The sequence below is a fragment of the Arthrobacter sp. TJ-270 genome, from assembly GCF_058269075.1.
Genome location: NZ_JBZCNB010000013.1, coordinates 1 through 50,113 on the forward strand (window position 1 = coordinate 1; position 50,113 = coordinate 50,113).

General features: G+C 62.0%; 47 protein-coding genes and 2 pseudogenes. 31 read left to right on the forward strand and 18 right to left on the reverse strand.

The window, feature by feature from the left end:
- Positions 1-480: 480 nt before the first annotated feature.
- Both AC4D2M_RS16530 and AC4D2M_RS16535 read right to left on the reverse strand, forming a co-directional pair.
- Positions 481-1,971 (reverse strand): peptidase M16 family protein, encoded by a 1,491-nt coding sequence (locus AC4D2M_RS16530; RefSeq protein ID WP_490892990.1) that lies wholly within the window; start codon positions 1,969-1,971, stop codon positions 481-483.
- A 127-nt stretch (positions 1,972-2,098) separates the two neighbouring features.
- A complete protein-coding gene (locus tag AC4D2M_RS16535; RefSeq protein WP_490892991.1) occupies positions 2,099-2,353 on the reverse strand; it encodes a hypothetical protein in 255 nt (84 codons plus the stop codon).
- Between the two features lie 109 nt (positions 2,354-2,462).
- Between AC4D2M_RS16535 and AC4D2M_RS16540 the strand changes: the two genes are divergently transcribed.
- The 3 genes and pseudogenes from AC4D2M_RS16540 (at position 2,463) to AC4D2M_RS16550 (ending at position 4,124) form a co-directional block, all read left to right on the forward strand.
- Positions 2,463-2,744, forward strand: coding sequence for a hypothetical protein (locus tag AC4D2M_RS16540; RefSeq protein WP_490892992.1), 282 nt, complete (start codon positions 2,463-2,465; stop codon positions 2,742-2,744).
- A gap of 342 nt (positions 2,745-3,086) precedes the next feature.
- Positions 3,087-3,236 (forward strand): annotated as a pseudogene (locus AC4D2M_RS16545) (integrase core domain-containing protein); the annotation flags it as partial.
- A 450-nt stretch (positions 3,237-3,686) separates the two neighbouring features.
- Entirely contained in the window at positions 3,687-4,124 is a 438-nt protein-coding gene (locus AC4D2M_RS16550) for a hypothetical protein (protein ID WP_490892993.1), read from the forward strand.
- A gap of 811 nt (positions 4,125-4,935) precedes the next feature.
- Here AC4D2M_RS16550 and AC4D2M_RS16555 read toward each other — a convergent pair.
- Both AC4D2M_RS16555 and AC4D2M_RS16560 read right to left on the reverse strand, forming a co-directional pair.
- Positions 4,936-5,634 (reverse strand): HAAS signaling domain-containing protein, encoded by a 699-nt coding sequence (locus tag AC4D2M_RS16555; protein WP_490892994.1) that lies wholly within the window; start codon positions 5,632-5,634, stop codon positions 4,936-4,938.
- Positions 5,631-5,966, reverse strand: a complete 336-nt coding sequence (locus AC4D2M_RS16560) for a PadR family transcriptional regulator (RefSeq protein WP_490892995.1) — start codon at positions 5,964-5,966, stop codon at positions 5,631-5,633. Before AC4D2M_RS16560 ends, AC4D2M_RS16555 begins: the two co-directional genes overlap by 4 nt.
- A gap of 194 nt (positions 5,967-6,160) precedes the next feature.
- Here AC4D2M_RS16560 and AC4D2M_RS16565 point away from each other — a divergent pair, with 194 nt between their 5' ends.
- Positions 6,161-6,499 (forward strand): hypothetical protein, encoded by a 339-nt coding sequence (locus AC4D2M_RS16565; protein WP_490892996.1) that lies wholly within the window; start codon positions 6,161-6,163, stop codon positions 6,497-6,499.
- Between the two features lie 304 nt (positions 6,500-6,803).
- A complete protein-coding gene (locus tag AC4D2M_RS16570) occupies positions 6,804-6,956 on the forward strand; it encodes a hypothetical protein (protein ID WP_490892997.1) in 153 nt (50 codons plus the stop codon).
- Between the two features lie 164 nt (positions 6,957-7,120).
- Here the strand turns inward: AC4D2M_RS16570 and AC4D2M_RS16575 are convergent, their stop codons facing one another.
- Positions 7,121-8,266: an endo-1,4-beta-xylanase gene (locus AC4D2M_RS16575; protein WP_490892998.1), complete on the reverse strand. Its 1,146-nt coding sequence runs from the start codon at positions 8,264-8,266 to the stop codon at positions 7,121-7,123.
- A gap of 340 nt (positions 8,267-8,606) precedes the next feature.
- Between AC4D2M_RS16575 and AC4D2M_RS16580 the strand changes: the two genes are divergently transcribed.
- The 10 genes and pseudogenes from AC4D2M_RS16580 (at position 8,607) to AC4D2M_RS16625 (ending at position 20,193) form a co-directional block, all read left to right on the forward strand.
- Complete coding sequence (locus tag AC4D2M_RS16580; RefSeq protein WP_490892999.1) at positions 8,607-9,905, forward strand: ABC transporter substrate-binding protein; 1,299 nt, start codon at positions 8,607-8,609, stop codon at positions 9,903-9,905.
- A gap of 39 nt (positions 9,906-9,944) precedes the next feature.
- Positions 9,945-10,940, forward strand: coding sequence for a carbohydrate ABC transporter permease (locus AC4D2M_RS16585; RefSeq protein ID WP_490893035.1), 996 nt, complete (start codon positions 9,945-9,947; stop codon positions 10,938-10,940).
- Positions 10,940-11,812 (forward strand): carbohydrate ABC transporter permease, encoded by an 873-nt coding sequence (locus AC4D2M_RS16590; protein WP_490893000.1) that lies wholly within the window; start codon positions 10,940-10,942, stop codon positions 11,810-11,812. Before AC4D2M_RS16585 ends, AC4D2M_RS16590 begins: the two co-directional genes overlap by 1 nt.
- Positions 11,813-11,820: 8 nt before the next feature.
- Positions 11,821-14,193, forward strand: a complete 2,373-nt coding sequence (locus tag AC4D2M_RS16595) for a beta-xylosidase/alpha-l-arabinosidase (RefSeq protein WP_490893001.1) — start codon at positions 11,821-11,823, stop codon at positions 14,191-14,193.
- On the forward strand, positions 14,190-15,446 hold the full coding sequence (locus AC4D2M_RS16600) for an endo-1,4-beta-xylanase (RefSeq protein WP_490893002.1): 1,257 nt from the start codon (positions 14,190-14,192) through the stop codon (positions 15,444-15,446). Before AC4D2M_RS16595 ends, AC4D2M_RS16600 begins: the two co-directional genes overlap by 4 nt.
- A 173-nt stretch (positions 15,447-15,619) precedes the next feature.
- Positions 15,620-15,922 (forward strand): annotated as a pseudogene (locus AC4D2M_RS16605) (ABC transporter permease subunit); the annotation flags it as partial.
- A gap of 34 nt (positions 15,923-15,956) precedes the next feature.
- Positions 15,957-17,171 (forward strand): ROK family transcriptional regulator, encoded by a 1,215-nt coding sequence (locus AC4D2M_RS16610; protein WP_490893003.1) that lies wholly within the window; start codon positions 15,957-15,959, stop codon positions 17,169-17,171.
- Positions 17,172-18,299: 1,128 nt separating this feature from the next.
- Positions 18,300-18,500, forward strand: a complete 201-nt coding sequence (locus tag AC4D2M_RS16615; RefSeq protein WP_490893004.1) for a hypothetical protein — start codon at positions 18,300-18,302, stop codon at positions 18,498-18,500.
- A gap of 378 nt (positions 18,501-18,878) precedes the next feature.
- On the forward strand, positions 18,879-19,358 hold the full coding sequence (locus AC4D2M_RS16620) for an NUDIX hydrolase (protein ID WP_490893005.1): 480 nt from the start codon (positions 18,879-18,881) through the stop codon (positions 19,356-19,358).
- 247 nt (positions 19,359-19,605) lie between these two features.
- Complete coding sequence (locus AC4D2M_RS16625) at positions 19,606-20,193, forward strand: hypothetical protein (RefSeq protein ID WP_490893006.1); 588 nt, start codon at positions 19,606-19,608, stop codon at positions 20,191-20,193.
- Between the two features lie 849 nt (positions 20,194-21,042).
- Here the strand turns inward: AC4D2M_RS16625 and AC4D2M_RS16630 are convergent.
- Together AC4D2M_RS16630 and AC4D2M_RS16635 are read right to left on the reverse strand one after the other, a co-directional pair.
- Positions 21,043-21,606 carry a dihydrofolate reductase family protein gene (locus AC4D2M_RS16630; RefSeq protein WP_490893007.1) on the reverse strand — a complete coding sequence of 188 codons (564 nt, stop codon included), beginning with the start codon at positions 21,604-21,606 and terminating at the stop codon, positions 21,043-21,045.
- Positions 21,607-21,717: 111 nt separating this feature from the next.
- Positions 21,718-22,671 (reverse strand): GlxA family transcriptional regulator, encoded by a 954-nt coding sequence (locus AC4D2M_RS16635; RefSeq protein WP_490893008.1) that lies wholly within the window; start codon positions 22,669-22,671, stop codon positions 21,718-21,720.
- A 128-nt stretch (positions 22,672-22,799) separates the two neighbouring features.
- Here AC4D2M_RS16635 and AC4D2M_RS16640 point away from each other — a divergent pair, with 128 nt between their 5' ends.
- Both AC4D2M_RS16640 and AC4D2M_RS16645 read left to right on the forward strand, forming a co-directional pair.
- On the forward strand, positions 22,800-23,447 hold the full coding sequence (locus AC4D2M_RS16640) for an isochorismatase family protein (protein WP_490893009.1): 648 nt from the start codon (positions 22,800-22,802) through the stop codon (positions 23,445-23,447).
- 88 nt (positions 23,448-23,535) lie between these two features.
- Positions 23,536-23,973 (forward strand): VOC family protein, encoded by a 438-nt coding sequence (locus AC4D2M_RS16645; RefSeq protein WP_490893010.1) that lies wholly within the window; start codon positions 23,536-23,538, stop codon positions 23,971-23,973.
- A 123-nt stretch (positions 23,974-24,096) separates the two neighbouring features.
- On the opposite strand, the gene AC4D2M_RS16650 is transcribed toward AC4D2M_RS16645, so the two are convergent.
- On the reverse strand, positions 24,097-24,240 hold the full coding sequence (locus AC4D2M_RS16650; RefSeq protein ID WP_490892308.1) for a hypothetical protein: 144 nt from the start codon (positions 24,238-24,240) through the stop codon (positions 24,097-24,099).
- Positions 24,241-24,426: 186 nt separating this feature from the next.
- On the reverse strand, positions 24,427-25,371 hold the full coding sequence (locus AC4D2M_RS16655; protein ID WP_490893011.1) for a PLP-dependent cysteine synthase family protein: 945 nt from the start codon (positions 25,369-25,371) through the stop codon (positions 24,427-24,429).
- Between the two features lie 145 nt (positions 25,372-25,516).
- Here AC4D2M_RS16655 and AC4D2M_RS16660 point away from each other — a divergent pair, with 145 nt between their 5' ends.
- Together AC4D2M_RS16660 and AC4D2M_RS16665 are read left to right on the forward strand one after the other, a co-directional pair.
- Positions 25,517-25,705 carry a hypothetical protein gene (locus AC4D2M_RS16660; protein WP_490893012.1) on the forward strand — a complete coding sequence of 63 codons (189 nt, stop codon included), beginning with the start codon at positions 25,517-25,519 and terminating at the stop codon, positions 25,703-25,705.
- 112 nt (positions 25,706-25,817) lie between these two features.
- The gene (locus AC4D2M_RS16665; RefSeq protein ID WP_490893013.1) at positions 25,818-26,549 is read left to right on the forward strand and encodes a DinB family protein; all 732 of its coding nucleotides are present in this window, start codon (positions 25,818-25,820) and stop codon (positions 26,547-26,549) included.
- A gap of 118 nt (positions 26,550-26,667) precedes the next feature.
- On the opposite strand, the gene AC4D2M_RS16670 is transcribed toward AC4D2M_RS16665, so the two are convergent.
- The 4 genes from AC4D2M_RS16670 to AC4D2M_RS16685 form a co-directional block, all read right to left on the reverse strand.
- On the reverse strand, positions 26,668-26,985 hold the full coding sequence (locus tag AC4D2M_RS16670; RefSeq protein ID WP_490893014.1) for a hypothetical protein: 318 nt from the start codon (positions 26,983-26,985) through the stop codon (positions 26,668-26,670).
- Between the two features lie 365 nt (positions 26,986-27,350).
- Complete coding sequence (locus AC4D2M_RS16675; protein WP_490893015.1) at positions 27,351-28,442, reverse strand: SDR family oxidoreductase; 1,092 nt, start codon at positions 28,440-28,442, stop codon at positions 27,351-27,353.
- A gap of 143 nt (positions 28,443-28,585) precedes the next feature.
- Positions 28,586-29,899, reverse strand: coding sequence for an Nramp family divalent metal transporter (locus tag AC4D2M_RS16680; RefSeq protein ID WP_490893016.1), 1,314 nt, complete (start codon positions 29,897-29,899; stop codon positions 28,586-28,588).
- Between the two features lie 107 nt (positions 29,900-30,006).
- On the reverse strand, positions 30,007-30,942 hold the full coding sequence (locus AC4D2M_RS16685; protein WP_490893017.1) for a dihydrodipicolinate synthase family protein: 936 nt from the start codon (positions 30,940-30,942) through the stop codon (positions 30,007-30,009).
- Positions 30,943-31,110: 168 nt separating this feature from the next.
- Here AC4D2M_RS16685 and AC4D2M_RS16690 point away from each other — a divergent pair, with 168 nt between their 5' ends.
- On the forward strand, positions 31,111-32,148 hold the full coding sequence (locus AC4D2M_RS16690; RefSeq protein ID WP_490893018.1) for a LacI family DNA-binding transcriptional regulator: 1,038 nt from the start codon (positions 31,111-31,113) through the stop codon (positions 32,146-32,148).
- Positions 32,141-32,437, forward strand: coding sequence for a hypothetical protein (locus AC4D2M_RS16695; protein ID WP_490893019.1), 297 nt, complete (start codon positions 32,141-32,143; stop codon positions 32,435-32,437). Before AC4D2M_RS16690 ends, AC4D2M_RS16695 begins: the two co-directional genes overlap by 8 nt.
- Before the next feature lies 1 nt (position 32,438).
- Here AC4D2M_RS16695 and AC4D2M_RS16700 read toward each other — a convergent pair whose 3' ends face one another.
- Complete coding sequence (locus tag AC4D2M_RS16700; protein ID WP_490893020.1) at positions 32,439-34,160, reverse strand: FMN-binding glutamate synthase family protein; 1,722 nt, start codon at positions 34,158-34,160, stop codon at positions 32,439-32,441.
- 113 nt (positions 34,161-34,273) lie between these two features.
- Positions 34,274-34,747 (reverse strand): cupin domain-containing protein, encoded by a 474-nt coding sequence (locus tag AC4D2M_RS16705; RefSeq protein ID WP_490893021.1) that lies wholly within the window; start codon positions 34,745-34,747, stop codon positions 34,274-34,276.
- A gap of 258 nt (positions 34,748-35,005) precedes the next feature.
- Between AC4D2M_RS16705 and AC4D2M_RS16710 the strand changes: the two genes are divergently transcribed.
- Positions 35,006-35,635 (forward strand): hypothetical protein, encoded by a 630-nt coding sequence (locus tag AC4D2M_RS16710; RefSeq protein WP_490893022.1) that lies wholly within the window; start codon positions 35,006-35,008, stop codon positions 35,633-35,635.
- Between the two features lie 38 nt (positions 35,636-35,673).
- Here AC4D2M_RS16710 and AC4D2M_RS16715 read toward each other — a convergent pair whose 3' ends face one another.
- A complete protein-coding gene (locus tag AC4D2M_RS16715) occupies positions 35,674-36,696 on the reverse strand; it encodes a DUF808 domain-containing protein (RefSeq protein WP_490893023.1) in 1,023 nt (340 codons plus the stop codon).
- Between the two features lie 377 nt (positions 36,697-37,073).
- Here AC4D2M_RS16715 and AC4D2M_RS16720 point away from each other — a divergent pair, with 377 nt between their 5' ends.
- From AC4D2M_RS16720 to AC4D2M_RS16735, 4 genes are all read left to right on the forward strand, one after another.
- On the forward strand, positions 37,074-37,415 hold the full coding sequence (locus AC4D2M_RS16720) for a YciI family protein (protein ID WP_490893024.1): 342 nt from the start codon (positions 37,074-37,076) through the stop codon (positions 37,413-37,415).
- A 178-nt stretch (positions 37,416-37,593) separates the two neighbouring features.
- Positions 37,594-38,352 (forward strand): VldE C-terminal domain-containing protein, encoded by a 759-nt coding sequence (locus AC4D2M_RS16725; RefSeq protein WP_490893025.1) that lies wholly within the window; start codon positions 37,594-37,596, stop codon positions 38,350-38,352.
- 47 nt (positions 38,353-38,399) lie between these two features.
- On the forward strand, positions 38,400-39,092 hold the full coding sequence (locus AC4D2M_RS16730; RefSeq protein WP_490893026.1) for an LmeA family phospholipid-binding protein: 693 nt from the start codon (positions 38,400-38,402) through the stop codon (positions 39,090-39,092).
- 113 nt (positions 39,093-39,205) lie between these two features.
- Entirely contained in the window at positions 39,206-41,773 is a 2,568-nt protein-coding gene (locus AC4D2M_RS16735; protein ID WP_490893027.1) for a rhamnogalacturonan lyase, read from the forward strand.
- A 66-nt stretch (positions 41,774-41,839) separates the two neighbouring features.
- On the opposite strand, the gene AC4D2M_RS16740 is transcribed toward AC4D2M_RS16735, so the two are convergent.
- Positions 41,840-42,883, reverse strand: a complete 1,044-nt coding sequence (locus AC4D2M_RS16740; RefSeq protein ID WP_490893028.1) for a hypothetical protein — start codon at positions 42,881-42,883, stop codon at positions 41,840-41,842.
- Between the two features lie 77 nt (positions 42,884-42,960).
- Positions 42,961-43,947, reverse strand: a complete 987-nt coding sequence (locus AC4D2M_RS16745) for an acetylxylan esterase (protein ID WP_490893029.1) — start codon at positions 43,945-43,947, stop codon at positions 42,961-42,963.
- A gap of 185 nt (positions 43,948-44,132) precedes the next feature.
- On the opposite strand from AC4D2M_RS16745, the gene AC4D2M_RS16750 reads away from it, so the two are divergent.
- Genes AC4D2M_RS16750 through AC4D2M_RS16770 form a run of 5 tightly spaced genes read left to right on the forward strand, consistent with a single transcriptional unit; the run spans position 44,133 to position 49,985 of the window.
- Positions 44,133-45,431, forward strand: a complete 1,299-nt coding sequence (locus AC4D2M_RS16750) for an ABC transporter substrate-binding protein (protein WP_490893030.1) — start codon at positions 44,133-44,135, stop codon at positions 45,429-45,431.
- 38 nt (positions 45,432-45,469) lie between these two features.
- Positions 45,470-46,456 carry a carbohydrate ABC transporter permease gene (locus AC4D2M_RS16755; protein ID WP_490893031.1) on the forward strand — a complete coding sequence of 329 codons (987 nt, stop codon included), beginning with the start codon at positions 45,470-45,472 and terminating at the stop codon, positions 46,454-46,456.
- Positions 46,453-47,358, forward strand: a complete 906-nt coding sequence (locus tag AC4D2M_RS16760) for a carbohydrate ABC transporter permease (RefSeq protein WP_490893032.1) — start codon at positions 46,453-46,455, stop codon at positions 47,356-47,358. The genes AC4D2M_RS16755 and AC4D2M_RS16760 overlap by 4 nt, the downstream gene beginning before the upstream one ends.
- Positions 47,355-47,981, forward strand: a complete 627-nt coding sequence (locus AC4D2M_RS16765; protein ID WP_490893033.1) for a hypothetical protein — start codon at positions 47,355-47,357, stop codon at positions 47,979-47,981. The genes AC4D2M_RS16760 and AC4D2M_RS16765 overlap by 4 nt, the downstream gene beginning before the upstream one ends.
- Positions 47,982-48,011: 30 nt before the next feature.
- Positions 48,012-49,985 carry a beta-galactosidase gene (locus tag AC4D2M_RS16770; protein WP_490893034.1) on the forward strand — a complete coding sequence of 658 codons (1,974 nt, stop codon included), beginning with the start codon at positions 48,012-48,014 and terminating at the stop codon, positions 49,983-49,985.
- Positions 49,986-50,113 lie beyond the last annotated feature (128 nt).

Genomic DNA, 50,113 nt, shown 5'->3' on the forward strand with positions numbered 1-50,113 from the left:
TGATCACCCACCCAATCGTTTGGAACAGGTGGCTCAGTTTTCAACCGTCACAATGGCTCACTTTTCGACCGTCACCGACAGTTCTTGACCCTCCCCAGCGAAAGGCAAATGACCACGACCCAGGAAGTGATAGCAGGGGTTGTAGTCGTACTCATTGGACTAGGCCTGTTCCTTTTCAGGGAACGGTTCATCAAACTTCAGCTCCTATCTATCCAAGGGCTAAAACCAATGAAGAGCCACCTCGCGACGGTTCGACGGTTACTCGAAGTAGCCTGGGTGGTCTTCAGCATCGTGCTCATCCTTATCGGTCTAAGCTGGCTTCTGCCCTTCGTCTAGAAGACCGGTATGAGGAATGACCCAAACGGAATCAAGGCTCTCAGGGGAAGACTTGTCCGTTAGACCCTCCCGAGAAAGCGCACGGTGGAGGATCCCCCACCGTGCCCTTCCTCGGCCAGGCCTAACGCACGGCGCACAGTGCGATCACCATGCTTCTGGGAAGGCGCGGATCATTTCGGGCGGAAAGGCGGATAGTAGGGCGCGTCGGAGTTTCTTACTGTTTTTCCATTGGTGGACGTCGAGCTCGGTGCTTCGTCCTCGACTGTCCAGTAGAGCGATTCCCCCGCTGCTGCGGTCTCCGACCAGGACGACATCTGTCAATTTGATGGCCTTTGTTTTGGAGCTTCGGTGCTTCATCAGATGCGTCTCGGTGAGCTGCAGAACGCTCTTATTCGATCTGTTCGGCCACACATTTGATTGACGGCCAGTTTGATCCGATTGTGGGTCGGTTGTGTCATGGTCTTGCCAGATTTCATATGGGTCGATCGTTAGACCTGCGTCTCGGCACTTCTTCTTCTTGGGTTTGACGTCGCTGTCCATTGCGATGACCAAGGTCTTCAGGCTGGCCTTCAGTGTCGCGGTAAGGGCCGCTGCCCCCGTTTCGTCTGCTAGGGCGAGCAGTTCCTCGCGTGTAGGCGTTTTTCTTTGGAAGAGTCCGTCGATGGCGACTTGGTCCAGATATTCCGTTGGCACGGTTTCATCCCAGGCAAGATCAATAACGTAATCGTTGTGGGCGGACTCGACCGCATGAGCACTGAACCCGGACGCGGCAATGTCGTTCAGGGCTTCGAGTGCGGCGTTCAGAGTCTTGCGGGTGTTCTCCACAATCGGATCGAGCACAAGATCAAGCTGCACGGCCTCTCTGCCGAGGACGGTGATAATTGGATCAACCGAGTAGATCAACCCCTGGTCGTGGCTCAGCCGCTTCCGCAGTTCGTAGTCCATCGCGCTGGCCAGGAGCGCACCTTGCCGGATAGGGACGATCAGGGACAGGGCGATGCCTACCTTCGATGACATGACCAACGTCGGCTCTGTGATAACCGGGATCGGTTCGTCGCGGACTGTTGGACTGCCAGAGGGCAGCCGGACATCAAGAGCAGCTGGCATGGGGCCGACAAAAGTCAGGGCGGCGTTCGCGCTGGAAAACCAGCTTTTCGCCCAATCGGTAGCCTCATCTGCAGTGATAGCGGATAGCGTTGGGACGCCGATCTGACCGATCCCAAGTCCTTGGGCTCCGAATCGGTAGGTCAGCAGCCCGGCGGATAGGTTCTGGAATGCCCATGGGTTCTCCGCCTGGATGGACGCTTTCTCCAGCGCAAGGTCGTCCTCTGTGAGGGCAGCGAAATCGGAAAGGACTTCAGCGATCCTGTTGAAGAAGGCAGCTACTGCATCCGGCTTGCCGGAGGCGTGGAACTCCGTAGTGTTCGTATCCACGCTTCCTCCATGGCGCACGGTAATCGGTTGAACGCGACGCAACACGATGTGTTCGATCAAATGCGTGATGCCGGCCAGCGCAACAGGTTCATCGCGGAGTCCGACCCCGAAGACCAATGTGCCCGCACATATACGACGCTGCATATCCAGCCAATACGACTGGATACCGTTGTGATTAGTGCTCTCGACCCTCTGCAGCATAAATCGAATTCTCTCAGCAGACACGGCGGCGAAATGACCACGACATCCCGCTCTCACCAGGAAGCGGATCCCTCAGCGCACCTTCTGAAAGGGAATGCCCGCTGATCAGTGGGTGGGCGTGGCCCTTCTATTTGGCAGCGGGCATCTGCCCGGTGAAAGCGTATTTCTGGTGAACCTTTTGCAGCAGTATGGTCAGGTCCGCTAGTACGAGTTTCGGTATGTCTGATTCATCCGTTTGCAGTATCCGGTTCAGGTTCGGCGTGATGTGGCCGATGATCCTGAGACCTTTCTTGCGCATGCGCGTGGACGTTGGTTCCTGTCCAGTGTGCATAGCTGCAGCGCCGGGGTACATGGCGCGACTTTCGGCGATCCCGAACTCCACTGCCCGTAGGGGCCCCGCTCAGCCACCATTGCCGCCACGCTTCGGATGCGTTGATGTCCATGGCGACTTCTCTCATGGTTGCCCGATATAACTGCACCCGGTGAGGAGCATGTTCAAGCTGTTCTGCATATTCGAGGAAGCGCGGTTCGTCTTCACGGGGTTTGAGGGGCCACAGTGTGTTGGTGTTGCGCTCATAGGCTTCCTCGAAGGCATTTGGGAGTCCGTTCCCAATCATGCCCTCGAAGAAGTCGAACATTGCAGGCCGATCCGGTTGCTCGAGAAAGTGTCCATCGGGCGGTGGGACATTGCCGACGAGGACTTGGTACAGGCACCAGCCGTTCAGCCACTGCTCGTAGCTGAAGGGCTGCGGCTCATTCATCCTGCCCAGTAGTGGAGGGGCTGCGGGGTCAAAGTCCTGCGGGGTCGCCGGGTTACTCATGGCCGGTTCAACGGTCTTTGCCGCAAAGAGTGCCTGAGGCTCGGGCCTAGCCTCCCATTGGATGAACAACTCGGACGCGCTGCGCTGGGCTTGCCCGAAGAGATCAATGATCATGTCAGCTCTCTCAGAGCTGAGCTTCTTCACCAGCGCATCGTGCTGGGGACCGGGATCCCGGTTCCACAGCCTGGCCTGCCTCACAAAAACTTCAAGATCCATAAGTCCTTCACCAACTACGAACGGTCATCGCAAGCCACCAAAAAGCACTTTTCGCAAAATCTACCTGCTCCGGCCAAAAACGGATGGGCCTACGCCCGCTACTACACCAGCGAGACCGAACGACGCGGCGAGCTGGAAGGCTAGCTGCGCAACTACAACCACCACCGGCCGCATACCGCCTGCGGCAATCAGCCGCCAATCTCACAGTTGACCTTCCAGCCCACATAGCTGGCGACAGCGGCCGATGGTTTCTGGAGCAGGACCGTTCCCCCGATGACACGATAGAAGCATGAACGAGCTTCAGCCTTGGGCGTCTGGCGAGGAGATCGATCGCTTGCGGCTGGCTCCGATGGGGTCTGCTGGTGGTGTCGGCGACGTCCGGCAGATAGTCGAGAGCATAAGTACAAGGCCAGTGACCTCAAGGCCCTCTGGGACGACGGAGGGCTCTACTGGTTCGGAGATGGCGGACCTCGACACATCGGCGGGAAGAAGGCCATCGGCCGTGACCGTCATGGTGTCTTGACCTTCTCGCCCTCCTTGTGCTTCGCCTGCAACAACGCTGACTCACAGCCATTTGATCGGGCCTATGACAAGTACAGCCAGTTCGTGGCTTCCGGAGGCTTGTCGGGCAGGCAATCTCTAGACTTCCCTAAGCTTTATGGAGCGGGAGCAGCAACCTTGCGCGTCGACTTGGCCCGCTACTTCACCAAGCACTTCGGGTGTCGAATGGTCGCCGATGGCTTCGATGTTCCGGATTCGATGCGCTCCTTTCTCGACGGCGCGCCTGATATGCCGGATGTTCACCTCGGCTTCGCCAAGCTTGGGATGCTGGCAGAGCTCGCCGATCTCGGAACGTTCCTGCACCCAACGGCAGGCATCGGGTTTTTGTCGGCGGATCGCAGTCGACTGACTGGGTACGTCACCGGGGTGTTCATCAGAGATGTGGGCGTGAGGTTCGAGTGGAGAGAGGACGGCTTCGATAGCTCATGGAAGAGCTTCTTCCTTTTTTCGCGCGGCGTCATCAACTACTTCGAGACCGAAGAGGACATGCATTTCGCCCGTCGAACGCCCATGCCGCGAGCGTGCTCGTGGCTAAACATGTGGAGGCGGAGTTAGGCGATTCTTCCTCCGCAAAACGCATCCCGGTCATCCTCGCGGTCGACTAACGTCTCCGGTCAGTACAACTAGAGGATCCTCCACCGCACGCCTCTTTGCTAACGGAAACAGGCATGGTCTCCGCGTCAGTGACATAGATTCAGGGCTCATTCTCTAGTGTTTTGAATGCGCACTCTCGCGTCCACGGCATAGAGCAGGGCGCCTGTTGCGATCAGCGCGAGACCGATCGCGATCTGCCAAACAAACCACGTTCCAGTGCCCGTGCTTAGCGCTATTAGGGCGCTGAAGGCGAGTAAACCTCCGAGGATCGTGAAGCTAGACCCAAGCTTCCTTCGCGTTGTACTTCCACCGTTCATGCCGCCAAGTTCCTTCCACTAATTCCAGCCACTATGACGCCAGCTCTTTCCCTCTAGGTCAAGCAGGCCCTCGAGAAATCGTCCCAGTAGGCGATCCCTTACCGTACAGTCGCAAGCTGATCCTTATGTTTGCCCTTTTTCGAGCGGTTTCAGTCAAATTAGTGATCCGCCAGTTAGGTTGTGAGGATGACGAGACTCTCGTGGAGGACGATCGTCATTGGCTCGGTTGCCCTCATTGTCTCGGCTGCTTTTGTGGGAGTGCTGCTGTCCCGATTCCTGCCCTCCGGCTCGCAGTTGTGGATACTTCCGACGGTCGTGGCTGTGGCTGTGATTGTGTCGATAGTTGTGAGAAAGAATGCAGAACAAGGACATCGCTGATATCAGTTGGATTCGCGACGTGCGGCGAAAGCTGATCCTCCACCGTGCTCGTCCGTGACTTGAGGGCGGCTGTTTACTTAGGCGCCTGCTGGTTGTTGGCGAAATGCGCGTCGCTCTCGGGGGGCGATGGGGATAGTTGCGGCTATGACCGCTGCTATGGATGCGGGGAGGATGAACCATCCGACAATCCATATTGTGGTGGTAATCGCCAGGATGGTCATGATGCCTGCGACGCAAGCAGTGGTTAGTGGCATTCTGCGTCCCCGTACGAAGGGCGGTACGGCCGTCAGGAGAAGTGCTGCGATGAGTGTTACTGCGATTTTGGGGTCCATATTGAACAGCACGAGCTGCGTGGTTGTGCTGATGACTTCACCGGTGTCTGGATCAATGGTGGAACCGACATACCCCGTGCGCAGCGAGATGATTGCAGTGGCTAGGAGCGCCAGGGCGAAACTAATGATCTGCGCTGTGCGCTTTGCAGTCATATAGCCCCTGATCCCCTGACGTGCCGGCGAAGCGGTCGATCGCACCTGGGCGGGCCCGATGTCGGGGCGTCGCCGTGGAATCTCCTCGCGCACCGGATCTGCGACATCCGTCGGCGGGCCCAGGCGCGTCAGTACGTCGTCAACGGCTTCTCCGCGTGCAAGCGCCTCAGTGATGTGGGAGCGCAAGCCATCCATAATCTCAGCCGTTTGCTCCGCCGATGCACGTCGAAGAGTTTGCTCAGCTGCGGCGAGCCAGGCTACTGCTTCGGCGGGAAGTTCGTTGTGCGTCACGATGGTCTCCTGAGGGTGCGATCTACTGCGTTCCGAAGAGGGATCCACGAGTTCTCGAACACTTCGAGAGCGTCGCGACCTGCTGGGGTGAGGGTGTAGTACTTTCGGGGTCGTCCAGCTTCCGATTCCTGCCATTCGCTTTCCGCGAGCCCGGAGGTCAACAAGCGTGCGAGCAGCGGATATAGCGTGCTCTCTCCCGCAATCAGTCCGTCAGCTTCGAGGCGGCGGGCCATGTCCAGCCCGTAGGTGGGACCGTCCCGCAATATTGCGAGGGCACAGAACTCAACCAGTCCTCTGCGAAGACTCGTGAGTACGCGTTCGGTGGTTACCATGTACCGCATAGTACAACGTGACACAAGGTATAGAACAGGGTGGAGTAGTCATCGTCGGATAACAGTAGGGAGTCCGATCCGATCCCTCACCGTGCCGTTTCTCGTGCGGGCCTTCTGCGACCGGTCGATGGTTCTGGTTTGCTGCTGCGAAAAGCAATCGTCCTTCACGTTGAAGTTGCAACATGGTGCGAGCGATGCCTGCACCGCGCAAGGTCGACCTGTCGGTGGTGCCGAAGGGCTGGTGGCAGAAGCTGGTATTCCCCGTCGGCAGGCCCGAGGAAACGGTGGACCGCAACGCCTACGTGTTCTGCGTTCTGGAGAAATTCCACACCGCGCTCAAGCACCGGCGACATCTTCGCGGCCACCTCCGACCCCTGGTCAGATCCCCGGACCCGGCTACTGTCGGGGCCGGCGTGGGAGAACGCGAAGGGCCCGGCGCTGGGCGCTTTGCTGCTGCCGGAGCAGCCCGAGTCTGCTCGCGGGGCACGCCGGGACCTTGGATGCGGCATGGCGAACGGTGTCCGGCGGGATGACCGCCGGCGGGGACATCACCGTGGACACCGAGGGCCGGATGGGTCTGCGAACTCACTTCCGCCAGCTGATCTCACCCACAGTGACTCGTATACCGAATGGTGGGCGGGTTAGTGCGTCTCGCCGGGCACGATCGTGAAATACCCTTCCGGCTCGATGACCGGCAGCCCAGGTATCGCTCAGTTGAGCACGGAGGTCCTCGGCAAGCAGGGTGACGAAACATTTCACGTAAGGGTCGACGCTCGTGAGTCGTGGATCAAAGTTGTCAGAGTGGAGTGTTGTCGACGTCGACAAGCGAGAGATTCGGTGGGTACTGACACCGAATCTCTCGCGCCCCTGAGCAATTACGAGCTGTTGCTCCGCGCGTTGGTTGAAGATGAGCGCGCGAAACTCGTCGCGGTGGGCGTCGATGTCGATGAATACACACGCATACCTAGCGGCGGACGGCCGCGACGCTGATTAAGCGGGCGGCCGGAGTCATGCTGGGCCAATGGGAAGGAGTGGGGTCGAGACCAAGGTCATGTATTGGCCATGCCGACGAGGCACGAGGGGCACGTCCAAAAGGACGTGCCCCTCGTCTGTCCCGGCGACGTGACGCCGCCGGAGCAGGAATCGGGTGTTGGTCAGGCTGCGTCGCGCAGAACCTCGCGCAGCGCCTCGTACTGTGGCTTCGGGTTGTTGTACATGTCGTACAGCAGGCCTGCGCCCTGGCCGGTGAACCAGCCGGGGATCCAGGAATTCGCGTCCGACACGCCCCATACCGTGTACGAGTTGCACGCCTCAACCGCGAGACAGTCCTCGAGGGTCTGTGCCCACCAGTCAACCTGCTGGTCGGCCTCGGCAGGGTCCACCGGGGTGTTGGTGTAGGTGCCGTTCGGCTTCTGGGCGACGTAGGTCCGGATGTCGACCTCAGTCAACGCGACCTCCAGACCCAGGTCGGCGAATCGCTGCAGGTTGTTGCGCAGGTCAGGGTAGCCGTACTGCGTGTCGAGGTGCCCCTGGAAGCCGACACCGTGGATCGGCACCCCGTCCGCGAGCAGTTCCTGCACGAAGGTATACGCGGCGTTGCTCTTGGGGCCAGTGAACTCCAGGTTGTAGTCGTTGTAGAAGAGCAGCGCATTCGGGTCGGCCTCGTGCGCCCAGCGGAATACGTCGGCGACGTACTGCTCGCCCGGCAGGCCGAGTTCCTCGTATGCCTGGTACCAGATGGTCTCGCGGAAGCTACCCTCGGCGTCGTCGTTGAAGATCTCATTGACGACGTCCCACTGCTGGATGTCGCCCGAGAAGTGCCCGGCGACTGTCCGGACGTGGTTCTCCAGGATCACGCGCAGCTCCTCGGCGCTGTAATCCCCCGTCGTGAGCCAGGTGGGCAGCTGGTTGTGCCACACGAGCGTGTGCCCCCGTACGACCTGGCCGTTCGCCTCGGCGTTGGCGATCAGCGCCTCCGCCGCGGCCCAGTCGTACACGCCGGGAGCCGGGTTCAGGGCCTCCCACTTCATCACATTTTCGGCGGTGACGCTGGAGTACTGGGTGTTGACGATGTTGCGGTACTTGCCGTTTTGTTCCAGCAGGTCGGCATTCACAGCAACGCCGATCTTGATGCCGGCGTCGTCGGCGAGGGTGCGCAGGCTGTTCTCACTGATGACGGACGAGTGCTCTGACGCCTTCGGGTGTGACGGCGGAGCTGGAGCAGCGAAGGCGGTGCTCGGGACGATCACCACAGAGGCCAGCACCAGGACGCTGGCGAGTAGGGGACGAGTTGTGCGCATAAATACTCCTTTGTATGAGGGCGTGGCGGGCGGGTCGATTGGCATCTTCCTCCCCCTACCCATAGTTAGCCAGATAAGTTGTGGCTGTCAACAAATATTTCTGCCACCACCGCGAGGGACTGGGTGCGGTTGTGAGAACAGGACCGGACCGGATCGCGGAGCGAGCTGCAGATCGTCGTGACAGTCGATTGACGAGTCAACGGGCACCCGGCACGCATTTGTTGCGAGGATCTCTATTTGTTGCCGGAAAACTCTTGCGTTTCACCGGGGCAGTGTTTAGGCTCACACCATACCAACAACTTTCGACGCAAATGTCGAAACTTTCGAGAGGCGTTCAAGGATGAACAAGCACAGCACCAGGAAGCTGCTGACCGTTGGGGTGGCGACAGCAGTCGCTCTCGGCGGCCTGTCAGCGTGTGGCTCCGGCGATGGAGCATCAGAAAGTGGCGACGTCACCATGACGTTCTGGCAGAACTCGACGACGGGTGCTGGCAAAGCGTACTGGGAGAAGACGGTCGCAGCGTTCGAGGAGGCAAACCCTGGCGTCACGATTGAGATGCAGTCCATCCAGAACGAGGAGATGGACGGGAAGCTCCAGACGGCGCTGAACTCCGGCGATGCACCCGACATCTTTATGGCGCGCGGCGGCGGCAAGCTTGCGGATGTCGTTGCGGCCGGACAGGCCATGGACATCACGGATTCCATCGACGACGCCACCAGGGCCGCTGTGCCCGAAGGTGTATTGAGCGCCTTCGAGGTCGAGGACAAGATTTACGGAATGCCGACCGCTGTGCTGCCTGGTGGCATGTTCTACAGCCAAGACCTCTTCGCCGAAGCGGGCGTCGAAGGAACACCGACGACCATCGACGAGCTCGGTTCCGTTGCTGAGAAGCTCAAGGGTGCAGGAATCGACCCCATCGCCGTCGGCGCGAAGGATGCGTGGCCGGCAGCGCACTGGTACTACTTCTTCGCGTTGCGGGCATGCTCGCAGGACGCGATGAACGAAGCGGCCGAGTCGAAGCAGTTTGACGACCCATGCTGGCTCGAGGCCGGAAAGGAGCTGGAGAAGTTCGTGAAAACGGAACCGTTCAACAACGGATTCCTCACCACATCGGCGCAGCAGGGAGCAGGCAGCTCTGCGGGTCTCCTTGCGAATCAAAAAGCAGCAATGGAACTCATGGGCGCATGGAACCCAGGTGTCATCGCATCGCTGACCCCCGACGAGAAGCCGCTGCCTGACCTTGGCTGGTTCCCGTTCCCTGAGGTCGACGGAGGCGAAGGCGCCGAGGGCGCCATGATGGGTGGCGTCGACGGCTTCACCTGCTCCGCTCAGGCCCCGAAGGAAGAGTGCACTGCGTTCCTGAACTTCTTCATGCAGAAGGAACATCAGGAGGCCTACGCGGAGGCGTTCCAGACTCTCCCCGCCAACCAGGATGCCCAGGCGGTTGTCACTGACCCGGCGCTCCAGTCGATCCTTCAGGCGTACAACGACGCACCGTACGTCATGGTCTGGCTGGACACCCTGTTCGGCCAGAACGTCGGGAACGCGCTGAACAAGGGTGTCGTCGACATGTTCGCCGGTCAGGGCACAGCTGAAGACATCGTCTCCGCCGTGAACGACGCAGCAGCAAAGGGATAGCAGCAGATAATGACTGAACCTGCCGTGGGTGCTCCGTTGATGACCGACAAGCAGCCGCCGCAGGGCACGGTAACGGCAGGGGACGGCGTTCGCGCGTCGTCCCCTGCCGCACCGCGGCCCAAACGGCGTCCAACGGACTGGCGCAAGCGCCTCGAGATCATGCTTCTGGCCGGGCCGGCGATCGTCGTTTTTGTCGGCTTCGTCATCTTCCCGGTCGTCCTCGCCGGCTACTACGGCTTCTTCCGCTGGAAGGGCTTTGGGCCAGCCACCGACTTCGTCGGTTTCGAAAACTACCTGATCATCTTTCAGGACAGCGCGTTCCACGACGTGCTGCGCCACAACGGGTTCATCCTCGTGCTCTCCCTGGTCATCCAGGGCCCCATTGCGGTCGGCCTCGCCCTCCTGCTCAACCGGAAGATCCGTGGCCGCTCGCTCATCCGCGTCCTCATCTTCGTCCCGTACATCATCTCCGAGGTCATCGTCGGGATCGGCTGGGGTCTCATGCTGCAGACATCCGGCGCCGTTAATGGGCTGCTCGAAAGCATCGGGTTGGGAGCTTTCCAGGCAGACTGGCTCTCTGATCCGAACATCGCCATCTGGTCCCTGATGGTGATCATCTCGTGGAAGTACATCGGCTTCGCCGTCATCCTTTTCCTCGCCGGATTGCAGAGCATCCCAGACGAATTGTTTGAGGCGGCCGCGATCGACGGCGCCAGCTACTGGCAGACCCAGCGCACCATCACGCTGCCGCTCCTCGGGCCGACCGTGCGGATCTGGGCGTTCCTGTCAATCATCGGCTCGCTGCAGTTGTTCGACCTGGTCTTCATCATCTGGGGCCAGTACGTCGCCTCGACTGCCGGTACCTCGACCATGGCCACCTACATGGTGGCCAACGGACGCACATCGGGCAACTTCGGCTACGGCAGTGCTGTCGCCGTCGTCATGTTCCTGATCTCCCTCGTCATCGCATTGATCTACCAGCGGTTCGTTCTCCAACGCGACACCGCCGGTGCCCTCACGGAAGGAAAGAAGTGATGACTGTTCTCGAAGCTCCCACTCTTACGCGCGAAAAGCGTCGACCGAGTGACCGCCAGCCATGGGGCAGCCCGGCGACCTACTTCATCGCGTTTGTCTTCATCGCACTCTGTCTCGGACCCGTGATTTACATCATCCTCGGTGGGTTCCGCGACAACTCGCAGATCACCAATTCGCCCGCGGGATTCCCGAACCCGTGGAATTTCGACAACTACGCTGAGGTGCTCGCGAGCCCGACCTTCTGGCAGCAGGTCGGCAACTCGGCGATTGCCGGGATCGCTACGACCATCGGTGTGGTGGTGCTAGGCCTGATGGCGAGCTTCATTCTCGCGCGATACACGTTTGCCGGTCGTGGAGCGATGTATTCACTGTTCGCCGCCGGGCTCATGTTCCCTATGACCGTGGCGATCACGCCGCTCTACATCCTCGTCAGGGACCTGGGCCTGATGAACAGCCTGGCTGGCGTGATTCTCCCGCAGATCGCCTTCGGCTTGCCGGTGACGATCATCATCCTGGTGCCGTTCCTCAAGGCCATCCCCGATGAAATCGAAGAGGCTGCGTCGATCGACGGCACCAGCCGGCTGGGCTTCTTCTTCCGGATGGTCGTTCCTTTGTCGCTGCCGGGCGTGGTGACGACGGGCATCCTTGCTTTCGTGGCGAGCTGGAACAGCTATCTTCTGCCGCTGTTCATCCTCAGTAACCAGGCGACGTACACCCTGCCGCTCGGTGTTCAGGCGTTCGCTTCGCAGTATTCGGTGGACACGGCGAAGGTACTCGCCTTCACCTCACTGTCCATGATTCCGGCACTGATATTTTTCACGCTGTTCGAGCGTCGCATCGTCGGCGGACTCACCGGCGCCGTCAAAGGTTAGGACTTTCCTTGAGCACCACAACATCCACGACGACCACGCCGGCATGGCACGACGTCACCGCATGCGCTTCCGACCGCGTCGAAGCACTCCTCACCGAGCTCACGCTCGAGGAGAAGATCGCCCAGCTGTTCGGCGTCTGGGTCGGTGCGTCCAGCGAGGGCGGGGACGTTGCCCCGCATCAGAACGACATGGACGACGTCGTCGACCTCGATGCGCTCCTGCCGAACGGGCTCGGCCAGTTGACTCGGCCGTTCGGCTCGGCTCCGGTCGACCCGGCGCTCGGGGCGCTGTCCCTCCTCCGCAGCCAGCGCCGGATCGCGGCATCCAACCGGTTCGGCATCCCGGCTGTTGCGCATGAAGAGTGTCTTGCCGGCTTCGCCACCTGGGGGGCGACCGCCTATCCGGTGCCCCTCGCCTGGGGTGCCTCGTTCAATCCGGGGCTCATTGAGCGGATGTCACACCGCATCGGGTCCGACATGCGCTCGGTCGGCATCCACCAGGGCCTTGCCCCGGTGCTCGACGTGGTGCGGGATGCCCGCTGGGGTCGCGTCGAAGAGACCATCGGTGAGGACCCGTATCTCATCGGCACCATCGGAACGGCGTACGTCCGTGGCCTCGAGTCCGCAGGAATCGTCGCAACTCTCAAGCACTTCGTCGGATACTCGGCGTCGAAAGCCGGCCGTAACCTCGCGCCGGTCTCGGTCGGTCCGCGTGAACTCGCTGACGTGCTGCTCGTCCCGTTCGAAATGGTCATGCGGGAAGGCAAGCCGCGTTCGGTCATGCACTCCTACACCGACATCGACGGCGTGCCATCCGCGGCTGACGAGTCGCTGCTCACCGGAGTCCTGCGCGACACCTGGGGTTTCGACGGCACCGTCGTGGCCGACTACTTCGGGATCGCCTTCCTAAAACTGCTTCACGGCGTCGCGGGTTCGTGGGGCGAGGCCGCTGCTCTCGCGCTCACTGCGGGCGTGGACGTCGAACTGCCGACGGTGAAGACCTTCGGTGCGCCGCTGGCTGAAGCGGTCCGGTCGGGCGACCTGCCCGAGGCGGTCATAGATCGTGCCCTCCGGCGTGTGCTGCGCCAGAAAGTCGAACTCGGACTGCTTGATCCTGACTGGGATGCCACGCCCGAAGCGTTGCGGGACGTCGACGTGGACAACGCGGAAGGCATCCGCGGCACCATCGACCTGGACAACGCCGGCAATCGGGCGGTCGCCCGCGAGATCGCCGAACAGTCCATCGTGCTTGTGAACAACGACGGGACCCTTCCGCTCGCCGCCCCGCGCCGGATTGCTGTCGTCGGGCCGACGACCGACGACCCCTTCGCCGTTCTCGGCTGCTACTCGTTCCCTGCGCATGTCGGCGTGCAGCATCCTGACACACCCCTCGGTATCGAATTGCCTACCCTGCTGGATAGTCTCCGCATCGAGTTTCCTGAAGCCGACATCGAATACGTGCCAGGCACAACGATCGACGGAGGAGAAACCGCCGGGATCTCCGCAGCGGTGGATGCTGCGACGCGGGCGGACGTCGTCATCGTCGCCCTCGGCGACCGGGCCGGGCTTTTTGGCCGCGGCACGAGCGGTGAGGGCTGCGACGTCGAGTCACTCCGCCTGCCCGGTGCCCAACAAAACCTTCTCGACGCCGTCCTGGCAACATCGACTCCTGCCGTCGTCACCCTGCTCGCTGGACGACCGTACGCGCTGGGATCCGCTGTCACGGGCGCCAGCGCGATCGTGCAAGCGTTCTTCACAGGAGAAGAAGGAACCGCCGCGCTCGTCGGCATCCTCTCCGGCCGGGTCAATCCGAGCGGACGCCTGCCTGTCAGCATCCCGGCCTCAGAGGGAACGCAGCCGTCCACATACCTGGCCGCTCCCTTGGCACGCTCCAACGGAGTGTCGAGCATCGACCCGACCGCGGTCTTCGCGTTCGGGCACGGGATCGGGTATACGACCTTTGACTGGAGCGCCGGCGAGCACGGTCCGGGTACGGTCGGAGTCGACGGCACGGCGACCCTCGGCCTCCGTCTCCGCAACACCGGGGACCGTGCTGGGACAGAAATAGTCCAGATTTACGTCCACGATCCGGTCGCGTCAGTAGTGCGCCCGGTGCAGCGTCTGGTCGGTTATCAGCGCGTTGACCTGAAGCCGGGCGAATCCGTCGAGCTCTCGATACACGTTCCCGCAGATGTCACCGGCTTCACCGGCCGAAACGGCGAGCGGGTCGTCGAACCGGGAGAGATCGTCCTTGGTCTCGGAGCGTCGAGCACCGACATACGGATCACGCACTCGGTGCAGCTCTCCGGTGAAGCCCGCGTCGTGGGCTTCGACCGGGCCTTCCACCCGAGTTTCAACGAGATCGCACGGAGCGCCTCATGAGTGTCGATCACCGCCGGGTGACCGCGCAGGTCACCGTGCTGGACTCCGTTGGCAACCCTGTGCGCAACGCGGATGTCACCGTCGAACAGCAGCGTCATGACTTCGCCTTCGGCAACATCGGTTTCGACTTCATCCCGCTCGCCAATGGGGAGACCGAGCAGAATGCCGCGGCGGAGCCCGTTTTCGGCGGGGCAGGGCTCGCCGGCCTGCCGGAGCTCGAGACGATGTGGCTCGATCTCTTCAACACTGCGACCCTTCCGTTCTACTGGCGAGGATTCGAGCCGACCCGCGGCAAGCCTGACACCCGAAGGCTTCTCCGGACCGCCTCGTGGTTCGCTGAGCACGGAGTGACGGTGAAGGGGCATCCGCTTACCTGGCACACGCTCGCGCCCGAGTGGCTCACCGGTCTACCGGTGGCGGAGATCGAGCGGCTGCAACGCGAGAGGATCCGACGCGAGGTGACCGACTTCTCTGGGGTCATCGACACGTGGGACGCCATCAACGAAGTCGTCATCATGCCCGTGTTCACTGCAGAGGAAAACGGTATCACCCGGCTTGCGCAGAGCATTGGTCGCGTGCCCATGATTCAGCTCGCGTTCGAGGAAGCTCGCGCCTCGAACCCTTCGGCGACGCTCGTCCTGAACGACTTCGACTTGTCGAGCGACTACGAAGCTCTGATCGAGGGCGTGCTTGAGGCGGGGATTGCTGTGGACGCGATCGGCCTGCAGACGCACATGCATCAGGGGTATTGGGGAGAAGAGACCATGCTCGCGATGATCGACCGATTCGCCCGCTTCGGGCTGCCCCTCCATCTGACCGAGACGACTCTGCTGTCGGGGGACCTCATGCCGCCGGAGGTCGTCGACCTCAACGACTATCAGATCCCATCCTGGCCATCGACGCCCGAGGGAGAGGCTAGGCAAGCGGACGAGATCGTCCGCCACTATCGCTCACTCGTGGGCCACCCGGCCGTGCAGGCCATCACGTACTGGGGGCTCACCGACGACGGAGCGTGGCTCGGTGCGCCGGGCGGATTTGTTCGCGCCGACGGCACGCCGAAACCCTCGTTTTACGCACTGCGGTCGCTGATTAAGGGCGAATGGTGGCTGCCGCGAACGACGATGCGCACGGATCATGACGCACGCTTGTCGATCACGGGTTTCTTCGGTGATTACGTGATCAAGCGCGACGGGCAGAGTGCACCGGTCTCGCTCTCGCGGGGGCGTGAAACGGCCACCGTCCGATTCCGCTGACCTGACCGACGGCGGACCAACGCCGCGTGTAGTGACACCGTTCGTCTGGGGGAGTTGCACTCACCACGATCGGACGTCGACCCGCTGAGGGGCGCTGGTTCAACCACTTGTCAGCCCGTACTTATCCGTACCAGCGCATAGGCTTGTAATGATGAGAACCGCGAAAATCCGCGGGATTCTGCGCGGGACTGGTAGGTGTTGTCAGCACGGCCCGGGCGGGCGGTGCTGTCGCCTCTGCCGGGCAGAACTATGAGCTGGATCCCATCGCAGCGGTATTCATCGGCGGTGCGGCGGTTCAGGGCGGAATAGGAACCATCATCGGGGCGGTCATCGGAGGCCTCGTTATGGGCGTGCTCAATATGGGCCTGTCGATTCTCTCCGTCGATGCCGCCTGGCAAATGGCCATCAAGGGCCTGGTGCTTCTGCTGGCCGTCGCCTTCGGTATTTTCAACAAGCGCCGTTCCGGGGGAAGATGAGCAGCGACTACAACTGATTTCGAGAGGCATAGGGTTGACGGCTTCACAGCTGACCAAGCTGGACGGTACGCGAAGAACCAAGGCGGCGCCGCTCCAGAGCACGGACACGATCCGGCGCACCAACTTGTCGTTGATTTTGGGCCTGCTCCACAGGGGAGGACCGCTGTCGCGTGCCAACCTGACGAAGCGGACGGGGTTGAACCGCTCAACTATAAGCGCCCTTGTCGCCGAGCTCGGGGACCTCGGGCTTGCCTACGAAACAGAACCGCCTGCCATAGGGCGTGTCGGACGGCCAAGCCCCCTCGTTCATCCCAACGAAAAGGTCGCGGCCTTAGCCATTAATCCAGATGTAGATGCCGTGACCGTCGGGCTTGTCGGCCTCGGCGGTCACGTTCATCGCAGGATTCGTTATGAGGCCGCCACGCAACCTTCCGTAACGGAAACAGTGAACATCAGCCGGGCGATTGTAGAAGGAATGCAGGCCGACCTGGACGCCATGGATCGGATTACAGGCGTTGGGCTTGCCGTTCCTGGACTCGTCAGATCGTCCGACGGGCAGATACTACTGGCACCGCACCTCCAGTGGGCCGATGAGCCCCTGGCGGCCTTCCTTGAGCAAGCCCTGGCCCGTCCGGTGCGTGCCGGGAATGATGCCACTCTGGGATCGCTCGCCGAAAGTATTTACGGGGCCGCCGTAGGGATCTCGGACGTAGTGTATCTGAACGGAAGCGCCAGCGGCATCGGCGGTGGCGTCATTTCCGGAGCCAGGACTTTGCGGGGTTCTGCAGGTTTTGCCGGCGAACTTGGACACACTCTGGTGCGAACCAACGGGGAAAAGTGCCATTGCGGAAGGTCCGGGTGTTTGGATGCCGAAGTCCGCCTCGAACGGCTGCTCGCCCCGCTCGGCCTTGCCCGGGCGGATCAGGACGAGCTGGAGCGGGCCATTGCCGAGCCTCCATCCCGGGAGCTACAAAAGGAAGTTGAACGGCAGATCGACCTCCTTGCGGTGGCACTGACGAATTTTGTCAACATATTCAACCCCGAAATGATCGTGCTCGGCGGGTTTCTGGGCTCTATCTTCTCCCTGGACCCCGAGCGCCTTATCTCGGCCGTGGCCGGGGAGACGATCGGGGGACTCGGAGCGGACGTCAAGATCAAAAGGACGGTTCTCGGGTCCGAATTGCTATTGGTTGGCGCCGCCGAGCTGGCATTTGCCCAGCTTCTCGCTGACCCCGCCGGGACGGCCTAAACCTTCCCTCGAGCCCTTATTTACTTCCTAAACAGAGGAGATGAATTGGTTCCGGGTCTGTTCTTCATAGCGTTCGCTATTGTGTGGTTCGTCCTCAGAAGCAAAATCGCCGAACGCCAAGCGTTGATCATCGCCACGTTCCTCCGTTCGCAGGACACACGGCAGGAGCAAATTGCGTCCGGCTTGTCGCAGTTTTACGTCCTTCTCTGTGCCTTCATTCTGATAGCCGGCATCACGATGTTGTCGGTAGACCTACTTTCAAATCCTTGGCTTGATTTGAAGCAGCCCCGAAAGCACCTCGCCACAGCAGCGACTTGACTAGGTTCAGCCCAGAGGCCCCACGAGCGGATCCCTCAACGCACAACGCTTCGGCCGCAAGTATTCCGAATTGGCCAGTCTTGCTTGGCCGGACCAGCAAGCTGATGATGCTCGTCTCTACCTGCGAGATATGACCAGGTAAAGATAAGCGCCACCGTGAGGCCGCCAGCTAGAGCGCCCACCGCATGGCCCGGCCCGAAGGCGAATAGGAGAACGAGCGACGGAATGACCAGGGCAAGCGTTATCGCTACAAGCCCGAGACCCCTCGTTGGCTTTTCGTTCCGTACCCATGAAGCGACGACCATGGTCAACATCAGTGCAGCAATCATCGCCAAGCTGGACCAATAGCTTCTTCTCGCCGGGACCTCGAAGATAGTAAGGACAGCGGCGGCTGCAAGGACGCCCATAAACCAAGCGAGACCATGAGCCGCTATCTTTTCGTCGTCTTCACGTCAGAACCCTCCGCCTCTTATCAGCATCCTGCTCAAAGCTGCCTTCGAATCAGGCACGAACCCGTATCTCTCTGTTCCTACGGGACGTGCGGTTCCACCAGCTAGTACCCTCAGCGAGGGTCCCTTAGTATTCAGTCATCTCTTATCCCCTACTCACGCGATGAAGCAGTGGCACTCCTCATACTTCACATCGCTTTGGCTGGCTTTCTCATTTGGACGACATCACGGCTGCTGTACTCTATTTTTCGCCGGCGGCCCTGACTCTTCATCAGATTTTTATGCTCTCGCACGAAGCGTGATCAACTAGCGTCTTCGTTATGCTGTACCCAGCCGAAAGTGGAAACGTTGGGGGATAACCGTGAAAAGGTTCGAGAGACTATTGGTCGGGGCGGCGCTCTTCGCCGCGGCCATTGCCATGGTCCTTACGGCTGTCGTCGTGGGTGCAGTCCTCACGCCGGAAAACACTGTCTGGGGAAGCGCGCGAGCGGGAGTCGTCATCGCTATGGCCTGGCTCATTGCCTACCCCTTTCTGAAGAAGAGGGATCGGATGCGCTCCTGAATGCCCTCGGGTGAAGCGCGGAAGTCCAAGTAGGTCCCCCGGACCGTATTTTTTCCATCCCTCAGCGGGCCCCACCGCTGAGGGATCGGCAGGCGTCTCCTGAGGCGCACCTAGGATTGGGGTTCAGGGAACAACCTAGTGATCCCCAACGGGAAATCTTCCGACAGATCGTCCAGCACGCAGGGGATCCAACTGATGTGTTCGGCGAATGGCGACTCCGACCACGTCCACGTCCACGGACGCGGTACGTAGCAAAAGACGTGTACTCGTCTCCAGTTGAAGAACAGGGGGTGTGCACCACCGCGCACGGACCGACAGGATGCCGCCACCGCAGGACAAGAACCCGCAATCTCTATAGCCTAGGGATGTGGAGGGCGTATGACAGTTCGCAGCGCAGGCATTCTGCTGTACCGGCGGAGCCCAGAAGGGCACTTGGAGGTCTGGATCGCCCATAACGGTGGCCCCCACTGGACCGGCATGGACACCCGCGCCTGGACAATTCCAAAGGGAATATACCTCGACGCGGAGGACCCTCTGGTGGCCGCGCTGCGGGAGTTCGCCGAAGAAATCGGGACGCCGGCGCCTCAGGCGGACTACCTTGAGCTGGGCGCTTTCCGCCAGCCTTCGGGGAAGGTCATCACCGCCTTTGCCGCCGAATCGGATTTCCAGCCAGAGCACATCACCAGCAACACGTTTCCGCTGGAATGGCCGAAGGGTTCCGGTGTTGTGCGGGAGTATCCCGAAATCGACGATGCCAGATGGTTCAGAGAGTCCGAGGCGCGCAGGAAACTGGCGAAGGGGCAGGTACCGATCCTCGATGCCCTTGCCGAGTACCTTGGGAAGCTGGGCGGGTCCTGAGCGGGGCAGCTTTCAGACGACATTGTTCTCCGCACTGGGCGGTAGCAGAGCTAGGCAGGAGCGCCGGCACAGGTGGGAGACTTTCCACAGGTTCCTCGTCCTTGTCGAAATCGCTCATATAGCGGACCTTAGCAAGACTCGGTTCCTCGGGCAGCAAGACCGATCTCGATCCCTCATCGCGCCTTCCGATCCCGTGATCCTCTTACTGGCCTGGGCTACCGTATGAAGATAGGCCTGATGGAAGCACATGGGGTGGAGTGTGAAGCTAGGACGTTTTCTGCTGGCAGGTGTTGTCTTAGGTGCGACATCGTGTGCGGCGGCCGGTTCAGCACCGCCCAGCCCGCCCCCGGAGACTCCGAGAACATCTGAGGTCCAAAAGGGTCCTTCCCCTGAGGATCCGCACTCGCTGCAACTGGGTGAGGGCTCCCCAGCCAATGAGCAGGTCGCGCATGCGGCGAGCGAGTTAAGCGGAGCGCTGCAAGACGACGACCGACTCGCCTCTGTAGAAGTCATTGGTGGGAAGAAGATCGTCGTTCACTGGGACGGTCCCGTCGATTCTCGGTTGCAGAACCTCCTAGGGCGCTTTCCTGATGTAGAGATTGCGGTTGAAGCCACCGCCTGTTCGCCCGGAGAGGTGCGAGCGAAAGGTAAGGAGCTGTTCACATCCGATCCAGCAATCAAGGCTTTCGCCCTGACGCCTGATGGGTCGAGCGTTGAGCTACTGCTGGATCCGTCGCTTGAGTCAAAGAGCGACATCGACAGCTTGGAACGTACCTATGCTGAAACGTTCGGATGCCCCGTCAAAGTGGAATTCGGAACGGTAACGCCCGCCTGAGACGGGGAAAACGTCAATCGGATCCGAGTCCTCAGCGGACATTGGTGGCTTGTTGGTGCACTCTTTGCGCTGACGCTTATTGATTCGTATCGAGACGGACTGGGGTGGAACGCGAGGGTCCTCCGCACTCTTCAGATCCACCGATCCTTGTCCATTCCAGGGTTGCTTCGGTCCTCGCCAGGATTGTTCCGCTGGCGTCGAGAGCTTGTGCTGTGACTTCAGCAGGTTGAACCATGCCGGTTTGGATCTCCCAATTCTCCTCACTGATGCGCGAAGTGATGAAGTGAGAGAAGAGCCCAGTAAGTTGCCATTGTTGGGGTGCAGGCGTCGCAAAAGTATCTGGTGGAGACGAAGGTACAGGCGTGGCGGTTTGTTGTTGTGGTGGCCGAATAGGCACTCCGCTCGAGCAGCCTTCTTCATCGGAGCAGAGCTTCACTGCGGCCACTGAGCTAGCGCGGGATCCGCTTATTTCGACAGGAATTACCGTTGAGTGAGCTATTGCTGGGCATGCCGTGACCGCCGGAGGAGCGGAACATCCGCTTACGGCAGTAAGCATAACGAGCGCTGCTGTTATGGCCCCTGATATCCGCATGTCAACATCCTGTCAGAGGCGGTCCGCGCTTGGCCTCCGAAAGGATCCTTCACCGAGCTCTTTTGGGGTGGGTCTGACGCTCGTGCCTAGCGGACGTCGTCGTTCCATCACTTCTACCCTCACCTGGACTCTTGATGGCGCTCTTCCACAAACACGTCAAAGCGTGAAGCACTAGTAAGAGCAGCCGCCGAGGTAAATCCAGTCGATCCCTATCCCCTTGGGTGACGCGAAGTCGGCGCTGATCCGAAGCCGGGCACTCAGCGCCTGGTCACGTATCTGGTCAGGAGCACACCGTTAGGAAACGTCCGGGTCTCCACCAGGCTCAGGTTCACCCAGTTGCCCAGGGCTGTGAAGAACGGCGTGCCGCCGCCCAACAGGACCGGATGGGTGACGATCGCGTACTCGTCGATCAGACCGGCCCGCATGGCCGCCGCGGCGAGTGTGGCACCGCCGATGTCCATTGAGCCGCCGTCGTCGGCCTTGAGCCGCGTGATCTCGATGACCGCGTCGCCGGTGACCAGGCGGGTGTTCCAGTCAACCGTGCTGGTCGTCGAGGAGAACACCATCTTCGGCATGTCTCGCCAGCGGCGGGCGAACTCGATCTGCGCAGGTGTGGCGTCGGGCTGCTGGTCGGCGGTCGGCCAGTGGGAGCTCATCGTCTTCCACAGTTTGCGCCCGTACAACGCCAGGCCCGTCGCTCCCACCCGGTCCGACCACCATTGGAACAACTCGTCACTCGGTACGCTCCATCCGAGATTGTCGCCGGGCGCGGCGATGTAACCGTCCAGGCTCACATTCATGCCGAAGGTCAGGTTGCGCATGGCGTCAGTCTCCCGTGAGGCGGTATTCGTTGTACAGAGCAGATGCTCCCCTGGGAAAGGATCCCTCGCCGTGCCGTCTCTCGGGTTAGTCCAACGCGGCCCTTGCGGCGCTCAGATGCTCGGGCGTGTGGTGAATCGGCGCCTGTACTCGGTGGGAGTGGTTGAGAAGGCTGCTCCGAAGTTTTGGCGAAGGGTTACGGCATTCCCGAAACCGCAGTCGGTCGCGATCTGCTCTATGGACAGGTCCGTGGTCTCCAGGAGTCGCCGGGCCGCATCGAGCCGGTGAACTCGGACCCAGGCTGCCGGTGTTGTTCCTGTTTTCGAGCGGAATGCACGGACGAAGGTGCGGCGGCTCATGTGTGCTTGATCAGCGAGCCGTTCGACTGTGAGTGCTTCCCGAAGATTGGCTAGCGACCATTCAAGGAGGCACGTGATCGGATCGTCACTGGACCGCTCTGGGACTGGATGTTCGATGTACTGCGCCTGTCCACCTTCACGGTGTGGCGCGACAACGAGACTGCGTGCCACTTGATTAGCGGCGCCTGCTCCGAGACGGTCACGCACGATATGTAGGCATGCGTCCAGCCCTGATGCAGTCCCTGCTGAGGTGAGGACGTCACCGTGGTCGATATACAGCACGGACTGATCGAGGGAGATGTCCGGGTGTCGGACGGCCATAGTGGTGAACGCTTGCCAGTGGGTGACGGCCCTACGGCCGACGAGCAGGCCAGCGTCCGCCACGGCGATCGCGCCGAGGCACAGTCCGAGGACTGCGGTGTTGCGTGCACCCGCATTTTGCAGCGCGGATTGCAAAGCAGTGCTGATCGGGCGGCCGTCGTCAAACCATGACGGCACCACCACGACGTCAGCATCCTCTGCAACCTTTGGTCCTTGTACACCTGCTAGCTCGTAGCCCTCCGCTGTACGGACCGAGCCCGGCCGGTCCGAGAAGAGCACCGTTGACCACCCTGCAAGCCCCTGCCGGGCGACCTCATCAAACACCATCTGCGGCACGGCGAGATGGAACATCGTTACGCCGTCAAAGGCGTATACGGCGATCTGCAAGGGGCTCTCCTATCTTTGGCCTGAATTCATCGTATATGTGCCGTTGTGCCACTGTTCGCGCCCGACGTCTCACGGGAGGATTGATCTACGGTCCTCCGCCTGACACCACTACCCAGGAGATTTGAATCATGGCTACCCCGCGTCGCGCCCTCATCCTTGTCGATGTCCAGCAGCAGTACTTCAGTGGCATCTTTGAGATCCAGTACCCGCCACACCAGCAGTCCCTGCCGCGTATAGCAGCGGCCATCGATGCGGCCGCTGAAGCGGGCATGCCTATCGCGGTCATTCAGCACACCGCCGGTGAAGGAGCTCCCGTTTTCGCGCCCGGCACCGCGGAATTCGCCCTGCACCCCGAGGTCGAGAACCGCCGCACGGATGCATGGAAGAGCGTCGTGAAGCAGTACGGGTCCGTGTACGCCGGCACGGACTTGGCCGAGTGGCTGCGGCAGAACGACGTCGACACGGTGACCCTCGCCGGCTACATGACCAATAACTGCATCCTCGCCTCGGCCGTTGAAGCCGAAGCGATCGGATTCACGACCGAGGTGCTCTCCGACGCGACCGGGGCAGTCAGTCTCGCCAATGATGCAGGCTTCGTTGATGCGAAGACCGTACACACCACCCTGCTCACCCTATTGAATTCAAACTGGGCGCGCGTCGCCACCACCGACGCGTGGACCAACGCCGTGAACACGAAGGAAACGCTGCAGGGAAGCGACTTGGGCAGTTCGGCGGCGGCCGGAGCTGAACGCACCGCGGTCCCGACCCCGGCATAAGCGCCACCAATGTGCGCATGGCCGAGCCCGAGGGGGGGCAGTTCACGGCCACCAAGAGCTCACCGCGACTTGGTATAACGTGTGGCACATGCCCATCAAACTCGAGAACGTCGGCATCGCGGTCCGCGACCTCGACGCGACGATTGCTTTCTTTACCGACCTTGGGCTCACCGTCATTGGCCGTGACACGGTCAGCGGGGAGTGGAATGACACCGCCGTCGGTCTCGACGGCAACCATGCCAACATCGCCATGCTCCAGACACCAGACGGCAACGGTCGCCTCGAGCTCTTCGAGTACATCCACCCCGATGCGATTGAGACGGAGCCCACTCGGCCCAACGAGATCGGCATGCACCGCGTTGCCTTCTCGGTCGACGATATCGACCACGCCCTCGAGATTGCCGCAAGGCACGGCTGCCACCCGTTGCGCGGCGTCGCAACATACAGTGACGTCTACAAGCTCACCTATGTCCGCGGCCCCAGCGGCATCATTGTGATGCTCGCCCAGGAACTGAACAAGAGCTGAACGCAGTCAATTCGTCAGCGCGTCTATCCACGCGGACCTGATTGCAACGGACTGCCTCATCTGGCGCCGGTGCTTTCTGAACGATGTGTTCATGGAGAGGGGCGCGGCCGGGGGGAAGCTGGTCTATTTGTCCGGGCCGTTGAACAGTGGGGAATCGATGTCGTCGGTGTCGTGTTCTTCTGCGCCCTGATCGTTGTGCACCCGCTTCAGGGAGATTCCCTCTAGGTAAGACGGTACGGGAGGATCCTTCTCTTCATCACTTGTCATGGCGAAATTCTATGGGCCATTGGCAGGCTTGGCGGCCGTAGCGCTCCCGCAGTTAGGGGCAGTCTTCGATTGCCCCTAACTGCCGAACCCGGCGGCTGGTCCCGCAGGATCCCTCAACGTGCTCGGACGGGTCAATCGCGACGGACTTGAGACCCAAGTGCACTGTCACAATCTCCTGTGGAGCGATCAACTGCTTTTCTCGGGCCGGTAAAGGTCGGTGGAGAGGTAGCGAAGTCCGGAGTCGCAGAGAATAGTGACGATTGTCGACCCCGGGCCCATACGTTCAGCGGCCCGAAGAGCCGCGACGACATTCGCGCCTGAGGAAGTTCCGGCAAAGAGCCCCTCCTGCCGGGCGAGGCGCCGCGCCATATCCATCGCCTCGTCGGCAGATACGGTGAGGATGTCGTCGACGCTTTCCGGTTCCCAGAGCGGGGGAACAAAGCCGATGCCGATGCCCTCAATTCGATTGGCTCCAGTCAATTTGCCGGACAAGACAGCGGATTCGGCCGGCTCCACCGCGAAGACGCTGATGTCCGGGTTATGCGCGCGCAGCGCGCGCGTGACCCCGTGAATAGAGTGCGCGGTGCCAACCGCGTGCACGAAGGTGTCGATCTTGCCCTTTGTCTGCGCCCAGATTTCTTCCCCCATGGGGAGATACCCCGTTATCGCATCATGATTATTCAACTGGTCACACCACCACATGCCCGGTTCTTGGGATACTTCAGCGGCACGGGCGATCATCTGCTTGATCAGCGCTTCGGTGATTGCGCCATTGTCGCTGGGAACATCCTCGACGGTAGCGCCAAAGGCAAGCATCGTCCGCCGTTTTTCCTCGCTGAACGCATCCGAGAAAACGACGTGAAGGCCGAAGCCGAGCGCAGCGCATACAAACGCAAGCGAAATGCCGGTCGTACCAGACGTATATTCGACAACCGTCCCTCCCGGCTGAAGCCGACCATCCCGCACTGCGCCTTCAACCGCCGTACGGGCCATGCGGTCTTTCATACTCCCCGTCGGATTGGCCCACTCCAACTTCACAAAGACTCGGGCGCCGTTAGCCGGCACCACCCTGCGCAACTCCACCAGGGGCGTGTTTCCAATTCCCGCAAACGCTCCAACTGAATCGTTCATCTCCGAAGACCCTCTGCTTGTGCAGGCCGATAAGAGACATCGTGGCACTCCGGTAGGTCCGATACAACCGCTTCATGGCAGGCCACGTTGCAAGCGACCAATGAAGTTCGAATGCATGTGGAATCAAGTGCATTGGACCGACGGAATGCACGAGAATGTCGACGAAGACTACAGTCCCGAATGGTTCGCCGTGGAGGAGTTGTTGAGCGGACACTTCACCACTGTCGATTCCCGGTTCAATCGGGATGGAACCTGCGACGCCGTCGTCGTTACGGGCGCCGGGCGGGACCGCCTTTGGGCCCAGCTGGGATTCTTGCCCTTTTGCTTTCTGTGAGACTCATCGGGCCGCCGGCAGTCCATGGTGGAGACTGGGCCAGTGGGCCTGCCCAAAACTGTGGTGGTTTGCTGACGTAGCTCTTAGCGCCCCGTCACCGGATAATGAGGTGATGAAGACCTATTTCGGCACGAAGGAGTTCGAAGGCGCGACCTTTGTCAGGGCGAGTTTCAAGGGCGCCAGCCTGCGATTCTCCGATGTCAGCGGTGTGTCGATGCGCGGCGTCGACGTGGACGGACTCGACATTGACAGCCACGACCTGTTTTTCGGCAGCCTCTTCGTCAACGGGGTCGACGTGGTGCCGTTCGTGGACGCCGAACTCAACCGGCAGTTCCCGGGCCGCGAGCTGCAGAAGGCGCAGACGCCTGAAGGCCTGCGTGAGGGGTGGACCGCAGTGCAGTCTGCGTGGCAGGAGACGGTGACGGGTACACCGCTGGACCTAGTGGACGCGCACGTAGAGGATGAGTGGTCTTTGTCTCAAACCCTGCGGCACCTCATCCTGGCGACCGATGCCTGGCTGCGCGGGGGGATCCTGCGGAAGGAGCAGCCGTTCCACGAGATCGGACAGATATTCACCGGCGCCGGCGAGATGGGCTTTGACATGTCGATCTTCCGCGTGGACCCGCCGGCGTACGAGGAGATTCTCGCGGTTCGAGCGGAACGACAACGACAGGTAACGGATTTCCTGGTCACAGCCACGGCGGATTTGCTCGCGGAGGAACGCGAGGACCCATGGGGTGGCGGTGACTGGCGTCCCAGCGTCGGCGATTGCATTCGCGTGATCCTGGAGGAGGAGTGGGCGCACCTGCGCTACATACGACGGGATCTCGCTCGTATTCGCTAGAACGGGAGGCAGCAGCCAGACGGCGTGTTGGGAATCTTGGCCCACCACGGTTCCGGCCTTCCACAGCGCCGCTACACCTGTCGCCGACGGAGGATCCCTCGCCGTGCCTGTCGGCTCATTACGAATCCGTGATTACGAGTGGCTCTATTCGAGCTGCGCACGATGCTCGAATGAAAGGCTCCTCTGCGCCACCGACGCGGTTGTTCCTTCCTGTGTCATCACACCAGTCGATGTTGTGCGGGTAAGCCTCAACGGCCGCCTCCCCGGGCGTGGCAGTAGCCGGCAGCTGGAAGGAATAAGCAAAACCGCCGGCATCGTTCATCGGTGCGGTTTCATTGATGATCTTCTGTCCTCCCGCGTCCGTGACCGTCACTTTGACCCGGGCGTTCTCGCCGTAGCGAGGATCACAATCCGAGTCCTGCGCTTCGACGGTCACCGTCTCGCCAATCCCCGCACTCGACGGACTCACGGAGTAGGGCGGCGGCAGACAAGGAGGCGCTCCCACGAACGATGAACTGCAACCGGCTAGTACGGCGGCAATTCCTGAGAGCGCAAAGGTTGTGAGCAATGCTGCGGTATGCCTGCCGGGTGCGAGCCTTAATTCCTGCCGCTTCACTTCCCCAGTATGAGGAAGCCCCAAACCTTTTCTCGTGACATCCCTAGATTCGTCGCCGTATCGTTGCATGCCAAGACCGACAGGGCTGAGGGATACCTCGCGTTCTTGGTTCCGTGGTTGAACCTAGCCAGCAGGATCAGCGGCTATTGCTTGTTCCCCGCGGATCAGGCAGATGGCGTGGTGCCTCAGGGGATGAGGCCGTCTGCGCGGTAGCGGTCGAAGAGCGCGGTGAAGGCGTGCAGGGTGCGGCGGTACCCTGTAAACCCGGCGGTTCTGCTTTTGCCCATGTCCGTCACCACCTCGATGTTCCGGCCGAGGTCGCCGTCGGTGTGCCACCAGGACGCCACGCGGTCCAGACGCGGTTCGACGAGCCCGTGGTGTGCCGCGAGCTCCGCCCACTCGTCCTCGCGCCCGGCCATGGCCTGCTCGAGTGGCCGGGGGGCGCTCTCATACCCCTCCCAGGCGACGGCGAAGTACTCGGCGAGCCGTGGCCACATCCACCGCCACCGGAAGACGTCCCCGTTGACGATGTTGAACGCCTCGTCGGTGGCGGCCGGTGTGGTGGAGGCCCAGAGCATGTGCTCGGCGAGGAGCCCGGCGTCGGTCATGTCCGTCAGACCGTTCCACTGCGTCTCCGAGCCGGGGAAGACGAACGGCTCACCGGACTTCCTGCACAGTGCCGCCTGCACTGCGAGGGTAAGGCCCATGTTCATGGCGTTGCCCACTGCGTGGCCGATCACGGTGTGCGCGCGGTGCACGGACCAGGTGAATCCCTGCTGGGCCGCCGCCGCGAACAGTTCGTCCTCCTGCGCGTAGTAGAAGTTTCGGACCGGCAGCCTCGGCTCCTCCTCGTGAAATGGGGTGTCCGCCATCTCGCCGGCCGCATAGGCCTCGAAGGGTCCGAGATAGTGCTTCAGCCCAGTCATGAGGGCCACGTGGGCCACGTCCTTGCCGCGCAACGCGGCCAGAAGGTCGCGCACCATCCCTGCGTTGACCCGGATGTTCTCCTCTTCGGTGTCCTGCCGCGACCACGCCGTGAAGAACACATGCGTCGGGTTCTCGGAAGCGAGGACCCGCTCCAGCGACGCGACCGAGGTCAGGTCCGCCGAGAGCCAGCGCACACCGTCCCGCTTCGACCCGGGTGTGCGCGAGAGGGCCAGGACCGGCCACCCTTCCGCGGTGAGCGTGTCGATCAGGGCCGAGCCTGCGATCCCTGTGGCCCCCACCACGAGCGCCGTCCGCCGTTCACTGGGTACTGCCGCATCGCTAATAGTCATACGGGCGACAAGACGAGACGCCGGAGGGATATTCCTGAACACCCATGGTCCCTGCATTTCGTATCACCTAGTAAGCAAACAATGACTTCGACGAGGAGAGGCCCTGCGATCAGAATCGCAGGGCCTCTGGTTGACTCAGGTATTCAGCCTAAGAGCGTTGTGATGAGTCGGAGCGACAATGCCAGGATGGCGACTAGGCCGATGGCTGCGAAGATGTTGTGCCACCAGCGGTTTCGGAGGTCTCCCATGAGGGTGGACTTGTTGCTCATGATGACCAGCAGGACACCCAGCATGGGTGCTATAAGGACGGTCAGTGATTGTGCGATCACGATTAGTCCGACTGGTGACGTCTGGAAGGCGAGTGTGATGGTGAGGCCGAAGGCCAGGATTGTTCCGGTGACGATTCGTGCGGTGACTGATCCGGCTGCTGGTCCACGTCCGAGGGCATCGGAGAGCATGGTGCCGCCGGCGGTTGCGTTGGCGACCATTGATGAGAAGGCAGCTCCGGAGAGTCCGAGGGCGAAAATGGTGGCTCCGACCGGTCCTGCGAGTGGGGCGAAGACTGATGCGAGGGCGTTGATGGTGGCTGCTTCTTCGCCGGTCTGGCCTAGGACGGATGCGGCGACAATGATGACGAGGGCGGTCATGATTCCGGGGGCTACGATTCCGGGGATGGTGTCGACCAGGGTGATGTCTCGGTAGTCAGCGCGCGTGCGGCGATGCTCTTTGATGCCGTAGGAGTTGTAGAACGCGGCGTTGATGGAGAAGTTCGTGCCGACAAGCGCGACAACGAGTATTTCGCTGCCGGCTGGGAGGCGTGGTGCCATCCCTTCTAAAGCTAGGTACCAGTTGGGTTGGGCGACGAAGGCACTGGCCACAAATGCGAAGGCCATGAGGGCGACGATGACCAGGAGGACTTTTTCCACGATGCCGTAGACGTTCCGGAAGGCCAGGATTATGGCGACCGCGACGGTGCACACGACGCTCCAGAATACGGGGGAGCCGCCAAATATTAGGGAGAGCCCGAGACCGGATCCGACCGCGTTGCCCACTGAGAACATGAGGGTGATGCCGAAGACGCCGAAGCCGGCGAGGAGGCCGACGGGCTTACCCAGATGGTCCTTGATCGAGGTGATCAGCGAGGTTGGTACGGAGATGCCTAGCCGGACGCTCATGTCGGTGAAGAAGATCATCAGTACGGTGGATACGGCGATGACCCAGACGAGGGCGTATTGGTATCCGCTGCCGGCTTGGACTGCGGTGGCTAGATTGCCGGGGCCGAACTGCCATGCTCCGACCACGAACGCGGGCCCCATAAGGGCGAGGTAGCCCAGTAGCGTTCTGTGTCCGCCTTTGGCCGGTTTGGCGGGCGTCGCTTGAGGGTTGGTGTCTTTCGATGGCGCCCTCTGCTCTGATGCTGCAGGGGAATGGATCGTGTGGTTGTTTTGCTCGCTCACTGCGAGTCCTCCTTCTACAGCGTCGCTGCTGTGGGTCGTCATTGACCAAGTGGGGGAGTAGCTAAAGGAGGGGTGGCGGGCTGATCTGAACCCGCCACCCCTTGATGTTAGACCCGGGAAGTAACGTCGCCGAGGTTCGCTGACTTCAACGCTTCCGCGATCTCCGCTCCGGCGCCCGGTGCCAGCGGCAGCAGGGGAGAACGGACCGTAGCGTGCTCGAGGATGCCACGTGCGACGAGGCCTTCCTTGAGAGCGACGGTTCCTTCCATGTGCGAGCCGCGGTGGTAGACCGTCTTAGTAACGGGGAGGAGCCGGTCGTGAATAGCGCGGGCCGCGCGGTAGTCGCCTGCCTTGCCGGCTGCGATCAGTTCGACCAACGGCTCGGGGGCGAGTCCGCCGTATCCGACGAGGGCCCCATCAACATCGAACATGGTGTGCAGAAGGTATTCGTCGTGGCACGTCAGGATCTGCAGGTCGGGGTTCTCACGGCGGAGGACAGGAATCTCGGTATCCCAGCGCTTCATGTTGCGCACGCCGTTCTTCGTTGCGAACACACCCTCCTGGGAGGCGATGTCCAGCTGCGTCTGAAGGTTGTAGCTGGCCTTGGTCACGTCAGGGTACTGGAAGAGGATCAGCGGAAGGCCGCTGGTCTCATAGATTTCCTTGTACCGGTCCTGAGGAGCACCGTCCTGGAAGCCGAAACGGAGCCAGCCATGTGAGGGGTATACGAGGCCCGCGGATGCGCCGGCATCAACGGCACGCTTCGCTTCGAGAGCAGCGACCTTGCTGCCTTCGCCGGTGATACCCGCAATGATCGGAATTCGTGAATCGACTGCTTCCTTGAAGGACGCAATGACCTCGGCCTGCTCCTCGATGGTAAGGAAGGTTCCTTCTCCAGCGTGACCAAGGACGACTAGGCCCTTGACGCCTTCAACGGAGGCAAGCCATGCACCGAGCCGGCGAATCGCGTCGTGGTCCACGGCGCCATCGGTGGTGAAGGGTGTTACTGGGGCGGGAGTGAGGCCCCGGAGATCGATGGACATCGGATCTTCTTTCTGGTCGAGAAATTAGCGGCGGTATAAGCTGATGAGAACGTTTGCAGGAACGTTTTCAAGTATGTGACTTACAGCACGCCGATGTCAAGAGAATTGTTTTCGTGCCGCATCCGCGGTCCCTATGAGGGATACACTCGCCAATGATGGAGAGCTCCAATGAACCGAAACTTAGCCGCCATGGGTGATCGGCAACCCGTGACTTTGAAGGAAGTTGCTGACGCGGCCGGCGTCAGCATTTCCACAGTCAGCAGGATCCTGGACGAGCGCACTCCGCACTCCCGTTCTGCCTCCGCCGAGCGGGTTAGACATATTGCCCAGTCCATGGGGTACCGGCGGAATGTGTTCGCGTCCGTCCTACGACGCGGAACAACTGGAACCATCGGCGTCGTCGTTCCCCGTCTCAGCGATACCGTCATGGCCTTGATGTACGAGGCGCTTGAACGCGCAGCAAAACTGCGCGGGTACGTAACGATCGTGGCCACCAGCGGCGATGACGCTGAGGGAGAAAAAGCAGCCGCGGAAACCCTGTTGAATCGCAATGTCGAAGGACTCATCCTCGCCTCCACACTTCTCGGCGACACCTTCCCGCAGATTCTCGATCAGGCGGCTGTGCCCTACGCCCTGGTTCTCCGTACCGACGGAAAGAGCCCGTCATCACTCGGTGATGATGAAACGGGCGGATACCTGGCGGTTCGTCACCTGATAGACCTCGGTCATAGAGACATTGCGCTGGTGACCGGACCAGCGTTCGCATCAACAGCCCGCGATCGCCTGACGGGCGCACGACGAGCGCTCCTCGAGGCCGGGCTGGCGCTTCCCGAAGATCGTGTAGCGGGGGAGGGCTACCGCATCGAGCACGGCATCGCGGCCGCGCAACTGATTTTCCAGGCGCGCGCCGAGAAGCCAACGGCGGTGTTCGCCGCGAACGACAATCTCGCTCTTGGCGTGATGTCATCCGCACACAAATACGGCATGCAGATAGGACGCGATCTGGCATTGGTCGGGTACAACGACATCCCCCTCGCCGAAACGCTCCCAGTGCCACTCACCTCCGTGCGGGTGCCGTTCGATCAAATTGCAACCACCGCCTTCGAGCTGCTCCTATCATCTGATCAAAAGAACCCCATCCGACGGGCACTGCCAACCCTGATTCCGCGTGCTTCCAGCGGGGAGCACGTAGCAAGTCATGCATGAGTCCAGACTGGCACCCCGACCTGGCGGTAGCCCCTGGCTCTTTGTGGTCGCTGCTGTTTTCGCCGCTGCCGGTCAGCTTGGCGCTGGGTATCTGTACCTGGTGAGCGGTCTCGTCGCCCCGGGCTGGGCGGTCCTGTCGTTCCTCGTGTGGTGGCTGGTGCTCACATCTATCGGGGTTCGATTGGCCCTTCGCCGGTCATACTGGGTGCTTCTTGTTCCTGTTGTCGCGGTGGCGACGTGGGTCGGTGCGCTGTGGCTCGGCGGTGCAGTTCTGGGCTGGACGGCCTGAACTACTGTCCCGGCTCACCTTCGGGCCTGCCCACTTGGCCCTCGGGCTGGTGCTCGGTCCCGGGGATCCGGGCCTGATCATACTTCGGGCTGCCTGCCACCGCTTCCGCTTTTTGCTCGTCCTCCTCTGCTTCCTTCGGCGGTTCGCGGAAGTAGTCTGCATTCGCGAGGTTCCAGTCCTCGGCCCAGCTCCCGGGAGGGTTTCTGAGCAGTTCCCCCGGTTCCATCCATTTATAGATGTTGGCGTAGGAGCGCGTTGTAAGGTGGTCCACCCGGCGGCGGAGCATTCGTGGCGAAAGTTCGACTGGCGAGGCGCAGCCCATCGATGCCATGATCTGGACGCTCTCGTCGACGGTGAGCTTTTGGTAGTTGAAGACGCGTTCGCCTTTGTCTTCAACATTGAGCCCCCGCATGAGCCGAGGATTTTGGGTGGCTACTCCAACAGGGCATTCGTTGGTATGGCATTTCTGGGCCTGAATGCAGCCGGTGGCCATCATCATGGTCCGCGCACTGAGAGTGAAGTCGGCCCCTTCGATCAGGCGTTTTACGATGTCCGAGCCGGACGCTACCTTACCGGCGGCGCCGATACGGATCTGGGGGCGTAGACCCACACCTACCAGGGCGTTGTGCATGAGCATCAAACCTTCGGTCAGGGGCGTGCCGACATTGTCCTGATACTCCAGCGGTGCGGCGCCGGTCCCACCTTCGGATCCGTCGATGACGATGAAGTCCGGTGCTGTGTCCTCCTCGAGCATGGCTTTGCAGATAGCCAGCACGTCCACTCGGGAGCCCACGCACAGCTTGAAGCCGATCGGCTTGCCGCCGGAGAGTTCCCGTAGCTGTCTTACGAAGCGGATCAGCTCTCTCGGGGTGCCGAAAGCGCTGTGGCTGGCAGGGGAGACACAGTCCACTCCTACCGGCACTCCGCGCGCTTCGGCAATCTCCTGAGTGACCTTCGGGCCCGGAAGAACACCTCCCAGCCCGGGTTTGGCGCCCTGCGAGAGTTTTATGCTGATGCCCTTTACCTCGGGCCGGGCTGCCTTTGCCGTGAATGTCTCGGGGCTGAAGTGCCCGGTCTCATCCCGGGTGCCGAAGTACCCGGACCCTATCTCCCAGATCAGGTCCGCCCCATATTTGAGGTGGTATACCGTTAGCCCGCCCTCGCCGGTTTCATGAACAAAACCGCCAATCGCGGCGCCTTTGTTCATGGCCAGAACCGCATTCTTCGACAGCGAGCCGAAACTCATGGAAGAAATGTTCATCAGCGAAATATCATAAGGTTTCGTGCAGTGCGGACCGCCCAGACGGACGCGTGGATGCTGATTTGGCGGAGCGACCGGGGCGGTGGAGTGGATGAGGTATTCATAACCGATTTGGTTGACATCCCGCTCGGTACCGAATGCTTTGTGACTGTTCTCGCCCTTGGACCGCGCATATACCAGTGATCGCACGTCCCGGTTGAATGGTTTTCCGTCGACGTTTCGTTCAACGAAATACTGTTGAATTTCCGGCCGGATCGATTCCAGCAGGTATCGCATGTGCCCCAGGACGGGAAAGTTCCGGAGTACTGAGTGGCGGATCTGGACCACGTCCCACACGCCGATCACCAATATGGCCACTACCACGACTGCCAGAACCAGCCAGCCTACGGGACCGAAGGAGGCCGCCACGATTGTGGCGAAGCCCAAAAACACGAGGCTGACAAATACGAGGAAACGTGTCATATCTCGACTCTACGCTCGGTACGAGATCACCTTTGGGCCTGGTTCCACCTATTCAAAACTGACGCGCGAAGACGCCCGCAGTTGCTCTGCGGGCGTCTTCGAATTGCAGCGGCTCAGGCGGTCTCTTCTCCCTTGTCGTCGACTTCCTCGACCCACGACGGCGGTTCGTCGCGACCCTGGTCCTCGTCCTTCTCGGCGTCCTCCGGCGTCTCCTGCACTATGCCCTGGGCGTGGTGCGTGGGCGCGTAGATCGTGTAGAGGCGAAGTGGTTCGTCTCCGGTGTTCTCGACGTCGTGCCAAGTGCCGGCTGGTACCTGAATGCTCCAGCCGTCCTCGACATCCTGCTGGAAAGAGAGATTGTCTTTAGCGGGTCCCATCTTCACCCGGCCCTTGCCTGCATCGATGCGCAAGAACTGGTCGGTGCCGTGATGCACTTCCAGACCTATCGCACCTCCCGGCTCGATTGACATGAGCGTGACCTGCAAGTGCTTGCCCGTCCAGGCGACCCGGCGGTAGTCAGCGTTCTCCGTTGTGGCGCGCTCGATGTCGAAGGCGTTCGGCTTTGGTCCGTTGTCTGTGATGTCCATGAGTTCATTCTTAACCATCCCCCTGAGGATCACCACAACCGGGGGTGCGCTTTGCCTATATCCGCGTTCCCAGGGACCGCAATGGAGCGGTCCGTGGCCTCGTTGACAAGGGTTGGCGGCAGGAATAGATTAGCCGCGTCGGCCATAGGGCCGTTCTGCTCCACAGTCACTGGTCTCGGCGTCGCCTTGCAGGCAACCGATTTTTGCATCCATCAGGCAGGACCCGGACGCAGGATCCTGCGGTGCACAGGAGTCCCCGTGAAAAACCCCAAGAAAACCCTTTGCTTTCCCCTTTTGCTCGCGCTCGCCTTCACAGTCGGCGCGCCTCCCGCTGCCGTCGGGCACGATGAAGAGTGGCACGAGCATTCGGGCGGTTTCCTACCAGTCCCGGCTGAGTACTACGACCCCATTGAGATCTCGGCTTGCGGCACCATGGTCACTCTCACCTCTGGCGATGTCCGGGAGGTGGAGATGAAAGAAAAAGTGAGGTGGGACGGCACAACGGTTGTGAAGTACCGAGGGGATGCCACTATTGATCTGCTCCGGGCCTCTGATGGAGCATTCATCGACGAACTCGACATCTCAGGCGCAGGTAGCGACCGGCTTTCCTCAGATCAACGCAATCTAAGAATTCTACTGAAGGGACCATCCATCGTCTGGGCGTTGAGCGACCTTGAAGCTGAGTCCTTACGGGACGCCGGCCTACCCGAGTTCCTCTACTACAAGAGGGGCAAGCTCATTCTCGAGGCCGACTTCCCCGAGAGCATTGTGGAGAATCCGGAAGTCGCGCCCACTTCAGTGGAGATCGTCAAGAACACCATCCGCCATGCGAAAGATGTCTGCAAGATGCTCGATTACGCAGCCGAGAAGGACGGGCACCGGCACTGAACCGTTAGGGAAAGTCTGACTACACTAGTGGGTTCGAGCTAAGAGGCGGGATCGACGTTAGTTTTCCCCGGTCGATGGCCCGCGATCGCGGCGCGGACGTCGCCCTCTTCGTGCTCGCCCTTTTCCTTGCCGAACGGCAGCGCTTTCAGCAACGGGTGCACGATAGCCATGACGATGAGGCCCCAGGCGAGTCCCAGGATGGCGGAGCAAAGGGTGTTCACGAGCCAGGCCAGGAAGCCGCCCACAACCGCGATCCCGACGAAAGGGGCCTCGAGGGCATGGACCAGGTCATACGGCAGATGCCAGCCGAGATCGTATGCCCCCTGCAGCATGATGTGACCACCAACCCACAGCATGGCGACCGTCCCGATCAGGGTTATCGCTGCCAGCACGGCGGGCATCCCTTTGACGAGCATCTCGCCGAAGCGCTTGGAGCCCGCGGAATCCTTGGTGGTCAGGTGCAGGCCGATGTCGTCCATCTTTACAATCAGTGCGACGGCACCATAGACGATCACTGTGATCGCCAGCGCCACGACGACCAGAATTATTGCCCGGGCCCACAGGGACTCAGCAGCGACCTCGTTCATGGAGATGACCATGATCTCGCAGGACAGAATGAAGTCGGTGGTGATGGCACCCTTGATGACCTTCGCCTCGGCCTCAGGGCCTTTTTCAACTGCCGGCGCATCTTCGGCCGCGTGGTGGCCGCGGAACTTGTGCCAGACCTTCTCTGCGCCCTCGTAGCAGAGGTAGGTGCCGCCCAGCATGAGGATGAACGGAATGACCCAGGGTATGAAGGCGCTCACGAGGAGCAGCGCCGGCAGGATGATCAGCAGCTTGTTCCGGAGCGAACCCCAGAAGATTCGCTTGATCATCGGCAGTTCGCGGGACGGATCCGCACCGGACACGTATTGCGGGGTGACCGCGGCGTCATCGATCACTACGCCGGCTGCCTTGGTGCCGGCTCTGGCGGCGCCGGCAGCGACGTCGTCAACCGAGGCGGCGGCTATGCGGGCCAGCGCTGCGACGTCGTCCAGCAGGGCGACGAGACCGCCGCTCACAGTCCGCCCTCCAACTGCTCAAGGGGGGTCTGCTGGGCATAGGTGCCACGGGCAAGGTGCGTGATTGGCATGCTCAGAGTATAGGTGCTGGCGGCCGTCAACGGGGTGCCCTATCAGGACGGTTGCCCATCTCGGGGTCCGAATGCTTTGAGGGCGTCGGTCTCGATTGCAGGACGGCGAACGAAGCCCGACGCTGCCGGGATTGATGATTATACGGTCGATGGCGAGCCGCATGAACGGCATGTGCGTGTGCCCGCAGACAATCGTCTGGATCTCGGTCAGCGTATCCTGCAGAACTGCAAGCGAATCTGATGCGCAGCGTACCCGCATCGACGACGATGGAACGATCCCTATAGTGCGAAGAAGGAGTCCACGCGATGACGAAGTACCTGATCTCGTTCCCGAGCAGCGCCATGATGGTTTCCGGCGAGGATCTGGAGGCAGTTTCGGATGCAGCGCACGCAGTCGTGCAGGAGGCGAAGGAGGCCGGCGTCTGGGTGTTCGGTGGCGGCATCGATGAGAGCGTTCCGCCTGTCATGGTCGATGGTAACGGGACCGTAATAGAGGGCACATACCCGCAGACGAAGCAGTTAGAAGGCGGCTACAGCGTACTGGAATTGCCCTCCCGTGAGGCAGCATTGGAATGGGCTGCGAAGATTGCAGGCGCCTGCCGATGCGCGCAGGAGGTGCGTGCGTTCCAGTACGATCCCGCCAGCTGACCGACCGCGGACTCGCTCCTGCCGTGGACAAGGAGTAGTGCATCCTCCCCGCGTGGGAACTAACAGCCCCAGTTGTCGATTAAGCCTGTAGCGGTTCCCTCCTCTTTCGATTACTGGAGTACTTCACCGCGGCGAAAGGGCACGTCATCGTAGTCAGAGCATCACGTCTGCACCTGTCATGAGGACCGGCGAGACGCATCGTGGCAGGAGCCATCCCATTCGTTGGCTCGCGGCCCTTTTGCTGCTCGGGCTGCTCGCGCTTGTAGGGGTGTCCTGCAGTTCCGGCTTGCGCACCGAGGGCGGCCCCCTGTCGGCACCCGCGGAGTGCACCGTCGAGACCTCGGAGGGAGAAGTCGGACTCGACCGTGATGAGGCGCAGCTGGCCACGACGGCCGTGGCGCTTTCGGCCCGAGGACTGGAGGCCCCGGACACCTCCGGCATCGACGAACGGGTGTTGGAGCGGCTGGCCAACGGACCGCCGGAAGACGCCGGTCCCAGCTTGACCTGTCGAGGCTCAGCGGCAAGTGACCTGCCGGAGCAGCAGATGACTGCCACGGGGTTGACACCGCGCGCCGAGCAGTTGCTCGAGGCGATGACCGAAGTGTTCGGTGAGCAAAGTCTTGGCGGGTTCGCCCCGGGCGGCGTTGACCGGGGACACGGAGCCGACTCGACGCACTACGACGGCCGGGCCATCGATATCTTCTTCCGTCCGGTCACCGAAGAGAACCGGCGTGAAGGGTGGATATTGGCCCACTGGCTCGTCGCTCATGCCGAGGACCTCAACATTCAGTACGTTATCTTCGACGACCGGTTCTGGAGCGCACACCTGTCTCGAGGGCAATGGCACGACTACGACGCACCCGAACCCGCCAATGAGATCCTGCGGCATCTCGACCACGTGCACGTGGACGTGCTCGGTGGAAGCGCTGAGTCGTGACCTGATTGGGACTCGCGCCTTGGACGGCGAGCCACCAGACTGTCCTCATGGAGTGGACGCGTGCGAAGGACTGGCTGATCGGTGCTGCTGGGATGCTCCTCCTCCTGGTGGTCACGGTCGCGATCTTCTGGTGGGTTGTGAGCGACCCGGTCGGCGGGGACGAAGGGGGACCAGCGCCGTCCCCGACGGTGGGCGCGGAAGGCCCTCCGAGCGAAGAGCCTCCCGCTGACCTTCGCGAGGATGAGGTGTGGTTCGCTGACCTCAGACTGGACGCTGGGACGGTAGTGACCTCGGGGTCGACGCTCCGCGATGTTCGGGCCGTCGGGCAGGACGTGGTCACGGGTCCGGACGGGTTGATCGCTACGCGGCTCACCGTAGACGCAACAGTGCCGTTCGGGGCTGTTGCCGATGAGCTCGGCGACGGGACCGAGGTCCGCGCCGCCGACGACGGCCAGGCCACGGTGGTTCGCACCGTTGAGGCCCTGGGTCGCGAGTTGCGTGTCACCGCCACCGGGACAGTTGAGGTTGAGGCCGGCAGGCTCGTTATGGAGCCACGCTCGATTGACATTGGCGGGCCGGACTTCCTGTCCGATGTCATCGCCACCGTCGTGCGCAGGTTTGTGACCATCGAGCACGACATCGAAGGCCTGCCCGAGGGTCTAGTGCTCCAGGACGTCGCCGTCCAGAGTGACGGTTTCCGTGCCAACCTGCTGGGCGAGGACGTCAAGCTCGTCCCATAACGGCCCTTGACGGGAACCCCGAACCGGATACACATCAACGTTATAAAAACCTTGACCACCTCCTGCAGTTCGCCTAATGTTGAGAAAGCGCTTTCCGTTGAAAGGATTCAAAGATGAACTCGCGCTTTCGCTTCATCCCCGTACCAGCAACGCTCGCTCTCAGTGCAGCCCTGATCGCCGGAGGTGGCGGCGTTCCGGCCGCTGCAGCGCCGGCCCCCGATGCCCAGATTGGCATCCAACTCGAACACCTCGACCGCGGGCTCGTCGCGGCCAGTACCTCGGAGGGCACGTTCCTCAGCTGGCGACTCCTCGCCACCGAAGTCACCGGTGCAAGTGAGACCGGCCAGACCGGAGCCGACTTCGCCGTATACCGCAACGGCGAGAAGATAGCCACGGTGACCGACAGCACCAACTACATCGACGCTGAAGGCGCGGCTGACGCGACCTACCAGGTTGCCGCCGTCGTCGACGGTGTGGAACTGCAGCGCAGCGCAGAGGTGAGCCCCTGGGCACAGGGACACACCGACATCCCGCTGCAGAAGCCGGCCGACGGCGTCACCCCCGCCGGTGAGAGCTACACCTACTCCGCTAATGACATGAGCATCGGTGATGCGGACGGCGACGGCGAATACGAGTACGTCGTCAAGTGGGATCCCTCGAACTCGAAGGACGTTTCGCAGGTGGGGTACACCGGCAACACCTACATCGACACGTACACGATGGACGGCACGCTACTGCACCGCATCGACCTCGGCGTGAACATCCGCTCCGGCGCGCACTACACGCAGTTCATGGTCTACGACTTCGACGGCGACGGCCGCACGGAAATGATGATGAAGACCGCGCCGGGCACCAAGGTTCTCACCTACGACGACGCCGGCAACGTCACCAACGAACGCTTCATCACCATGCCGGCCGATGACATCGCCGCCGGCTACAGCAACGAAGACGACTACCGGAAGAGCGCGGCCGACTACTACGAGCACGTGGTCGACATGTTCGCCGGCTGGCACGAGCACCCCGAGGTTGTCGCCGGCAACTGGCCTGCAACGCTCGAGGCGGCATTCGGTATCGAGGAGCGCTACGAGTACCCGCTTTCCGATGCTGACGCCCGTGCAATGGCCGACTATTTCATCGACGAGTACGCCCCGGGCCGCAGCACCCGCAACAACCTCCGCGCGTTCGAGGGCTTCATCCTCGACGGCCCCGAATACCTCACCGTGTTCGACGGCGCTACCGGCGAAGAGCTCCAGACCGTCGACTACGAGCCGGGACGGCACGACGACGGCCTCATGTGGGGCGATTACGCCATGAGCCGCATCGAGCCGGGCAACCGCGTGGACCGGTTCCTCGCCGGCGTCGCCTACCTCGACGGCCAGCGCCCGTCGGCGGTCTTCGCCCGCGGCTACTACACCCGCTCCACCCTTGTCGCCTACAACTGGGACGGCAAGAACCTCTCTAAGGTCTGGAACGTGGACAGCGGCTGGACGCCGATGACCAACCCGTTCAACGACGGTCCCCACGGTGTTGACGGAACGGACCCCGAGTTCGGCTCCATCACCACGCAGGGCTTCCATTCGCTGAGCGCAGCTGACGTCGACGGGGATGGGCGGCAGGAAATCGTCTATGGCGCTGCCACAATCGACGACGACGGCTCGCTCCTCTACAGTTCGTTCGCCGAGATGCCCGAGGGCAGCGGCGCGCCGGGCACGCAGGCCCGGCTGGGCCACGGCGACGCCATGCACGTGACCGACATCGATCCCAACCGCCCCGGCCAGGAAATCTGGACGGTTCACGAAGGTGGCCGCTGGGCCCCTTACGGCTCGGTCATGCGCGACGCCGCAACCGGTGAGGTCCTCTTCGGTGCGTACTCGGGACGGGACACAGGCCGCGGCATGATCGGCGATGTGCGCGCCGACGTCGAAGGCATTGAAGTGTGGGCCAGTATGCCGGGCGGCAGCGACGGATCGGGTCTGCTGAGCGCCGAGGGTGAGAGAGTCGATTCCAAGACTCCGGGCACCAACATGAGCATCAAGTGGGCAGCGGACCTGACCACGCAGATCGTCAACCGTTCGAAGAACGGGAACCCGACCATTGACGACTGGGCCCGCGGGACGCTGTTGACAGCGGAAGGTACCCAGACCAACAACGGCACCAAGGGCAACCCCTCGCTCGTGGCCGATGCATTCGGCGACTGGCGCGAGGAACTGTTTGTCCGCACGGATGACAGCTCCGCAATCCGCGTGTACCTCAGCACCGAGGTCACCGAGCACAAGCTCACCACGCTGATGCAGGACCCGCAGCACCGCGCGGAGGTGGCCCGCCAGAACACCACCTACAACCAGCCGTCGTACACGAGCTACTATCTGGCGTCGGACATGGACTTCGCGAACGTTCCGGTACCCGATGCCTGGACCCCAGGGCTCATCGCCTACCTGCAGGCCACGCTTGAGTCGCTGATTGCCAGCGGTGATGTTGCCGGTCCGGTTGCCAAGCAGCTCGAAACGTCGCTGGCCCAGGCCCAGAAGGCGGTCGAGCAGGGCAACCTCGAGAAGGTAGGAAAGGCGATGGACCGCTTCGAGAAGGCGCTCAACCAGGGCAAGAAGCCGGACGTTGTGTCCGATTCAGCCCGCGCCATTCTCGACAACGGAGTGCGGACGGTCCTCAATATGGTCCGGTAGCTTCCGGAACTTTCTGTCAGATAAGGCGGGTCCGGCGCAGCTGGACCCGCCCTATCTGTGCAATTTTCAGACGTCGTTGCGGGTGAAGGCGGCGGCGCGGACGACGTCGTCGTTCTCCAGACCCGCTCCCAGCGCACCGCCCACCGTCGCCAGCGCTGCGGTCAGCAGGCTGAGCTGCGCGTATTCCGCGAAGCCCACCGACTCACCGACGACGGCGGCAAACACACCGGAGTCCACCAGCAGCACCGCTGCCAGGAAGGACAGGACGAAGAGCGCCCCGAAGAAGGTGACCACGCCGACCACCACGGTCGCGGTGGTCGCTAGGTTGAACAGCGCCACCTGTTCGCGCTCAATACGCCGCCGCGGACGCTCCCACAGGTCAGCGCCGATCATGAGGGTCAGCGTGACCGCGCCGACCGCAAGAACGGTCAACAGGATGAGCCGCAGCGGCCCGTAGGCGGTGGCCAGCAGCCAGAGGTCGCTCGTCGCAAGGGTCACCACGCCGGCGGCAGCCGCGGCCGTCAGTGCACGGGATAGCGTGACCGCCAACCGCCAGGGCCGGTTCGCGAGGATGAGCCCTAGCAGCACGCGAACGTTCCCCGCCACCACCCGCCCGGTGAACTGGATGGGGTTTTCATCCGCAAGGTCGGGTAGGTCCTCCACCAGCTCGCGGGCGTAGCGGGCGCGGTCCTCGGGCTCGTCGTCCTCGTCCCAGCCGACCAGCGGGCCGACCAGCCGCGCCACCGCCGTCGGAACGCTCTCCTTGCGGCCAACTGCACGCAATGCAGGCAGCGCCACCAGCCCCACCCTGTGAACGGGGCTGATCTGGGTAAGTACCGGCTTCCGCCCGCTGCGGAGGGCAAGATCGCTGACGACGACGGCGAGATCCCAGTCCTCGTCCAGCAGCCGGTCCCGCGCCGTTTCCAGCAGCTCCGACGGCGCCCGGCCATCGAGCGTTTCGACCGCGACGGACACGCGCCACCCGACGCCGGGGTGCTGCTCATGGAGCAGCCGGGGGAGGGCCTCGCCCAGTTCCTGCACGGACGCCGGGTCAAGGGATGGAGGTACGACGACGCCGAGCGTCAGAAGCGGTGGGGCACTATCGGGCACCGATCAATGATCCCCGGACCGGGCCGTCCGCGGAAATCCGGGACTGCCAGGACGGCTTCAGCTCCTCGAACCTGACCTCAGGCCGAAGCGAACACCTCGCGCTGGAAACGGATGTGCTCAGCGTTCTGGGCCGCGCCGCCGTTCTCATGCCCGTTATAGGGGAAGACGTTCATCGACTTCTCGCCGGCGTAGTGGTTGTAGGCGGCGTAAACGCACGACGGCGGGCAGACGTCGTCGAGCAGGCCCACCGAGAAGAGCGCCGGCATGGTGGCGCGGGCGGCGAAGTTGACGCCGTCGAAATAGTTCAGGGTGTTGAAGATTTCCTCCTCCCGTCCGCGCTGGATCCCGAGGTAGCGCACAAGTTCGCCGTACGGGGCAGTGTCGACGATTTCGGTTGCGCGCCGGATATGCGAGAGGAACGGCACGTCCACAATCGCGGCCAGCGGTGCATGCTCAAGGACGGTGGGGGAGAGTGCAGCCGATGCGAGCGCGATGGCCCCGCCCTGGCTGCCACCGGAAATGAGCACCTTCGTCGGGTCAACGAACGGGTGCGACTGAGCGGCCTCCACAGCCCGCACCGCGTCGGTGAACAGCCGCCGGTAGTAATACGTCTCCGGTGAGTCAATGCCGAGGGTCAGGTGGCCACCGACGTGAGGGCCGCTCACGCCCTGGTCAGGGGTGTCGCCGCTCCTGTGGCCGGCACCCTGTCCGCGGAGGTCCATAACAAAATGCGCGACACCGGCGCTCGGGATGGCGGTCCACTCGCCGACGAGGCTCCGCCCGCCGCCGTAGCCGATGTAAGTAACGACGGTGGGCAGGGGGGCGGAGGTGGAGCGGGGCCGAAGCATCCATCCCTTGATGGGGTGCCCGCCATAGCCTGCGAAGCTGACGTCCTCGGTGACCAGCTCGGAGTAGCCGGCGTCGATCTCGTCGAAGCGGGCATCTAGAGCGAAGGACGAGGCTTCGGCGAGCGTCTTCTCCCAGAAGGCGTCGAAGTCCGCGGGTTCAGTGCGGTCCGGCGCGTACTGCTCGAGCTCGCGGAGAGGGAGATCAAACTGCGGCATGTAAGGAGTCCTTCGCTCTTTTCGGTCTCGGAAGTATCACAAGTCACACTATTCTAGGAATAGGTCTTGCGCATTGAGACGATTCAATTTAGTCTCTTTGGAGAGCGCTTTCCGTGATGTGCACCACTGTACCAGCGGACCGAAGAGCTTCACCTCATATCTGAGCCGTTCCCAGGAGGACAAAGATGTTCAATAAGATCTCACGACGCGCCGGATCCGGCGTAGCAGTCACTGTCGCAGCAGCTCTCATGCTGACGGCATGTGGCGGCAACGGCGGCGGCGAAGCCGGCGGCACCCCTGACCCGAACGAGGAAGTCACCCTCAACTTCACCTGGTGGGGCAATGACGACCGAGCCGAGCGTTACAACGAGGCCATCGCACTGTTCGAGGAAGAAAACCCGAACATCGACATCAACGGCACGTTCATGGACTTCCCCGCCTACTGGGAGAAGCGCCAGACTGAAGCCGCAGGCGGCGGTCTTCCTGACGTCATGCAGTTTGATTACAGCTACTTGCGCCAGTACGGGCAGAACGGACTGCTCCTCGACCTGTCGGAGTACGTCGGCAACGGCCTGACTACCGACACGATCGACGAGACCCTGCTGGCCACCGGCAAGCTCGAGGATCAGACTCTCGGCGTTCCCACCGGTTACAACGCCTGGTCGCTCTTCGAGAACCCGGCACTCATCGAGAAGGCCGGCGTCGAAGGCTACGAGGGCGGAACGTCCTGGGAAGAGTACGAGGAGTACATGGTTCGCGTCAGCGAAGCCAGCGACGAGGTGTGGGGCGGAACCGACTACACCGGCCGCATCCAGAACTTTGAGCTCAAGCTCCGCCAGGAGGGCCGCGAACTCTTCACCGAAGACGGTCAGCTCAACTTCACCCAGGAAGAGCTGGCCGAATTTTGGGGCAGCACGGCTGAGCTTCGCGAAAGCGAAGCAGTCATCCCCGCCCGCACGCTGGAGGAAGTACTCCCGAAGTCAGGCTTCGGTTCGAACCTCACCGCAAGCGAAATGACCTGGTCCAACTTCATGGGCGGTTACCTCGGTGACACCGGAGCAGAAGATCTGACCATTCTCGCTCCTCCCACCAGTGATCCGTCAGTGAAGGACCTCTACCAGAAGCCGTCCATGCTGCACGCAGTATCCGCTGGAACCGAGCACCCTGAAGCTGCTGTCGCCTTTGTCGAGTTCCTGGTCAACAGCCCCGAGGTCGGCAAGATCTTCGGCGCATCGCTCGGCGTCCCCGCTTCGGAGACTGCCCTCGAAGGCGCAGCCCTTGAAGGCCCCGAGCTTGAGGTCAAGGAATACCTGGACTCGGTTGCTGACCGCATTGGTGATCCCCCCGCCGCTCCGGTTGTTGGCTACGGCGCACTGGAGAACACTTTCCTCACGCTGGGTACCTCAATCGGCCTGGGCGCTACAACTCCTGAAGAAGCCGCACAGCAGTTCTTTGACGAGGCCGCCGTTACGCTCGGCAGCTGAACATCGACCTTAGCTATCACCGCTATTAGGAGCAGTTCATGACCACGGGATCGGCGCATGCGCCAACAAACACCCGCACCAACGCCGAACCCGGCACCCGTCCGGCGGGCAACCGCCGGACGGGTGGGCAGCCCAAACGCAAACGCAGCAGGGACACCGTTGCCGGTTACGCTTTCCTTTCACCATGGTTGCTCGGGCTCTTTGCACTCACCCTGGGCCCGATGCTTTATTCGCTGTACCTCGCCTTTACGGACTACAACCTCTTCACTGCACCTAAGTGGACCGGCCTGGGCAACTTCGAACGCATGGCCGGTGACACCGTCTTCTGGGGATCGGTACAGATCACCCTGATCTACGTCCTCGTTGGAACACCTATCAAGCTGGCAGCAGCACTCGCCGTGGCCATGCTGCTGAACTACAAGACCAAGGGCACCGCGTTTTTCCGCTCGGCGTTCTACGCACCGAGTCTCATCGGCGCCTCGGTCAGCATCGCGATCGTGTGGCGGGCAATGTTCTCCGCCGACGGTCCCGTCGACAGCGGACTGAGCCTGTTCGGCATCAACCTTGGCGGCTGGATCGGCGTGCCGACCCTGATCATGCCAATGATGATCCTCCTGGCTGTGTGGCAGTTCGGCGCACCCATGGTCATCTTCCTGGCCGGCCTGAAGCAGGTACCCGCCGAACTCTACGAAGCCGCCTCCGTGGACGGCGCGAAGGCATGGCGCAAGTTCCTCAGCGTCACGCTGCCGATGCTCTCCCCGGTGATCTTCTTCAACCTGCTGCTCGAGATGATCGGCGCCTTCCAGATCTTCGCTTCGGCTTACATCATCGGCTCGGGTACCGGCGGCCCTGCAGGCGCCACCAACTTCTACACCGTCTACCTCTACACCCGCGCATTCACGAACAATCAGATGGGCTACGCCTCGGCGATGGCCTGGGTGCTTCTGATCGCGGTAGGCATCCTCGCGTTCATTCTTTTCCGCACCTCCAAGAGTTGGGTGCACTACGGAGGTGACACAAAGTGACCACGATCGAATCCAACCCCACGGCAGTACCCCCGGTCCAGTCCGATCGCAAGCGCCGCCAGCCCCGACGCAAGACTGCGGCTACGGCGGCCTGGATTGTCGGCATAGTGTTGCTGACTGCGCTGGTGCTCTATCCGCTCCTGTGGATGATCTCGGCTTCCTTCAAGCCCAGCGCCGAATTCGGTTCGAACAATAGCCTCCTGCCCGAAAACCCCACCTTCGAGAACTTCGTCAAGGTCATGGAGGGTGTAGCAGGCATTCCCACCTGGAAGTTCTTCTGGAACTCCACCATCCTCGGCATCGGCGCGGTGATCGGCACAGTCATCTCCTCCTCAATGGCTGCCTATGCTTTCGCCCGTCTCAACTTCAAGGGCCGGCCGCTGTTCTTCACGATGATGATCGGGACGCTTCTGCTCCCGTTCCACGTGCTGATCATTCCCCAGTACATGATCTTCCGTAACCTCGGCATGGTGGACACCTTTTTCCCCCTCCTGGTTGGCAAGTTCCTGGCCACTGAAGCGTTCTTCGTGTTCCTCATGGTCCAGTTCATCCGCAACCTGCCCAAGGAACTCGACGAAGCGGCACGCATCGACGGCTGCGGCCACTGGCGGATCTTCTGGTCCATCACCGTTCCGCTGATCAAACCGGCGCTCATCACCTCCTCGATCTTCGCGTTCATCTGGAGCTGGAACGATTTCCTCGGCCCGCTGCTGTACCTGAACTCGCCGGAGAACTACCCGCTTCCGCTGGCACTGCGTGTCTTCAATGACCAAACCAGTGGTTCGGACTACGGCGCAACGGTTGCGATCGCCGTGCTCGCTCTGCTGCCGGTCATGTTGTTCTTCGTGATCTTCCAGCGGTTCCTCGTGGATGGCGTTGCCACCCAGGGCCTGAAGGGATGACACCCCGCAGCGCACGCAAACGGCGCGAACGACCCCAGCTCGACGGCACCCAGCTCAAGTGGCCGGGCGCCGAGGGGAAGTTCGCGCTGTTCGCGGAAGTGCTGTGGATAGGCATTCTCACCGTTGCCGGCGGACTGCTGCTTATTACCCTTCCGGCGGCGATGGCAGCCTCCACCCGGCACCTACACCGCTATCTGCTGGCCGAGCGATCCACGCTCGGCCAGTGGTGGTCGGACTTCCTTTCCGCCCTCCGTACCGGTTGGGTTGTGGGATTGGCGACGGCGGTGCTAGCCGCGGTCCTGCTCTTCAACCTCCTGCTCGCCGGCACCCAGGTGCTACCGGGCTGGCAGGCAGTACTTCTTGTCGGGCTGCTGGCACTGACCGCATTCGCGTTGGCGTTGCTGCAGGCCGCTGTCCGCTGGAGTCCCGAGAAGGGCTGGCGGCAGGCCGTGCGGGACGGGCTGCAGGCCTTTGTTGCGGACCGCGGGGCGATTGGCCCGCTGATCGTCGCGCTGGTGCTCACCGTCGTCGTAACGTGGCAATTGCCGCCGTTGATCGTGCCCGGAATGGGCTGCCTTGTTTTTGCTGTACTCGTTGTGAAGGAACGCGAGCGCAAGCTTTAGAGCTTTCCAACTCTTGAAAGGAACACCATCGTGCACTACGGCGGCGATTACAACCCTGAGCAGTGGCCCGAGTCAGTCTGGCCCGAGGACATCGAGCGGATGCGTGAAGCCGGGGTCACGATGGTGAGCCTCGGCATTTTCGCGTGGTCCCGGATCCAGCCCGCTGAGGACGTCTACGACTTCGAATGGCTTGACCGCATCATCGGCATGCTGCACGAGGCCGGCATCGCAGTCGACCTCGCGACGGCGACGGCGTCGCCCCCGCCGTGGATGACCGTCGCCTACCCGGACATCCTCGCCGCTGACGAGAACGGTGCACCGTACTGGCACGGAAGCCGGCAGCACTACGCCCCGTCGTCGCCTTCGTACCGCCGGCTGGCCTCGGCACTGGTGCAGCGTATCGCCGAACGGTACGTCGACCACCCGGCGGTGGTCCTGTGGCACGTCAACAACGAGTACGGATGCCACCTGAACCTCGATTACTCCGACTCCGCACGGGATGCCTTCCGCGTCTGGCTGAAGCGCAAGTACGGCACACTCGAAGAGCTGAACGCCGCCTGGGGAACGTGGTTCTGGGCGCAGCACTATGAGTCCTTCGATCACGTCTTCCCGCCGCGCAAGGCGCCCTACAGCCACAACCCGGGCCAGCTGCTCGACTTCCGCCGGTTCACCTCCGACATGCTGCTTGAGTGCTACCGGATGGAGCGGGACATCATCCGTGCCTCCGGAGCCACCCAGCCCGTCACCACCAACTTCATGGGTGCGTTCAAGCCCGCCAACTACTGGGAGTGGGCGGCGGAAATGGACGTCATCTCCGACGACTGCTACCCGGACCCCAACGAACCCGAGAGCTTCCGTGCCGGCGCGTTCCAGCGCGACCTGATCCGCTCCTTCAAGCCGGACACCCCTTGGCTGCTCATGGAACAGTCCACTAACGCGCTCAACTGGCGGCCCACCAACGCGCCGAAGGCCCCCGGGCAGATGCAGGCGCTGTCCATGCAGAGCGTCGGCCGCGGCGCCGACGGGGTCCTGTTCTTTCAGTGGCGGCAGTCCCGTGCGGGCGCCGAGAAGTTTCACTCCGCGATGCTGCCGCACGCCGGCACCTCCACGCGGACCTGGCGGGAGGTTGTCCAGCTGGGTCAGGATCTCGCGTCGCTGCCCGATCTTCCCGCCGGCTCCAGGGACGCCCGCGTGGCCATCGTCTTCGACTGGGAAAACTGGTGGGCGATTGAGAATCCCGACCACCCGGTTGTCCTCGACTACGTCGAGTGCGTGCAGCGCTGGTACAACGCCATCCACCGTCAGCACGTGCAGGTTGACTTCGTGCAGCCGACGTCGGACCTGGCGCAGTACGCCGTCGTCATCGCGCCGCAGCTGTACCTGCTGACGGACGACGGCGCAGCGAACCTCACGCGTTTCGTCGAGGGAGGCGGGCATCTGCTGCTGACCGCATTCAGCGACGTCGTTGACGAGTACGACCGCTTCCGCGAGGGCGGGTACCTCACCCAGTTGGGTCCGCTGCTCGGTGTATCACTTGAGGAGTTCGGCGCATTGGTGCCGCCGCAGTCAACCGGCCCGGGACAGCGGACGGCGCCCGTGGCATTCGGATCGGATACGTTCGACGGCCTGTACCTTGCCGAGGAGATCGCCGCCGTGGACGCTGAAGTGCTTGCTTCCTTCAGCGGCGGCCGCACGGAGGGTCTGCCTGCCTTCACCGGCCGCGCTGCGGGCGCCGGCCGCGCCTATTACCTCGCAACAGTGCCAGACGACGACGGCGCACGCCTGGTGAGTGCGCAGGTGTTCGAGGGTGCCGGCGTCGTGCCAGTGCTCCAGGGGCTGCCCGAGAATGTGGAGGTCGCCCAGCGCGGCGATGTGGTGACACTGATCAACCATGGTGCGGACGCCGTCGCAATCGAGGTATCCGGTACGGACCTGTTGACGGATGAGGCCGTGGACAAGGTGCACCTGGAGTCCTTCGGATACGCGCTGGTGCGTCAGTTCTAGATTCCCCGAGGCTGACGGGCGACTGGTCCGGCCTCACCACCCGCGCGGGTTTCGAATCCCTGTCGGGCGGTGGAGAATGGGCGGATGCAGCCCACTGATCCGGCCACGCCTGACGGAGTTCCGCCGGA

Bases quoted from the DNA above. Each gene is read 5' to 3' on its own strand.
- AC4D2M_RS16580 (WP_490892999.1), top strand. From the start codon at position 8,607: ATGAACAAGCACAGCACCAGGAAGCTGCTGACCGTTGGGGTGGCGACA.
- AC4D2M_RS16730 (WP_490893026.1), top strand. From the start codon at position 38,400: ATGGAGTGGACGCGTGCGAAGGACTGGCTGATCGGTGCTGCTGGGATG.
- AC4D2M_RS16600 (WP_490893002.1), top strand. From the start codon at position 14,190: ATGAGTGTCGATCACCGCCGGGTGACCGCGCAGGTCACCGTGCTGGAC.
- AC4D2M_RS16700 (WP_490893020.1), bottom strand. From the start codon at position 34,160: ATGACACGTTTCCTCGTATTTGTCAGCCTCGTGTTTTTGGGCTTCGCC.
- AC4D2M_RS16630 (WP_490893007.1), bottom strand. From the start codon at position 21,606: ATGCGCAACCTGACCTTCGGCATGAATGTGAGCCTGGACGGTTACATC.
- AC4D2M_RS16725 (WP_490893025.1), top strand. From the start codon at position 37,594: ATGAGGACCGGCGAGACGCATCGTGGCAGGAGCCATCCCATTCGTTGG.
- AC4D2M_RS16675 (WP_490893015.1), bottom strand. From the start codon at position 28,442: ATGACTATTAGCGATGCGGCAGTACCCAGTGAACGGCGGACGGCGCTC.
- AC4D2M_RS16685 (WP_490893017.1), bottom strand. From the start codon at position 30,942: ATGTCCATCGATCTCCGGGGCCTCACTCCCGCCCCAGTAACACCCTTC.
- AC4D2M_RS16755 (WP_490893031.1), top strand. From the start codon at position 45,470: ATGACCACGGGATCGGCGCATGCGCCAACAAACACCCGCACCAACGCC.
- AC4D2M_RS16745 (WP_490893029.1), bottom strand. From the start codon at position 43,947: ATGCCGCAGTTTGATCTCCCTCTCCGCGAGCTCGAGCAGTACGCGCCG.
- AC4D2M_RS16655 (WP_490893011.1), bottom strand. From the start codon at position 25,371: ATGAACGATTCAGTTGGAGCGTTTGCGGGAATTGGAAACACGCCCCTG.
- AC4D2M_RS16690 (WP_490893018.1), top strand. From the start codon at position 31,111: ATGAACCGAAACTTAGCCGCCATGGGTGATCGGCAACCCGTGACTTTG.
- AC4D2M_RS16625 (WP_490893006.1), top strand. From the start codon at position 19,606: ATGGGGTGGAGTGTGAAGCTAGGACGTTTTCTGCTGGCAGGTGTTGTC.
- AC4D2M_RS16705 (WP_490893021.1), bottom strand. From the start codon at position 34,747: ATGGACATCACAGACAACGGACCAAAGCCGAACGCCTTCGACATCGAG.
- AC4D2M_RS16660 (WP_490893012.1), top strand. From the start codon at position 25,517: ATGCACGAGAATGTCGACGAAGACTACAGTCCCGAATGGTTCGCCGTG.
- AC4D2M_RS16620 (WP_490893005.1), top strand. From the start codon at position 18,879: ATGACAGTTCGCAGCGCAGGCATTCTGCTGTACCGGCGGAGCCCAGAA.
- AC4D2M_RS16540 (WP_490892992.1), top strand. From the start codon at position 2,463: ATGTTCAAGCTGTTCTGCATATTCGAGGAAGCGCGGTTCGTCTTCACG.
- AC4D2M_RS16640 (WP_490893009.1), top strand. From the start codon at position 22,800: ATGGCTACCCCGCGTCGCGCCCTCATCCTTGTCGATGTCCAGCAGCAG.
- AC4D2M_RS16695 (WP_490893019.1), top strand. From the start codon at position 32,141: ATGCATGAGTCCAGACTGGCACCCCGACCTGGCGGTAGCCCCTGGCTC.
- AC4D2M_RS16560 (WP_490892995.1), bottom strand. From the start codon at position 5,966: ATGGTAACCACCGAACGCGTACTCACGAGTCTTCGCAGAGGACTGGTT.
- AC4D2M_RS16735 (WP_490893027.1), top strand. From the start codon at position 39,206: ATGAACTCGCGCTTTCGCTTCATCCCCGTACCAGCAACGCTCGCTCTC.
- AC4D2M_RS16645 (WP_490893010.1), top strand. From the start codon at position 23,536: ATGCCCATCAAACTCGAGAACGTCGGCATCGCGGTCCGCGACCTCGAC.
- AC4D2M_RS16585 (WP_490893035.1), top strand. From the start codon at position 9,945: ATGACCGACAAGCAGCCGCCGCAGGGCACGGTAACGGCAGGGGACGGC.
- AC4D2M_RS16765 (WP_490893033.1), top strand. From the start codon at position 47,355: ATGACACCCCGCAGCGCACGCAAACGGCGCGAACGACCCCAGCTCGAC.
- AC4D2M_RS16590 (WP_490893000.1), top strand. From the start codon at position 10,940: ATGACTGTTCTCGAAGCTCCCACTCTTACGCGCGAAAAGCGTCGACCG.
- AC4D2M_RS16720 (WP_490893024.1), top strand. From the start codon at position 37,074: ATGACGAAGTACCTGATCTCGTTCCCGAGCAGCGCCATGATGGTTTCC.
- AC4D2M_RS16565 (WP_490892996.1), top strand. From the start codon at position 6,161: ATGCCTGCACCGCGCAAGGTCGACCTGTCGGTGGTGCCGAAGGGCTGG.
- AC4D2M_RS16650 (WP_490892308.1), bottom strand. From the start codon at position 24,240: ATGACAAGTGATGAAGAGAAGGATCCTCCCGTACCGTCTTACCTAGAG.
- AC4D2M_RS16750 (WP_490893030.1), top strand. From the start codon at position 44,133: ATGTTCAATAAGATCTCACGACGCGCCGGATCCGGCGTAGCAGTCACT.
- AC4D2M_RS16530 (WP_490892990.1), bottom strand. From the start codon at position 1,971: ATGCTGCAGAGGGTCGAGAGCACTAATCACAACGGTATCCAGTCGTAT.
- AC4D2M_RS16575 (WP_490892998.1), bottom strand. From the start codon at position 8,266: ATGCGCACAACTCGTCCCCTACTCGCCAGCGTCCTGGTGCTGGCCTCT.
- AC4D2M_RS16665 (WP_490893013.1), top strand. From the start codon at position 25,818: ATGAAGACCTATTTCGGCACGAAGGAGTTCGAAGGCGCGACCTTTGTC.